General features: G+C 68.4%; 38 protein-coding genes and 10 pseudogenes (2 of these 48 only partly in view). 14 read left to right on the plus strand and 34 right to left on the minus strand.

Features of this window, described 5'->3' with window-relative positions; all coding sequences use genetic code 11:
- Positions 1 to 806 carry the 5' portion of an ATP-binding protein gene (locus OJJOAM_RS25210; protein ID WP_422650283.1) on the minus strand. 538 nt of this gene lie to the left of the window's left edge, so only the first 806 of its 1,344 coding nucleotides appear in the window; it begins with the start codon at positions 804 to 806; its stop codon lies off the left edge, out of view.
- Here OJJOAM_RS25210 and OJJOAM_RS25215 point away from each other — a divergent pair.
- Positions 805 to 1,587, plus strand: coding sequence for a hypothetical protein (locus OJJOAM_RS25215; RefSeq protein ID WP_422650284.1), 783 nt, complete (start codon positions 805 to 807; stop codon positions 1,585 to 1,587). The genes OJJOAM_RS25210 and OJJOAM_RS25215 overlap by 2 nt on opposite strands.
- 487 nt (positions 1,588 to 2,074) lie before the next feature.
- Complete coding sequence (locus OJJOAM_RS25220; RefSeq protein WP_422650285.1) at positions 2,075 to 2,446, plus strand: hypothetical protein; 372 nt, start codon at positions 2,075 to 2,077, stop codon at positions 2,444 to 2,446.
- Between the two features lie 293 nt (positions 2,447 to 2,739).
- Here the strand turns inward: OJJOAM_RS25220 and OJJOAM_RS25225 are convergent, their stop codons facing one another.
- The gene (locus OJJOAM_RS25225; RefSeq protein WP_422650286.1) at positions 2,740 to 2,883 is read right to left on the minus strand and encodes a hypothetical protein; all 144 of its coding nucleotides are present in this window, start codon (positions 2,881 to 2,883) and stop codon (positions 2,740 to 2,742) included.
- 73 nt (positions 2,884 to 2,956) lie between these two features.
- Here OJJOAM_RS25225 and OJJOAM_RS25230 point away from each other — a divergent pair, with 73 nt between their 5' ends.
- Both OJJOAM_RS25230 and OJJOAM_RS25235 read left to right on the plus strand, forming a co-directional pair.
- Positions 2,957 to 3,103, plus strand: a complete 147-nt coding sequence (locus tag OJJOAM_RS25230; RefSeq protein ID WP_422650287.1) for a hypothetical protein — start codon at positions 2,957 to 2,959, stop codon at positions 3,101 to 3,103.
- Positions 3,104 to 3,121: 18 nt separating this feature from the next.
- A complete protein-coding gene (locus OJJOAM_RS25235; protein ID WP_422650288.1) occupies positions 3,122 to 3,484 on the plus strand; it encodes a hypothetical protein in 363 nt (120 codons plus the stop codon).
- A gap of 130 nt (positions 3,485 to 3,614) precedes the next feature.
- Here OJJOAM_RS25235 and OJJOAM_RS25240 read toward each other — a convergent pair whose 3' ends face one another.
- Positions 3,615 to 4,211: a diguanylate cyclase gene (locus OJJOAM_RS25240; protein ID WP_422650289.1), complete on the minus strand. Its 597-nt coding sequence runs from the start codon at positions 4,209 to 4,211 to the stop codon at positions 3,615 to 3,617.
- 9 nt (positions 4,212 to 4,220) lie between these two features.
- Complete coding sequence (locus OJJOAM_RS25245) at positions 4,221 to 5,234, minus strand: SDR family oxidoreductase (RefSeq protein ID WP_422650290.1); 1,014 nt, start codon at positions 5,232 to 5,234, stop codon at positions 4,221 to 4,223.
- 483 nt (positions 5,235 to 5,717) lie between these two features.
- Here OJJOAM_RS25245 and OJJOAM_RS25250 point away from each other — a divergent pair, with 483 nt between their 5' ends.
- From OJJOAM_RS25250 to OJJOAM_RS25265, 4 genes and pseudogenes are all read left to right on the plus strand, one after another.
- Positions 5,718 to 6,989, plus strand: a complete 1,272-nt coding sequence (locus OJJOAM_RS25250; RefSeq protein WP_422650291.1) for a glycosyltransferase family 4 protein — start codon at positions 5,718 to 5,720, stop codon at positions 6,987 to 6,989.
- A 13-nt stretch (positions 6,990 to 7,002) separates the two neighbouring features.
- Positions 7,003 to 7,950: pseudogene (locus OJJOAM_RS25255) on the plus strand (UDP-glucuronic acid decarboxylase family protein); the annotation flags it as partial.
- 528 nt (positions 7,951 to 8,478) lie between these two features.
- A pseudogene (locus OJJOAM_RS25260) lies at positions 8,479 to 9,372 on the plus strand (PIG-L deacetylase family protein); the annotation flags it as partial.
- A gap of 79 nt (positions 9,373 to 9,451) precedes the next feature.
- Positions 9,452 to 10,153: a glycosyltransferase family 2 protein gene (locus tag OJJOAM_RS25265; RefSeq protein WP_422650292.1), complete on the plus strand. Its 702-nt coding sequence runs from the start codon at positions 9,452 to 9,454 to the stop codon at positions 10,151 to 10,153.
- Positions 10,154 to 10,232: 79 nt separating this feature from the next.
- Here OJJOAM_RS25265 and OJJOAM_RS25270 read toward each other — a convergent pair whose 3' ends face one another.
- The 10 genes and pseudogenes from OJJOAM_RS25270 to OJJOAM_RS25315 form a co-directional block, all read right to left on the minus strand.
- Positions 10,233 to 11,180, minus strand: coding sequence for a glycosyltransferase family 4 protein (locus tag OJJOAM_RS25270; protein ID WP_422650293.1), 948 nt, complete (start codon positions 11,178 to 11,180; stop codon positions 10,233 to 10,235).
- Positions 11,173 to 12,301, minus strand: a pseudogene (locus OJJOAM_RS25275) (glycosyltransferase family 9 protein). The gene OJJOAM_RS25270 and the pseudogene OJJOAM_RS25275 overlap by 8 nt, the downstream one beginning before the upstream one ends.
- Positions 12,298 to 13,329, minus strand: coding sequence for a glycosyltransferase family 2 protein (locus OJJOAM_RS25280; protein WP_422650294.1), 1,032 nt, complete (start codon positions 13,327 to 13,329; stop codon positions 12,298 to 12,300). The pseudogene OJJOAM_RS25275 and the gene OJJOAM_RS25280 overlap by 4 nt, the downstream one beginning before the upstream one ends.
- A pseudogene (locus OJJOAM_RS25285) lies at positions 13,316 to 15,083 on the minus strand (carbamoyltransferase). The gene OJJOAM_RS25280 and the pseudogene OJJOAM_RS25285 overlap by 14 nt, the downstream one beginning before the upstream one ends.
- Before the next feature lie 47 nt (positions 15,084 to 15,130).
- Positions 15,131 to 16,318: a glycosyltransferase family 9 protein gene (locus OJJOAM_RS25290; RefSeq protein WP_422650295.1), complete on the minus strand. Its 1,188-nt coding sequence runs from the start codon at positions 16,316 to 16,318 to the stop codon at positions 15,131 to 15,133.
- A complete protein-coding gene (locus OJJOAM_RS25295) occupies positions 16,315 to 16,956 on the minus strand; it encodes a D-glycero-alpha-D-manno-heptose-1,7-bisphosphate 7-phosphatase (RefSeq protein ID WP_422651060.1) in 642 nt (213 codons plus the stop codon). The genes OJJOAM_RS25290 and OJJOAM_RS25295 overlap by 4 nt, the downstream gene beginning before the upstream one ends.
- 47 nt (positions 16,957 to 17,003) lie before the next feature.
- Positions 17,004 to 17,745 (minus strand): annotated as a pseudogene (locus OJJOAM_RS25300) (SDR family oxidoreductase).
- 1,147 nt (positions 17,746 to 18,892) lie between these two features.
- Positions 18,893 to 21,608, minus strand: a pseudogene (locus OJJOAM_RS25305) (ABC transporter transmembrane domain-containing protein).
- A 104-nt stretch (positions 21,609 to 21,712) separates the two neighbouring features.
- Positions 21,713 to 22,681, minus strand: a complete 969-nt coding sequence (locus OJJOAM_RS25310; protein ID WP_422650296.1) for a hypothetical protein — start codon at positions 22,679 to 22,681, stop codon at positions 21,713 to 21,715.
- Between the two features lie 198 nt (positions 22,682 to 22,879).
- Positions 22,880 to 23,377: a low affinity iron permease family protein gene (locus OJJOAM_RS25315; RefSeq protein ID WP_422651061.1), complete on the minus strand. Its 498-nt coding sequence runs from the start codon at positions 23,375 to 23,377 to the stop codon at positions 22,880 to 22,882.
- A 671-nt stretch (positions 23,378 to 24,048) separates the two neighbouring features.
- Between OJJOAM_RS25315 and OJJOAM_RS25320 the strand changes: the two genes are divergently transcribed.
- Entirely contained in the window at positions 24,049 to 25,539 is a 1,491-nt protein-coding gene (locus tag OJJOAM_RS25320; RefSeq protein ID WP_422650297.1) for a BON domain-containing protein, read from the plus strand.
- Positions 25,540 to 25,559: 20 nt separating this feature from the next.
- Positions 25,560 to 26,180: a ParB-like protein gene (locus tag OJJOAM_RS25325; protein WP_422650298.1), complete on the plus strand. Its 621-nt coding sequence runs from the start codon at positions 25,560 to 25,562 to the stop codon at positions 26,178 to 26,180.
- A gap of 112 nt (positions 26,181 to 26,292) precedes the next feature.
- Here the strand turns inward: OJJOAM_RS25325 and OJJOAM_RS25330 are convergent, their stop codons facing one another.
- The 5 genes from OJJOAM_RS25330 to OJJOAM_RS25350 all read right to left on the minus strand — a co-directional run bounded on the left by OJJOAM_RS25330 (position 26,293) and on the right by OJJOAM_RS25350 (position 35,320).
- Positions 26,293 to 26,928, minus strand: a complete 636-nt coding sequence (locus tag OJJOAM_RS25330) for a hypothetical protein (RefSeq protein WP_422650299.1) — start codon at positions 26,926 to 26,928, stop codon at positions 26,293 to 26,295.
- A 122-nt stretch (positions 26,929 to 27,050) separates the two neighbouring features.
- Positions 27,051 to 27,482: an outer membrane protein assembly factor BamE gene (locus OJJOAM_RS25335; RefSeq protein ID WP_422650300.1), complete on the minus strand. Its 432-nt coding sequence runs from the start codon at positions 27,480 to 27,482 to the stop codon at positions 27,051 to 27,053.
- A 143-nt stretch (positions 27,483 to 27,625) separates the two neighbouring features.
- The gene (locus OJJOAM_RS25340; protein ID WP_422650301.1) at positions 27,626 to 34,096 is read right to left on the minus strand and encodes a YadA-like family protein; all 6,471 of its coding nucleotides are present in this window, start codon (positions 34,094 to 34,096) and stop codon (positions 27,626 to 27,628) included.
- Positions 34,097 to 34,348: 252 nt separating this feature from the next.
- Positions 34,349 to 34,909 (minus strand): hypothetical protein, encoded by a 561-nt coding sequence (locus OJJOAM_RS25345; RefSeq protein WP_422650302.1) that lies wholly within the window; start codon positions 34,907 to 34,909, stop codon positions 34,349 to 34,351.
- Positions 34,910 to 35,197: 288 nt separating this feature from the next.
- A complete protein-coding gene (locus tag OJJOAM_RS25350; RefSeq protein WP_422650303.1) occupies positions 35,198 to 35,320 on the minus strand; it encodes a hypothetical protein in 123 nt (40 codons plus the stop codon).
- 516 nt (positions 35,321 to 35,836) lie between these two features.
- Between OJJOAM_RS25350 and OJJOAM_RS25355 the strand changes: the two are divergent.
- The 3 genes and pseudogenes from OJJOAM_RS25355 to OJJOAM_RS25365 all read left to right on the plus strand — a co-directional run bounded on the left by OJJOAM_RS25355 (position 35,837) and on the right by OJJOAM_RS25365 (position 37,725).
- Positions 35,837 to 36,796, plus strand: a pseudogene (locus OJJOAM_RS25355) (chemotaxis protein).
- 375 nt (positions 36,797 to 37,171) lie between these two features.
- A complete protein-coding gene (locus tag OJJOAM_RS25360; protein ID WP_422650304.1) occupies positions 37,172 to 37,399 on the plus strand; it encodes an isochorismatase in 228 nt (75 codons plus the stop codon).
- 26 nt (positions 37,400 to 37,425) lie between these two features.
- The gene (locus OJJOAM_RS25365; protein WP_422650305.1) at positions 37,426 to 37,725 is read left to right on the plus strand and encodes a GTP cyclohydrolase; all 300 of its coding nucleotides are present in this window, start codon (positions 37,426 to 37,428) and stop codon (positions 37,723 to 37,725) included.
- Positions 37,726 to 37,840: 115 nt separating this feature from the next.
- Here OJJOAM_RS25365 and blaOXA read toward each other — a convergent pair whose 3' ends face one another.
- A complete protein-coding gene (gene blaOXA / locus OJJOAM_RS25370) occupies positions 37,841 to 38,746 on the minus strand; it encodes an OXA-837 family class D beta-lactamase (protein ID WP_422650306.1) in 906 nt (301 codons plus the stop codon).
- A gap of 247 nt (positions 38,747 to 38,993) precedes the next feature.
- On the opposite strand from blaOXA, the gene OJJOAM_RS25375 reads away from it, so the two are divergent.
- Positions 38,994 to 40,649: a hypothetical protein gene (locus tag OJJOAM_RS25375; protein WP_422650307.1), complete on the plus strand. Its 1,656-nt coding sequence runs from the start codon at positions 38,994 to 38,996 to the stop codon at positions 40,647 to 40,649.
- A 91-nt stretch (positions 40,650 to 40,740) separates the two neighbouring features.
- On the opposite strand, the gene OJJOAM_RS25380 is transcribed toward OJJOAM_RS25375, so the two are convergent.
- From OJJOAM_RS25380 to OJJOAM_RS25445, 14 genes and pseudogenes are all read right to left on the minus strand, one after another.
- Complete coding sequence (locus OJJOAM_RS25380; RefSeq protein ID WP_422650308.1) at positions 40,741 to 43,860, minus strand: efflux RND transporter permease subunit; 3,120 nt, start codon at positions 43,858 to 43,860, stop codon at positions 40,741 to 40,743.
- Between the two features lie 5 nt (positions 43,861 to 43,865).
- A complete protein-coding gene (locus OJJOAM_RS25385) occupies positions 43,866 to 45,026 on the minus strand; it encodes an efflux RND transporter periplasmic adaptor subunit (RefSeq protein ID WP_422650309.1) in 1,161 nt (386 codons plus the stop codon).
- A 2-nt stretch (positions 45,027 to 45,028) separates the two neighbouring features.
- Positions 45,029 to 46,319, minus strand: a pseudogene (locus OJJOAM_RS25390) (TolC family protein).
- Positions 46,320 to 46,466: 147 nt separating this feature from the next.
- Positions 46,467 to 46,928 carry a cobalt-zinc-cadmium resistance protein gene (locus OJJOAM_RS25395; protein WP_422650310.1) on the minus strand — a complete coding sequence of 154 codons (462 nt, stop codon included), beginning with the start codon at positions 46,926 to 46,928 and terminating at the stop codon, positions 46,467 to 46,469.
- 329 nt (positions 46,929 to 47,257) lie between these two features.
- Positions 47,258 to 48,593: pseudogene (locus tag OJJOAM_RS25400) on the minus strand (MFS transporter).
- A gap of 157 nt (positions 48,594 to 48,750) precedes the next feature.
- The gene (locus tag OJJOAM_RS25405) at positions 48,751 to 50,178 is read right to left on the minus strand and encodes an amidase (RefSeq protein ID WP_422651062.1); all 1,428 of its coding nucleotides are present in this window, start codon (positions 50,176 to 50,178) and stop codon (positions 48,751 to 48,753) included.
- 616 nt (positions 50,179 to 50,794) lie between these two features.
- On the minus strand, positions 50,795 to 50,986 hold the full coding sequence (locus OJJOAM_RS25410; RefSeq protein ID WP_149319957.1) for a hypothetical protein: 192 nt from the start codon (positions 50,984 to 50,986) through the stop codon (positions 50,795 to 50,797).
- Positions 50,987 to 51,374: 388 nt separating this feature from the next.
- On the minus strand, positions 51,375 to 52,079 hold the full coding sequence (locus OJJOAM_RS25415) for a GntR family transcriptional regulator (protein WP_150082386.1): 705 nt from the start codon (positions 52,077 to 52,079) through the stop codon (positions 51,375 to 51,377).
- A gap of 187 nt (positions 52,080 to 52,266) precedes the next feature.
- Positions 52,267 to 53,269, minus strand: a pseudogene (locus OJJOAM_RS25420) (2Fe-2S iron-sulfur cluster-binding protein).
- Between the two features lie 141 nt (positions 53,270 to 53,410).
- Positions 53,411 to 53,890 (minus strand): GlcG/HbpS family heme-binding protein, encoded by a 480-nt coding sequence (locus tag OJJOAM_RS25425; RefSeq protein ID WP_422650311.1) that lies wholly within the window; start codon positions 53,888 to 53,890, stop codon positions 53,411 to 53,413.
- Positions 53,891 to 53,959: 69 nt separating this feature from the next.
- Positions 53,960 to 55,405, minus strand: coding sequence for an aldehyde dehydrogenase family protein (locus OJJOAM_RS25430; protein WP_422651063.1), 1,446 nt, complete (start codon positions 55,403 to 55,405; stop codon positions 53,960 to 53,962).
- Between the two features lie 71 nt (positions 55,406 to 55,476).
- Positions 55,477 to 56,208, minus strand: a complete 732-nt coding sequence (locus tag OJJOAM_RS25435; protein WP_149319954.1) for a TenA family transcriptional regulator — start codon at positions 56,206 to 56,208, stop codon at positions 55,477 to 55,479.
- A 261-nt stretch (positions 56,209 to 56,469) separates the two neighbouring features.
- Positions 56,470 to 57,396: an ornithine cyclodeaminase family protein gene (locus OJJOAM_RS25440; protein WP_422650312.1), complete on the minus strand. Its 927-nt coding sequence runs from the start codon at positions 57,394 to 57,396 to the stop codon at positions 56,470 to 56,472.
- Between the two features lie 102 nt (positions 57,397 to 57,498).
- A protein-coding gene (locus OJJOAM_RS25445) for a TSUP family transporter (RefSeq protein ID WP_422651064.1) crosses the window boundary here: on the minus strand, positions 57,499 to 57,671 show its end. 526 nt of this gene lie beyond the right edge of the window; the window shows 173 of its 699 coding nt (coding positions 527-699); its start codon lies off the right edge, out of view — the gene reads right to left on this strand; it ends in the stop codon at positions 57,499 to 57,501.

Raw genomic sequence — 57,671 nt, forward strand, 5'->3', positions numbered from 1 at the left:
GCCGAGCCCAGATTGGCGGCACCGATCTCCAGCACCCCACCCTCCGGCATCGCATCCCGCGCGTTGGCCGCGAGGTTCAACAGCGCCAGGCCCAGCTCGCAGCGGTCGGCAAGGACCGGCAGGCAATCGGGACTGACCGCATAGCGCAAGGCAATGCCGGCGCCGAGCGTCGCGCGGATCAGCGGATCGCATTGCTGCAATTCCTCCTGCAGCGCAATGGCCTCGCTGCGATGCTCGCGCCGCCGCACCACGCCGAGCAGCCGCTCGGCCAGCAGCGCGCCGCTGGCCAGGCTCTTGCGGATGCCCGCCAGCGCGGTACGGTGGGCGCGATCCCCCCGGTCCGCCCTATGTGCCGTATCGCCCCGATCGGGATGGCCCACCGCGCCGGTGCGCAACATCAGCACATCGGTATAGGCAGAAATCACCGCCAGCACATTGCGGAAGTCGTGCGCGACCGAGCCGATCAGCTGCCCCATCGCCTCGAACTTGCGCGACTGCCGGTAGCGCTTTTCCAGTTGCTCGCGCCGCGCGCATTCGTCGCGCCAGCGCCGCCGCACCGCCTCCTCGGCGCGAATGCGCCGCAGCGCGCTCCATAGCGACAGGCACAGCACCGCGGCGACGACGCCGGCCGCCAGCGAGGCGGGCGCCATGCGTTGCCACCAGGCACGATAGACGACGCGATACGGCACGCTGACCATGGCGCTGGCCACGCCATCGCCGACCGGATGGACCGCGACCAGCCACGCATGGCCGTCGGCGCGCTCGACTCGCTGTGCTGCGTCGCCGTCCCGCGCATGCCGCACCATGGCCGCGAAGCGCGCCGCGTCCGGGTCCGGCCAGGGGATACGCCGCCAGCACCGCGCCATCGCCGCGCACCAGCGCCGCGCGGTAACCGTCGGTGTTTTCGAGGAGTTGCCGGTAGAAGTCCGCGAAATAGGACGGCCGCAGCGCGATCGACACAATGCCGGCGAGCCGCTGGCCGTGCATGCGCGGCATGCTGGCCTTGAACACCGGCTCGGGGATCACGCCGCCGATCAGCACCGCCGACAGGTGCATGGGCTCGCGATCGACCATGATCGCGCGATAGTCCTCCCGTTCCGCGATATTGAGCATCGGCGCCGGATAGAGCAGGCTGCTGACCAGCAGCGTGCCGTCGTCGCCGAAGATGCCCAGCGCAAAGGCCTGCGGCAGCCGCCGGCCCATCCGGGCCATGCGCCGATGCAGTTCGAGCTCATGGTGGCGGATGTCCGCGTTGCTCCATTGCACGGTCAGGTCGCGCAGGCGCTGGTCGGCCAGCCGGTTGCTCTCCATTACCTTGCTGGCGTGCTCCTGCACCACCCGTGCGAGCAGCGCGCATTGGCGCTCCGCGTCGGCGAACGCATCGCGCAGCGCGAGCCAGCCCCAGCCGGCCAGCAGGCACAGCGGCAACAGCAGGGTGCTGGCCAGCAGCAGCGCGGTAACGCGCCGGCGCAGCGGAAAATCGGCTTGGGGGGTCGGCCTGCGTGGCCTCGGCGGAGTCGAACGTATTCATGGCGGGACCCGGGCGCGGCATGGCATCGCCGTTCGGCCGGGTGCGAGCCAGCTTAGTGAGCGGCAGCGAGGCCGCAAGACCGGGAGGATCAAAAGCTATAGTCCGCGTCCGGCGCAGGCCCCTGCCTGGGGCTTGAGGCTTGAGGCTTGAGGCTTGAGGCTTGAGGCTTGAGGCTTGGGGCTTGGGGCTTTGGGCTTTGGGCTTCGGGCTCGGCGCTTGAGGGCTCGGGGGGCTCGGGGGGCTCGGGCTCGGAGGCTCGGGGGCTCGGGGGCTCGGAGGCTCGGGGGTCGGGGGTCGGGGGGCTCAGGGGCTCAGGGGCTCAGGGGCTCAGGGGCTCAGGGGCTCAGGGGCTCAGGGCTCGGGGCTCCGCGGCATGTGGCCTTGCTTGCCCAACGAATTACAACGCCCATGTAAAACCGGCTGAAAATGCGGCACGCCGGCCCGCGGAAAGCGGACCGTCAGCGGCCGCAGCCGGGGCATCGCGATTGGCATGGTTAGTGCTCATGCGAGGGAAGTGCAACTTGCCTTCGACGGAGTGGACGCATGGCAACAGAATCTCGGCCCGGGACCGCATCCCCTGATACCGGCAACACCGGCGCCGGCGATGCCGGGCGGCAAACCAGCGCCCCCGTCGGCCAACGCAACGATCAGGGCGGGAGCCAGACCTCCGGCCCGACCCCGGCGCAAAGCGCGCCCGATGCCGGTGGCCGCAATGGCCAGCGCGACAGTCGGAGTGACAGTCGGCAAGACAGTCGGCAAGACAGTCAGCGAGATCAGCGCGAAGGCGGCAGCCCCGCACGCGAGTCCGACCCGGCGGCCGGGCGCGATCTGCCCGATGAAAACGGCGAGCCGCCCTCGGTAAAGCGTCCCGGCGGCAATCCGGAAGAAAGTGAGCCACCGGTGGAAAACACCTGAACCAATTCCGAAAAACGTTCTAAAACACTAGAGCACGCCGCCATCAGCACGCAGCCAACCCCGGCATGCGGTAATGCGCCCCGGATCCCGCCCGATCCGCCCGACCTCCGCCCCTTCGCCAAGCCGAGATTGCCGTGTTTGCCCAAGCCCGTTTGCCCAACCGCCCGCACACCGTGAAATCGACCCCTCCGTCCCCAGACGACCCGGCCGCCATGCTGGCGGCCTTGGGCGAGCTGGCCGCGCTCTGCGGGCAGTCGCTCGAAGCCGCATCCGTGAGCGCCGCCGATCCGCAATTACGCGCGTTGCTGATCCACCGCGCCAATCTGCAGCGGCGCGCGGCCGCCGATCTGTCGCAGCGCGCCGTCGGTACGCCGGGCGCGGCCCCCCAAGGCGATGGCGCCGCGCATCGCGAGCGCCCCGGCGATACGCCGCTGCAACTGGCCTGCCGCCGGGCGGGCCGTACGGTGGCCGCCTGCGGGGGCGCTGTTGCGCGGCGAACTGGAGGATCCGATGCTGCGCCCCTGGCTGATCCGCTATTACCACGAAGCGGCCGACCTGCTGCGGGTGCTCGAGCAGCTGACGCGCGAGCAGTACCCGGCCACCACGCGCCGCTCGCCGTCGCGGCCGACCGTCAACCGGCCGTTGCCACACAGCTAGACCACGAAGGCTGTGTCGATGCCGACGAATCCGCCCAACTCACCCGACTCGCCGAATTCCCCCACTGCGCAACACCCGCGCAATCCCGCTGCCGATCTGCGCCGCACGCCGGCGGACCCGGTGCCGCCGGCCGCCACGCCGCTTGCCACGCCGCCGGTCACGCGGCCGGCATGGACGCGCCTGCTCGATGCGCTCGCGATGACGCTGCTGGTCGTCGCGGCCGTGCACGAGGCGGTCATCTGGCTCGGAGGAGAAGGCTGGCTGGCGCGCCTGCCGAGTGCCGGTGGCAGCGACAATGCGGTGGTGGTCGGCGTCATCTTCGCGCTGGCCGCGGCCTATGGGGCCTATCTGGTGGTGCGCAGCTGGCGCCGGGTCGGCTGAGCGTCGGCCGACCTTCCGACCGGTCGGTCACCCTGGGTCGGTCACCTCAGGTCGGTCACCTCAGGCCGCTCACCTAAACTCGTCACCTCAGGTCGTTCACCTCAGGTCATTCGCCTCAACGTCCGCGCCCTCATCCTTCCGTCACCACCGCCGCCTGCTCGCGATCGACGCCATGCTGGCCATGCTGGCGGCGCCAGCGTCGGCAACGGTAGAACTCCTCGACGAAGGGCAACACGCCGCATAGCGCCGTCGCGAGCAATACCACGGCGAGATACCACCCTGGCAGCGGCGGCTGCTTCGGCGTCAGCGTGAAGTCCGCAGCCTGGTCGCCCACCCCGAACAGCGCAAGCGCCTGCGGCCAGTGCGCGACCGCCACCAGCGCCAGCGCCGACAACGGCAGCACCTCCAGCAGGCCGTGCATATGCTGCTCGGTCGGGCCGATGATCCTGCGGCCGTACGTGTAATGCACATCCCACCAGGCGGTGGCCGCGTGCACCACCACGGCGACGATCATGATCGCCAGCACCAGCGCATTGACTTCGAAGAACACCGCGAGCAGCACCGGCACGCCGACCTCGGCCAGCATCAGCAGATGCAGCGCCGATTCGTAGGTACCGGCGTTGCGCTCGATCCGTTCGCGACGATGGCAGGCCCAGTCGCCCAGTCCCGCCATCAGCCACAGCGGGACCAGGCCGTACATCAGGATCAGCGTGGCGGCCTCAGCCATCTTCCCCGCTCATCGCATGCGCGTGCGCCGCATGCCGAGCGCCGCCGCCAGAGCCAGCGACGCGCCGACCACCATCGCGCCGGTCATCACCGGATGGCGGGTGCTCGCGGTATAGGGACAGGTGCGCACCACATGCCGGCGCCCTTCTCGCTCGACCAGGTCGTTGGTGGCCTGGAACAGCGCGTTGTTCTCGCGCGGACCCGCTGGACGGGCGGTGCACTGCGCGCGTCCCAGGAAGCGCCGCATCACGCGGTCGTACAGCGCCGGCATATGGTAGGCCGCGGACGACATGGCCTTGGAGGCGGCCCCGACGAACATGTCGCGGCGAGGATGCTCGGCGGCGAACAGGATCGCCTCCGCGGCGAGCTCCGGATCGTAGACCGGCGGCGCCAGTTCGGGCTCGACGTCCAGATAGTTCTTGGCGTGGCTGGCAAACGGCGTGTCGAGCGCGGCGGGCTTGATCAGCGTCACCGACACCGGCGCGCGCTCCTGTTCGAGCTCCAGCCGCAGCGAGTCGGTAAAGCCCTTGATCGCATGCTTGGACGCGGCATAGGCGCTCTGCAGGGGCAGCGGCACATCGGACGCCTCACTGCCCATGTTGATGATCGCGCCGCCCCGCTCGCGCAGATGCGCGGCCGCCACCAGCGAGCCATGGACCACGCCCCAGTAATTGGTATCGAACAGCTTGCGCTGGTCCTCCATCGGGACCTCGTTGTACCGGCCGTAGATCGTCACGCCGGCGTTGTTGACCCAGGTATCGAAGCCGCCGAAGCGCTCGATCGCGGCTTGCGCGAGCGCCTTCACCGCCTCGAGATTGCCGACGTCGGTGGTCACGGTAATCACTTCCGAACCGGTCTCGCGCAACTGCTCGGCGAGCTGGTGCAGCGCCTCCTCGCCGCGCGCGGCAAGAACCAGCTTGGCGCCGCGCGAGGCGGCCTTGCGCGCGGCCAGCAGGCCCACGCCGCTGGTGGCGCCGGTGATCACGATGACCTGCGACCCGATTTTCTTCAGCGTCATTCTCATCTGCTTGCTACTCCAGCGGCCCGGGTCTCCATCCACCGCGTCGCGGCGTCGCACGACGGGCGTGGCCGCCGGCACGGGCCTCGCCGCCGGCAGCGTTGACCTTCCTGCAAGGAGCGTTCCCGGCGCTGCGCAAGCCGTGACGCTGCCGTACTGCGGCACCGCCGTGCAAATGCAGCGTTCGCGTACCGCGAACGCGGCGCAAAGGCGGCACCCGCGCGCGGCACGCAGCCGCACGCTCATCGCCTGCTGCTAGCGCGTATTACAAAAAGCTGCAATTTCGCCATGGCGCGGAACCGCGCCATCGCAGCGCCCGCGCAGATTTTGATGTGCGTCATGGGAACCGAAGCAGAAGCGATATAACGCTTCTCGCGATCAACAGCCTGAGAAGTCGCATGCTGGCATGCAAGCTGCAATCACGGTGGCTTTACTAGCGAGCGCATCGCGGCTGTGACGGCTGGCAGCTCGCTCCCCTGGGAGCCAACCATGCAAAGGATCGCGTTGATCAGCGAGCACGCTTCCCCTCTGGCCGGGCCGGGCAGCGTGGACAGTGGAGGACAGAACATCTACGTGGCGCAGCTGGCGCGCCATCTGGGCAAACGGGGCTATCCGGTCGACGTGTTCACGCGCCGCGACAAGGGCCTGTTGCCGGAGGTCGTCGCGTTCGCGCCGAACGTGCGCGTGATCCATGTTCCGGCCGGCCCCGCGGTCCACGTGCCGAAGGAACAGCTGTTGCCTTATATGGAGGAGTTCGGCGCCTACATGGCCGAATTCATGGCGCGCGATCGCGTCGGCTATATGGTGATGCACGCGAACTTCTTCATGTCGGGACTCGCTGCGCTGCGCGTCAAGCAAAAGCTTGATATTCCGCTGGTCATGACCTTCCATGCGCTCGGCAAAGTCAGGCGCCAGCACCAGGGCAGCGCCGACGGCTTTCCCGACTGCCGCTTCCAGATCGAGGAGCGGCTGGTGCGCGAGTCGGACTGCGTGATCGCCGAATGCCCACAGGACCGGCATGACCTGATCCGGCTCTATGGCGCCGACCCGGGCACGATCGAAACCGTGCCCTGCGGCTTCGACGGCGACGAATTCTCGCCGGTGCCGCGTCTCGAAGCACGCCGTGCGCTCGGCTGGCCTTCGCATGAATTCTCGGTGCTGCAGCTCGGCCGCATGGTGCCGCGCAAGGGCATCGACAACGTGGTGCGCGCGATGGGCGAGCTGCGGCGCGCGTTCGGCCTGCGCGCCCGGCTGTATGTGGTCGGCGGCAATTCCGACCAGCCCAGCCCCGCGGCAACGCCCGAGATCGGCCGGCTGCAGAAGATCGCCGCCGAGGAAGGCGTGGGCGATGCGGTCACCTTCGTCGGCCGGCGCGGCCGCGAGCAGTTGCGGCTGTTCTACAGCGCGGCCGATGTGTTCGTCACCACGCCGTGGTACGAGCCGTTCGGCATCACGCCGGTCGAGGCGATGGCCTGCGGCGTGCCGGTGATCGGCGCCGCGGTCGGCGGCATCCGCAGCACCGTGCTGAACGGCCGCACCGGCTACCTGGTACCACCCAACGATCCCGCGGCGCTGGCCGCTCGGCTCGCGCGGCTGGCGTGCGACCCGACGCTGGCCGAGCGCATGGGCGCATCCGGCCGCCGCCGCGCGCACGCGCATTTCACCTGGGCCGGTGTCGCCGCGCGGATGGAAACGGTGTATGCGCGGCTGGCCGGTGTCACCGTCGACGACACGGCGCAAACGCCGCAAGTCGCCGCCTGAACGGAGCGACCTCATGAAAGAAGCCAATCGACGCCGCGTGCTGGTCACAGGAGGCGCGGGCTTTCTCGGCTCGCATCTGTGCGACCGGCTCGTTCAGGCAGGACACGACGTACTGTGCGTGGACAATTTCTATACCGGCAGCAAGGACAATATCGCGCACCTGCTGCGCGAGCCGAATTTCGAGCTGATGCGTCACGACGTGACCTTTCCGCTCTACGTCGAGGTCGACCAGATCTACAACCTGGCCTGCCCCGCCTCGCCGGTCCACTACCAGAGCGATCCGGTGCAGACCACCAAGACCAGCGTGCACGGCGCGATCAACATGCTGGGGCTGGCCAAGCGCGTGAAGGCGCGCATCCTGCAGGCCTCGACCAGCGAGGTCTATGGCGATCCGGATTGCCATCCGCAGCAGGAGTCGTATTGGGGCCATGTCAATCCGATCGGCCTGCGCTCCTGCTACGACGAGGGCAAGCGCTGCGCCGAGACGCTGTTCATGGACTATCACCGCCAGCACGGCGTCGACGTCCGCATCGCCCGCATCTTCAATACCTACGGCCCGCGCATGCATCCGGCCGATGGCCGCGTGGTGTCCAACTTCATCACGCAGGCGCTGTCGGGCCAGCCGCTGACCGTCTATGGCGACGGCTCGCAGACGCGCTCGTTCTGCTATGTCGACGACCTGATCGAAGGACTGATCCGACTGATGGACGCGCCCGGCGACCACAGCACGCCGATCAACCTGGGCAATCCGTGCGAGCTGTCGATGCTGGAGATCGCGCGCAAGGTGCTGGCGGCGACGGGCTCGTCCGCACCGATCGTGATGCGCCCGCTGCCGGAGGACGATCCGCGCCAGCGTTGCCCCGATATCACGCAGGCGGGACTGCAGCTGCAGTGGGCGCCGCGCATCGATCTGGACGAAGGGCTGCGCCGCACCGTCGCCTACTTCGCCGAGCGGCTGGCGCGTGGCGCAGGCATGCCGGCACCGGCGGTCAACGACACCGTCGCGCCGCAGGACGAGGGCCACGCCGCGGCGGCACAGGCCGCGCAAGGAGCCGCCGGCATGGCAACGATCCCGCCGCGGCGCGGGGCCGGGCCCAGCCCGAGGGGGAGCGACGCGATGAGCGGCAATATCACCTTCCTGGTCTACCGGCTCGAATGGCATCGCCGCCGGGCCGAAGCGCTGCACGCGGCGCGCAGCGGCCTCTGCCGGGAACCTGGCGATCTGCCCTCGTGCAAGATCTACTGGGCCGCGGATACCTTTGCGCACCGCAGCCCCGCCGCGCGGCCTCTTGGCGGACCGATTTCCGGTCCGATCTCCGGCGCGGTTTCCAGCGCCATTTCCGGCACCAGGGCGGGCGCCACGCCCGGCACGGCGGCGGATGCGGCGCCGGACACCACGCCGCGCACCACACCGCGCACCCCACTGCGCGCCACCGATTGGCGCGATCCTTGCACCATCGCGGACCTGCAAACCGAACCGGATTGAACCATGTCCCTGTCGGTCTCCGTTCCCCTGGTGGTGATATCGCCCCACCTGGACGACGCGGTATTCAGCTGCGGCAATCTGCTCGCGGCCTGTCCCGGTTCCGTGGTCGTCACCGTCTTCGCCGGCGTACCGCCGGTCGACATGCCGGCGCCGGACTGGGACCGGCGCGCCGGCTTCTCCAGTGCGGCGCAGGCGGTGCTGTCGCGGCGCGAGGAAGACCGCGCCGGCCTCGCCATCCTCGACGCGCAGCCGGTCTGGCTCGATTTCCTCGACAGCCAGTACAACCGGCGCCACACCGCGGGCGAGATCGCCGCGCAACTGTCGAAGGTGATCTCGCTGCATAACGCCTGCGCCGTGGTGGCGCCATGCGGCCTCTACCATTCGGACCACACGCTGGTGCACGAAGCCTGCGCGCGGCTGTGGCGCGAACGCGACCACGGCGGTCCGCCCTGGCTCTATTACGAAGAGGCGATCTACCGGCGCAAACCCGGCATGCTGCACAAGCTGCTGGCGCGCTGGCACGCGGCCGGCACCGTGTCCACGCCGGTGGACCTGGCCATCGGCGAGCACACCGCCACCAAGGCTCGCGCCTGCAACGCCTACGCCAGCCAGCTCGCCATGTTCGACTCGAACACGATCAGCGATCTGAGCGCGCCCGAGCGCTATTGGCAGTGGGGAGGCCAGCGCCGGCGATGCGACCGAGGCCCAGACCGCCTGCACCAGCGAGGGCAGCGTGTGAACGCAGCGGACGGCACGACGGTGCCTGCGCCCGGTGGCGGCCGGCCAACGCAGGCGCAGGCCCAGGTGGAAACACGCGTCAGCGTGGTGGTGTTGACCTACAACCGGCGCGAATGGCTGCGCGCCACACTGTCGCGGCTGTGCGCGCTGCCCGAGCGTCCCGCCATCGCGGTGGTCGACAACGGCTCGAGCGACGGCACCGCCGACATGGTGCGGCGGGATTTTCCCGCAGGCGGCCTTGCTGCGGCTGCCGGCCAACCTGGGCGCCGCGGCGCGCAATGTCGGCGTCGACTGGGCGCGCACGCCCTATGTCGCGTTCTGCGACGACGATACGTGGTGGCACGCCGGCGCGCTGAAGCTGGCGGCAGACACGCTGGACCGCCATCAGGACGTCGCCGCGCTGACCGCGCACCTGATGGTGGTGCGCGAGGACAGCGAGCCGCAGACCGACCCGATCAGCCGCATCATGGCCGACAGCCCGCTGCCGTCGGCGGGCCTGCCCGGCAAGGCGATCCTTGGCTTGCTGGCCGGCGCCACGGTGTTCCGCGTGGACGCCTACCGCCGCGCCGGCGGCTACCATCCGCGGCTCTTCATCGGCGGCGAGGAAACGCTGCTGGCGCTGGATCTGGCGGCGTTGGGCTGGCAGCTGGTCTACTGCCCCGAGCTGATCGCCTACCACCAGCCCTGCCCGATACGCGCGCACAGGATGCGACGCCGCCTGCTGGCGCGCAATGCGATCTGGTCGGCGTGGCTGCGCCTGCCGGCCGGCGCGGCGCTGCGCGAGAGCCTGCGGATGGTGCCGGCGCTGCTGCGCGAAGGCGGACTGGCGGGATGCGTCGATACCGCACGTGGGCTGCCATGGGTGCTGCGCGAGCGCACGGTGATTCCGCCGACGGTGGAGCAGTTGCGGCGGTATCTGGGGTCGGCGCAGATGCGCTGAAGGATGGTGCAAGCGGCGGAAGCAGAGTCGGCGCCGCTTGGGCGCCAACTTCGCGAGCGCACCCTGCCACTCTTCGCTCTTACTGCGTCACCTGCCGCAGCACCCCGCACCAATCCTCGACAAAGCGCCCGATCCCGAAGCGTTCCTGCGCGCTGGCGCGCGCGTGTTCGCCCCACTCCGTGGCGAGTCCCGGATCGTCGATCAGCCGCCGCATCACCTCGACCAGCCGCTCGAGCCGCGTATCGACATAGCCGTTGTATTCGTTGCGGATCGCCGTCGACATCTCGGTCGTCGCCATCCCGACCACCGGCATGCCGATCATCATCGCCTCGACCACGGCGAGCCCCAGGCTCGTGTAGCGGATCGGATTGAAGAAGAAGCGGTACCGCGCGACAAACGCCGCCAGCTCCGGATTGGGCACCTCGCCCAGCCCGCCGGCCTCCTCGGCGGCCATGCCGACCAGATCGAGCGGCACCTGTTCGCGCGCCTGCGCGAAGATGTCGGCGCCAAGCCGGCGGCCACGCCTGGTCAGGTTATTGACCACGCTGATGCCGCGCGGCGCCTCGCCGCTGTAGCGCACCGACGGATCGACGAGGACGCCATGCTCGATCACGCAGTGCGGCGTGACGCCGCTGTCCCACATCAGCGCATTGAAGGGCGTCACATGGACCAGCATCACGTTCGGGTCCTGCACCGGGTGCACGGTCGCGGTCGGATGCTGCTGCGGCGGATCGTGTTCGAGGAAGATCGTCGGCAGCCGCCGCTGCGCCTCGGTCAGCAGCGTCTCGCGATCGCTGTCCCAATGGCGCTGGTGCTGGTACAGCACGCAGTCGAACTCGCGGTTCGGCACGTCCTCGTAGGCGACCTCGTGCACGTTGCGGCCCCAAGGCAGCGCGCCGACCGCACCGGCGTAGCCCGGCGGCGAGCCCGGTTTGGTGACCAGGTACAGGTCGTGCGGAATCTGCGACAGGTAGTACAGATAGTTGCCGTGAACGTGCCAGGTCAGGATGCGCAGCCGCTCAGGCATGGCTGACCTCCTGCGTCTCGCGCGACTGGCCGATCATCGCCATCGCGGCCGCCAGCACGTCGTCGACTTCCACGGCCTCGGCGCACAAATGGCCCACCGGGCAAACCTGGTGCATGCAGGGGCGGCATGCCGGATAGTCGGCCAGCACGCGATGGCTGGAGCGGTCCAGCGGCGCCCAGCGCGCGCTGTCGCTGCCGCAGGAGACCACCACGCTGGGCGTGTGCATCGCCGCGGCGATATGCGAGGCGCCGGTGTCGTTGCACAGCAGCAGCCGCGCGTTCTTGACGACCGCCGCCATCGCACCCAGATCGGTCTTGCCGCACAGATTGATCACCGGCGAACCGAGCGTGCCGCACAGCTGCCCGACCAGTTCCGCCTCGTCGGGCGTGCCGGTCACCACGATCTTCCAGTGCTGGCGCAGCACGTCCGCCACCGCGGCAAAGCGCTCGACCGGCCAGCGGCGCGAATGCATGCGCGCGCCGGGATGCACGCAGATGAAGTTGCCCGGCATCAGGTCGTACATCAGCGCCAGCCGCTGCCAGGCCGCGTTGTCGACGGGCCGCAGCGGAAATTCCAGCTGCGTGCCATCGGCCGGATAACCCAGCCGGCTGGTCAGCGCCAGCAGCCGCTCGATCTCGTTGCCGCCCGGCCAGTCGATCAGCAGCTCGTTGACCGGCCGCGCGCCGTACGAGACGACGCCCGGCTGCCATTTGCGTTCGGAGCGGCCCGCGATCGGCGCCGCCGGGACCGGCCGGAATCCGGCCATCTGCCGCGCGCCCAATTGCCGCACGATCGCGTTGGTCACCAGCCCGCTGCCGTGCAGCTGGATCGCCAGATCGAAACGGCGCGCGCGCGCCTGCTCATAGAAGGCCTGAGTTTCCTCTTCGCGGATCGGCTGCTCGGGCATGCCCGGCGCCCCGGGGGAACACCATCAGATCGTCGACCAGATGCGAGAAGCGTTCGACGAACGAGGCCGCCCACGGCAGGCCGATCAGGGTGATCGTCGCATCGGGCTCGGCCTTGCGCAGCGCGCGCAGCGCCGGCACCGCGCACAGCATGTCACCCAGTTGCAGCGCGCGGAATACGGCAATCCGGCGCGGACGTTCCGCGAATCTGATCATAGGAAACCAACCTTGAAGGCAAGGGCGCCGCGCAGGCGCCAGTACAGGGAAAGCGGGGGAATCAGAATCGACGTCGCGATCATCTCGGCGACATGCGAAGGGGTCAGCGCCGCGCCGCGAAGGCGGCGGCAGCAAAACCACGCCGTCAGCACGAACCACACGCCGAAGCCGCTCCATGCCACCGCGGCATGGCCGGCCAGCGCGGCGACCAGGGCGGCCAACAGGCCGAGCACCGACACGTAGTAGTGCCAGGGCGGGATCGGGCGGATGCGCTCGCGATACCAGCGCGGATGCTTCTTGTACAGCAGCGCGTCGAAGAACACCTTCGACTGCGCGGCGATGCTGCTGCCCCACGGAGCCGGCCGCACCGGATGCACGACCATCGCCCCGTGCGCGGCACCGATCGGGCCGACCTGCTGCAGCAGGCGAAACTGCAGGTCGGAATCCTCTCGCCAAGCCCGCGTGAAGCGTTCGTCGAAGCCGCCCACCTTCACCAGCGCCTCCTTGCGAACGAAGCAGTTGGCGGTGACGAACTCCGCGGTCGCGAGGCCGCCGGTATCGCGCTGATGGTCCGTCGGCCGCGCCGGCAGCGGCACCACCACCCTGCCCGTCATCGCGCAGCATTGCGGCGAGGTCGACAGCGCCCAGCAGCCTTCGCGCAGCCAAGCCGGATCGGGAATGGTGTCGTCGTCGGTGAAGGCGACCACCGACGCGCGCGCGATGCGCCAGCCGGCGTTGCGCGCGGCGGCGGGCCCCTGCGTGTCCGGCACCGGCAGATAGCGCAGCGTGCAGCGCGGCCACGCGCCGTTCAGTTCCTGGACCAGGCGCTCGACCTCGGGCTGGCAACCGTCATCGGCGACGATCACCTCGAACGTGCCGGCGCCGAACTGCTGCACGCCGATCGCGCGCAGGCAGCGGTGCAGCAGGTCCGGGCGGCGGTAGGTCGGGATCACGACCGACACCAGCGGCTCGGTGTCCGCGGTCTCGACGTGGCCGTTCGCCTGAGGCGCGGGCTCATGCAGCGGCATCGGCGCCCTCCCGCGCAGGCTTTTCCAGCAGGAACGGACCGATCACCAGCGCATCGAGAGGCGAGGTCCAGAAGCATTCGACCGCATCGCGCGGCGTGCAGACAATCGGCTCGCCGCGCGTGTTGAACGAGGTATTGACCAGGATCGGCACACCTGTGCGCTGCTCGAAGGCGGCCAGCACGTCGTAGTAGGCGGGATTCTGCTCGCGCCGCACGGTCTGCACGCGGGCCGTGCCATCGACGTGGCAGACCGCCGGGATACGATCCTCGCGCCCAGACTTGACGTCGAACACGAACAGCATGAACGGCGCGCGCCAGTTGCCGGGACAGGCCGCCGTAAACCATTCGGCGGCACGTTCCTCCATCACTACCGGCGCCACCGGCCGGAAGTCCTCGCGGTCCTTGATCTGGTTGAGCTTCTGCTGCATCGACGGATCGATCGGCGAGGCCAGGATCGAGCGCGCGCCGAGCGCGCGGGGGCCGAATTCCATGCGGCCCTGGAACCAGCCGATGATCTTGTTCTGCGCCAGCAGTTCGGCGGTCTCGCCGGCAACGTCGTCGAGCCGGCGGTACGGCAGCTTGGCCTGGTCCAGGAAGGCCGCGATCTCCTGCTCGTCGAAGGCCGGGCCGTAATAAGCGTGCTCCATCGTCCAGCGCCGCGCCGGCTTGCCGCGCTGCTGCCAGTCGATCCACAGCGCCGCGCCCAGCGCGGTGCCGGCATCGCCGGCGGCCGGCTGCACCCAGACCTCGTCGAACGCGCCCTGGTCGCGCACCCTGGCGTTCATCACGCAGTTGAGCGCCACCCCGCCCGCCATCGCCAGCTTGCGCTCGCCGGTCTCGGCGGCCAGCCACGCCGTCATGCCGAGCACCGTCTCCTCGAGCACCAGCTGCAGCGAGCGCGCGATATTGAAATGCTCGCGCGTGAATTCGCTGCCGCGCACGCGCGGCGGCCCCAGTACCGCTTCGAGATCGGCCTGGTCGATGCGGTAGCCGCCCTCGCGGTCGCCATGGACCATCGCGCGGAACACGTCGGCGCGCGTCGGCTCGCCATACGAGGCGAGCGCCATCACCTTGTACTCGTCGGACGAATGCAGGAAGCCCAGATGCCGCGTCACGCGTTCATACAGCAGGCCGAGCGAATCCGGCAGGTCGATTTGCTTGATGCGGCGGTAGTCGCGTCCGTCGAACACGCCATAGCTGGTGGTGGCGCTCTCGCCGCGGCCGTCCATCGTCAGCACCGCGCAGCGGTCGAACGGGGCCGCGAGGAAAGCGCTGGCCTCGTGCGCCATATGGTGCTCGACGTAGTGCCAGCGGTACGGCGCCTCGGCGCTGCTGCGCACGGTGGCGAAGCGCTTCTGCAGGTGATGCGGCACGCCCGACACCAGTTGCCGCGGCGCGTTGACGACATAGGACAGGAACAGCGGGTCCCACGGGGGAATCGGCCACGCCGGGCTGCGCATGCCGCGACGGCTCCAGCGGCAGCGTCACCGTTTCGTCGTGGCGCCGCTCGCCGAGCATGATCGCGGGGTCGAAGGAATAGGCGATATGGTCGATATCGGCCAGCGTGATGCCGGCCTCCTTCAGGCAGTAGTCGATCGCATGGTAGGGCAGCTCCCAGGCCGTGAACGGCACCGGCCGCTTGCCGTGCTTGATATGCGTGAACCGTTCGTCTTCCGCCGCGGCGATGACCTCGCCGTCGCGCACCAGGCAGGCGGAGGTGTCGTGATAGGCGGCGTTGATTCCAAGCGTGTACATGGCGGCTCCTCTGCGCGATTCCCTCTGCGCGATTCCTTGTGTCCGGTTCAGGTCGCCAGCACCGCGCCACTGGCGCGTACCGGCGGCAACGGGGGCATGACGGGGGCGGGCACGATCAGCGGCGGCAACGCATCGGAGGTGGCCGGCGCGCCGGCCAGCAGTTCGCGCGCCGCGGCGACGACCTCGGCCACGTCGACATCGTTCAGGCAACGGTGGTGCTGCTGTGGGCAGACGCTCTTGTAGCAATAGCGGCACGGCACGTCGGCATATAGCGTGCGGTGCGGCACCTGCCACGGCGTGTGCTGCGGATTGGTCAGCGCATAGAGATCGACCAACGGCGTGCCCAGCGCGGCGGACAGATGCACCGGCCCGCTGTTGTTCGAGACCAGCAGATCGGCATGCTCGATCAGCGCGCCCATCTGGCCCAGCGTCAGTTCGCCGGCGATGCCGACCACGCACGGATGGCCGGCGGCGCGGCATACGCTGTCGACCAGTGGCTGCTCGCTGACGCCGCCGGTCAGCAGCACCAGCGCGCCGTCCTGCTCGGCCAGCGTGCGCGCGACCTCGGCGAAGCGCGGTGCCGGCCAGCGGCGCGACTCGGCGGTGGCGCCGGGATGCATCACCACGCAGCGGGTCGACACGGCGCTCGGTGGCTCGCCCTCCCCTTGCCACCGTTGCAGCAGCCGCTGCACCGCGCGCCGGTCATGAGGCTGCACGCGGAAGCGCAGCCGCGTGTCGGCCGGGACCGCGCCAACCGTCGCCACCAGATCGAGCTGGCGCTGCGTCTCGTGGCGAACCTGCGTCTGGGGCTCGGTCTCCGGCACCCAGTCGCTCAGCAACTGATAGGGGTTCTCGCGGCAATGCGCGAGCCGCAGCGGAATGCCGGCCATCGTGCAAAGCAGCGCGGCCGGCAGCGGGTTCTGGCTGTAGACGGTGAAGATCACCGCCGCGTCGAAGCGCGCCGCCTGCAGCCGCTGGGCCCACGGCAGCACGCTGCTGCCGGTGCGGTTGCCGGTGCCGTTCCCCTTCACCCACGGTGCATCCCAGGTCAACACCGTGTCGATCATCGGCAGATGGCTGGCCAGCGCCGCCGCGCCGTTCGAGGTCAGCAAGGTCAGATGACGGGACGGATCGGTGTCCTTCAGCGCCTGCATCGCGGGCGTGGTCATCAACACATCGCCCATATTGTCCAGCCGCACGCACAGGATGCGTTTGGCGTCGCGCCATGCCGTCATGAGGCCTCCACGCGGCAACGTTCGGCGTGCCGCACCGCGCCGCCGAGATGGCGGACCACGATGCGCGCGGCCTGGTCCAGGTCGGCGACGACATGCTTGGGCGTGCGGTACGGCCCGCGCACCCATTCGGTCTCGTTGCCGCAATCGACCAGGATGGTGTGGCAGCCCGCGCGCTGGCCCGCCTCGATATCGTCGAGGATGTCGCCGATCATCCACGAGCGGCGCAGATCGAAGCGCAGCAGCGCCGCGGCATTGCGCAGCAGTCCCGGCAGCGGCTTGCGGCACAGGCAGGTGCGCGTGAAACGCGGCACCACGCCTTCCGGATGATGCGGGCAGAAGAAGAAGCCCGACAGCCGCGCGCCGTGAGTCGCGAACAGTTCGCCCAGGCGCTGGCGCATCGGCCCCAGCGCCTCGGGTTCGAAGCGGCCGAGCGCCAGGCCGGGCTGGTTCGACACCACCACCAGCGGCACGCCGAGCCGGCCGAGCCGCCGCAGCGCCCGCGCCGCGCCCGGCGCGAGCCGCATCCGGTCGGGGTCGACGTTGTAGGGCACGTCCTGCAGCACCGTGCCGTCCTTGTCGAGCAGTACCGCACCGGGGAGTCCGCTGCCGGAGCGGGCCGGAACGGCGGCGCCCGCCATGGAGCCAACGTCGGGACCAACTCCGGGACCGGCGCCGGGATCGTCGATCACGGCCACGACGTTTCCTTCATCGGCAGCACCATGACCTCGGGGATCACGGTCTCTTCGGGCTGCGTCAGCACTGAAGCGCACCGCGCGCGCGACATTGGCCGGGTCCTGCAGGGTGGACTGGTCGATGTCGGCGAAGCGGTCGAGCAGGAAGGGAGTACGCATGCCGCCGGCGACGATGGCCGACACCTTGATGCCGTGCGGCCGCAGTTCGGCGTGCAGTGCGTGCGAGAAGCCCAGCAGCCCCCATTTGGTGGCGTGGTAGGCCGAGGCGTTGGGCCAGGCGCGCTTGGACGCCGTGGACGCGATATTGACGATATGGCCGCCCCCCTGCGCCTTCAGCATCGGCACCACGGCGTGCGACATCAGATAGGGACCGTACAGATTGACCATCAGCACGCGGTGCCAGCGCTCGGTCTCGACCTCGTCGACCGGCAGCGTGATGTCGATGGCGGCGTTGTTAACGATCCCGTCGAGGCGGCCGCTGCGCTCGCGCACCTGCTCGAAGGCCGAGCGGACGGCGGCCGGCTCGGCCACGTCGAAGGACAGCGAATAGGCCCGCTCGCCGCTGGCGTCGAGCTTCTCGGCACAGTTGCGCGCCAGGGTTTCGTCGACGTCGGCAACCACCAGGCTGGCGCCGGCGGCCGACAGGTTCTGGCAGATCGCGGCGCCCAGCCCGCGCCCTCCTCCGGTCACGAGAAAGGTCTTGCCTTGCAGGCTGGCGTCTGGCGCATCGGTCATTTCGGCTCCTGAAGTTGACTTGGAAGGCGTGACCGGATGCGGCGCTGGCGCAAAGGTATGCGGCGCGGGGTGCGGCGCGAGGTGCGGCGCGCTGGCGGGCGGAACGGAAAAAGGGAATGCCACGGCATCGCTCCCCATTTCCGGTTGCCCGCCGCACCGTGCGACGGCGGCGAATCCGGTTCTCTGTGGGGATGCCTTCAGCGAATTGCATGCCAGACGCGTGATGGCGCAGTGGCTTGCCGTTTCAGCGGTAACGCTTCCCCCATGTCCGGAGTTACATGGGGGGGTGTTGGCGTTTATGCCGTGGCTGGTAAAAGTTGCATGGGCGGTGCTGCCCTCTCCCCAACGCTTCCCCGCAAGCGGGAGAGGGAGCGACGTGTTCGCCAGCGCGCCCGCCGTCGCGTCATTCAATCGCACGAACTCTCTGCGGCGCGACCTACCCTGCTGCCGCCGCCGCTGCTGCGCCACCGCCCGCAGCAGCGCCGCCACGCTCAGCGCGAAGGCCTCGTCATACCAGGGGTTCGCCCCGCTGACCGCGACCACGATGCCGTCGAGCACCACCGCGCCGCCCAGCATCGATTCCTCCGCGCGCAGCAGATGAGGCGCGCGCGCCTGGACCTGGTCGGTCGCCATGCCGGTGCGCCAGGCCACCTTGGCCTTCTCGCGCGCATACCAGGCGTAATCGGCGTCCCAGCGCTCGCGCCCTGGCGTCGAATATTCGTACAGGATCGCCTGCTCGAACGGGCAATCGGCCGGTCCTTTTCCCGGGTCCATCACCACCACATGCAGGAAGCCGCCCTCGCCGACCTCGCGGTCGCGCACCGCGGCTTCCAGCATCGGTATCGCCAGCGCGACGGCGCGCTCGGCGCTGGCCGCGTCGGCGAACCGGCTGCCCGGCGCCATGGCCGGCGAGGCGGTGGCGCCGGGCACGTCGGATGCGGACCGGGACGGCGTGGAACTGGGCAGATCGGGCCTGTCGTGAGGCTGCATGGTTTCTCCTCAATCGCGTAGTGGGTTGGCTAGTGAAACGGAAATCGATGACTTGCAACGGCGGCCGAGGACTGAGCCCGGGGGCCCGGGCGCGCAGACCGGAGACCGGAGACCGCAGACCGGCGACCATGGGCCGGCGACGGGCATCGCCCTGGCGCTAGCTTCGCGGCCCCGGCACCGTGGTATCGACATCGCGATGGCGCACCATCGAATGGATCGCGATCACCAGCTCGCCGATCTGCACGGGCTTGGACAGGTGCACCTGGAAGCCCGCCATCATCGCCCGCATGCGGTCCTGCGCCTCGGCATGGCCGGACAGCGCGATCGCGCTGAGGCGGCAGGCCAGCGGCACGTTGCGTTCGGTCTCGAGCCGGCGCACGCGCCGCAGCACGGTGTAGCCGTCCTCCTCGTCGAGCGCGATATCGCACAGCAGCACCTGCGGCCAGTGCTGCGGATCGGCCTTGCCCAGCAGCTCCAGCAGGTCGTCGCCGCGGCCGAAGGCCTGCGCGTCGGCGCCATAGTCCTCCAGCGTGCTGGTCAGTACCTCGCGCGTGGGCTCGTCGTCGTCGAGCACCAGGATGCGCAGTCCCTTGAGCGCGTCCGGCGCCGGCAGGGTTGCCGCGATGTCGGGCGGCGCGACCGGCGGCGGGGCCGGGGTTTCGCGGATCGGCCGCAGCGGCATCGTCATGCGATAGCCATGTCCATGCGGATCGACCGTCAGGCGCACCGCGTGGTCCTCCAGCAGGTTCTCGAGTTCGCGCATATCGGGCAGCGGCGCCTGCCGGTCCGGCGCGGCGAGATACAGCGACGCCTCGCCGCCCTGCCGCTCGAGCCGCAGCTCGATGCGCCCGCCCGGCTCCATGTCGTCGATCAGCGCATGGCACAGCTCCCACACCGCCTTCTGCACCACGCCCGGGTCGCCGGTGACGCGCAGTTCCGCCTCGCCGAGCACGGTGAACAGATTGACCTGCCGCTCGGCGATCAGCTCGCGCAGGCCGTCGACCACCGCGGCGACGATGGCCTCGAGCCGGATCGGCTGCAGCGCCAGCTTCTGTTCGGTCCGTTCCAGTTCGCGCTGCTGCTGTTGCAGGCGCCACATCTGCGCATAGACGCCACGCCTGGCCAGCAGCGCATCGTGGGTGCCCTCCTCCACCACGCGGCCATGCTCCATCACCAGGATGTGGTCGGCATCGGCGATCGTGGACAGCCGGTGCGCGATGATCAGCGCGGTGCGGCCCTTCGCCACTTCGGCCAGCTCGCGCTGGATCGCGCGCTCCGAACGCGTATCGAGGGCCGAGGTGGCTTCGTCGAACACCACGATCGGCGGCTTCTTCAGCAGCGCGCGGGCGATCGCCACGCGCTGGCGCTCGCCGCCCGACAGGCGCACGCCGCGCTCGCCGACGCGGGTCTCGTAGGTATCGGGCAGCCGGTCGATGAAGGTATCGAGCTGCGCGGCGCGCGCGGCCTCGACGATATCGGCACGGGTGGCGCCCTCCCTGCCGTAGCCGATGTTGTAGGCGATGGTGTCGTTGAACAGGATGGTGTCCTGCGGCACGATGCCGATCACCTCGCGCAGGCTCTGCTGCGTGACCAGCCGCAGGTCCTGCCCGTCGATGCTGATCTTGCCGCTGTCCGGCAGATACAGCCGGAACAGCAGGCGCGCGAGCGTCGATTTGCCGGAGCCGCTGCCGCCGACCACCGCCACGGTCTGGCCCGCGCCGATGCGGATGCTGACGTCCCACAGCGTCTGCCGGCTCGGGTCATAGCTGAAGTTGACGTGCTCGAACACGATCTCGCCGCGCGTCACGTGCAGCGGCCGCGCCCCCGGCGCGTCGTGGTCCTCGCCCGGCGGTCCCTGCGCGTCGAGCAGCGCGAACAGCCGCTCGACCTGCGTCATTGCGTCGTTGGACTCGCGGAAGATGAAGCCCAGCGTATTGAGCGGCAGCACCACCTGGATGATGTAGGCGTTGATCAGCACCAGGTCGCCGACCGTCAGCGCGCCGGTAACGACCCGCTCGGTCGCCAGCAGCATCACCGCCGCCACGCCGAGCGCAATACAGCAGCTCTGGCCCACATGCAGCGCCGACAACGCGTACTGGTTCTCGACGCTGGCATCGACCCAGCCTTCGAGCAGGCCCGACAGGCGGCGCGTCTCGAAGCGCTCGCGCGCGAAGAACTTGACGGTGTCGTAGTTCAGCAGGCTGTCGACCACCTTGCTGTTGGTCTGCGCCTCGACCGCGTTGACCTTGCGCTGCACGCGCGTCCGGCGCCGCGTCATCACATAGGTGTAGCTCGCGTACAGCGCGAAGGTCACCAGGATGATCGCGGCGAAGGCGCCGCCATAGGCCGCGATCATGATCACCAGCACCGAGCCGATCTCCATCAGCGTCGGCACGATGGTGAAGACCGCGACCCCGAGCAGGAAGCCGATCGCCGCGGTGCCTTTCTCCAGGTCGCGGATCACGCCGCCGGTTTCGCGGCGGGCATGGAAGCGGGCCCCCAGCGCATGCAGATGGGAAAAGGTGCGCTCCATGAAGGTGGTCACGGTGCGCTGGGTCACCGGCGCGAACACCACGTCGCGCAGCTCGTTGAAGGCGTTGCCGAGCAGGCGCAGCGCCGCGTAGGCAAGCACCAGGAACACTGGCATCGTGATCGCCGCACCCGCCATCGCGGCCGCGCCGGTCGCCACGGGCGCCACATCGTCGACCACCAGCTTCAGCACCAGCGGCACCGCCACGGCGGCGGCCTTGGCCAGGATCAGCAGCACCACGGCCACGCCGACGCGGCCGCGGGAAACGCCAGATCGTGGCCCATAGTTCGGCCGCGATCCGGCGTTTGGAGGCGGGGGCGGGATGTCCGTTGGTGGTCGGCATCGTCTCGCTGGTGGGGGGCGGCGCTTAGGGGAGTACCGGTTCGGTCATCGCGTCGGTCATCGCGTCGGTCATCGGGTCTGTCATCGGGTCTGTCATCGGATCCCTCACGACCGGTTGTCGACCTTCGGCGCGTCCGGCGTGGTACTGCCCGGATCGCGCAGGTCGCCCTCGCCGACGCCCGGCGGGAACTGGCCGCGACGGATCTGGCGGAAGGTGTCGTTCGGCCCGCTGGGCTCCGGCGTGGTGGTGGCCCCGCGCACCAGTTCGGGCTCGTCACTCTTCTCGCCGGGCTGGCGATGCGACTGCGCCGATTCCCAGGCTTCGCGCGGTTGTTGTTCGGCCGGGTGCTGGCCCTGGCCTCCGCCTTGAGCTTGGCTCTGGCCCGCGCCTTGGCTCGTTCCTTGGTCCGCGCCTTGGCTCGCCCTTTGGCCCGGGCCTTGACCCGGCCCCTGAGCGGCCGACGCGGTCTGGCCGCCAGCGTCCTGCTGCCGCGGCTCGCCCGCCCGCTGGCCCTGCATGCGGGCCTCGTCGCCCTTGCTGACGCCCTCATGCGTCGTGGTGTGCTGCCCCGGGGTCAGCAGCACGCCGAGGTCGCGCTCGCCGTTTGCACCTTCATGCCCACCCGGCTGCGCACCCGCCTGCCCGCCATGGCGGTCCTCGTCCTGCCGGACCGACTGGTCGATCTCGCTACCCGGGTCCTCGTTGCCAGTCGCGCTCAGCGCGCCTTCGCCGAGCTGGCCCGCACGTTCGTGCGGCGCGGTCTCCTGCAGCGGCTTCGGCGTACCCATGGGATCGAAGTCGGACCAGCGGCCGTTCTCCCACTGCCCCTCGGCCTGTTCGAGTTCGCGTCCGCCCTCCAGGCGGATCAGTTCGGCCGCGGTCTGCAGCCGTTCGGGTTCCACGCGGGCGGCCAGCAGCACGCCGGGCGGGCGCGCCAGTTCCTGTGTGGCCTGGGCCGTGCCGACCGTGAAGATCGATACATCCCATACCGAGAATCCGTGTCCATAAAGCCCTCGCGCCGCGCGCTCGGCGTCGGCGAAGGAATCGAAACGCCCTGCCACGATGGTCGACATGATTGGCTCCTGGGTTCGGCTACGACATTCTCGGTGCCGTGCAAGGAATGCGCCCGCGCGTGCCGGCACGCCGGGTGCCCGCCGTCGCGGGATCGCCGCCGGTGAAGCATGTCGAACTTGCAACACGCATACCGATCTACACGGGCTCGTCGGCTCGGCAGTCGTCGGCCATCGAGCCATCGAGCCGACGTCCCGGCTTCACGCATCATCGCGCCGGCGACGCTCCTTCGATTCGAGCTCGGCGGCGACCTCTTCTTCCAGATCGTGCCGCGCCTCCTGCTTGGCAACGTGGGTCTGCAGCGCTTCCTCGAGCCCGTGGGTTTCCTCGATATCGCTTTCACGCTCGGCCAGCTCGGACAGTTGCCGGTAGAACGCCGCCAGCTTCTTCAGGTCTTCCTCGTCGAGGTCCTCGATCGACACCAGCCGGCTGCTGGCATGGCGATGCGAGGCCAGCAGCTCGTTGAGCTTCAGGTGCACCGCCAGCGAATCCTTGTTCTGCGTCTGCTGAATCAGGAACACCATCACGAAGGTAATGATGGTCGTCGCGGTGTTGATCACCAACTGCCAGGTCTCGGAGTAATCGAACATCGGCCCCGTCACGGCCCACAGCAGCACTACGCCCACGGCGGAGGCGAACGCGATCGGCGAGCCGGCGCCCCGCGTGGCATGGCCGGCGAACCATTCGAAGGCGTGCATCACGCGCCGTCGCCAGCTCTGACGATCTTCTTCCGACGCGCCATTGCCGGCGCCATTGGTGTTGCCATTGGCTGACTTGCCGTTGGTGGATTTGCCGTTGGCGGATTTGCCGTTGATTGCATCGCGGGCGACGCTGGCGAGGCGTTCGCGGTCGGTACTGGCTGCGTGGGGCATGGCGGTTCTCGAAGCGCCTTCCGGCACGGCGGGCCGCGGCAAGCAAAGCGCGTCCGCGCCGGACGATCGGCAATACCGATATACGGCAAGTTCCATACCCGGCGCGCGAGTACGGGCCGCGTGGCGCACGCCAATGACGAAAGAGACTTCGCTTCGGTGACGGCGCCGCCATGCGCCGTACTTTTTACAAGTGACGGCGGCAAACTTTGCATGTCGATCACGTGCGATCGTGTCATCGCGCGTCGTCCGCGCGCCCCGCTTTCGCATGCCGTCCCCCGCGCACAGCGGTACGGTTCTTGCGGTTCATCATCCGGCGGGCAACAGCAGCATCAGCCCGGCGAAGTGAGCGGCGCGTGCCGCCACTCGGTACGCAAGGAGGGACAGATGAGCAACGGTAGCAATCAGCGCTACCCCGGCGGCTACGGTGGCTATGGCAGCGGTCCGGGGCGGGATCAGGGAGCGGCAGCGAATGGTGGCGTGACAAGGACGGTGACGATATGGGCGAAGAAATGCGGTTTGGCGAGTACGGCGACGAAGGCGATTACGGCCGCGAGCAATACGGCGGGCGTGAGCAATACGGCCGCGGGCAATCCGGCCGTGGACAGTACGGCGGCCAGCGCCCGGGCCAGCAGCGATACGGCCAGGGTCAGGGTCAAGGTCAGGGCCAGGGCCAGCAACGCTACGAGAACGAACGCGAACGCTGGCGCGATGAATGGGGCGCCGGACGTGGCGGTGGCGGTGGCGATCGCTCGCGCAGCGGCGGCGGCGGTTCCTCGTTCGAGCAGCAATCCTCGCCGCGCTATCGCGGCGGCGGCCAGGGCCGCTATGACCCGACCGACATGGGCGGCGCGCGCAATCCGTACAGCAGCGGCTATGCCGGCTATGACCCCAGCGGCGGCGGCGTGGAGCGCTACGGCATGTACGGCGTGCGCGATATCGGCCGCGAGGACGATTGGGAATCGCGCCAGGGCTACGGCAGCCAACAGTACGGCGGCCAGCAATCCGGCGGCTACGGGCGCGAGCAAGGCCGCCGCGGCGGCGGCTCGGAAACCTGGCGCGAACTCGAGGCGCGCGACCGTTCGCGCCGCGGCGGCAACGAGCCCGGCTATGGCGGCGGCTACTACGGCAGCAGCTCGAGCGGCGGTCAGTCGTACAGCGGCGGACAGCGAACCTATCCGGGCGATCCGGGCTATCGCCAGAGCGGTACCTCCGGCTATGGCGGCAGCTCCGGCCAGGGCGGCCGCGGCTACGGGCTGGAGAGCTACGAATCCGGCGGACGCGGCGGCTCGCAGTACCAGTCGGGCTACGGGTCGCAGTATGGCCAAGGGTCGCAATATGGCCAGGGACAGCAATACGGCCAGGGCCGGCAATATGGCCAGCAAGCGTCCCAGTACGGCCAGCAAGGCCAGCAATACGGACAACAGCAACGCCGCCGGCGCGTGGGCCCGAAGGGCTATCAGCGTTCGGACGAGCGCATTCGCGAGGATCTGTGCGAGCGGCTGTCCGATGTGCCGATGGTCGATGTCAGCCAGGTCTCGGTCGAGGTCAGCGGCGGCACGGTGACGCTGACCGGCTCGGTGCGCGAGCGCCATGAGAAGTTCGTGATCGAGGATATTGCCGACGAAGTGTTCGGCGTCAACGAGGTCCACAACCAGATCCGCGTCACGCGCGACATGGGCAGCGCGGGTGCCGGTTCGGAAGCCGGCGGCGACTATCGCAGCAGCAGCGGGATGCAGGGAACGTCGGGCTCTTCGGGCTCGACCTCCGCCACGTCGACCGGCTCGCCGCTGTCGTCCGGCACGATGGGAACGTCGGGTACCACGGGCAGCACGGGCAGCACCGGCTCGATGGGAACGTCCGGAACGTCGGGCACGTCGGGCACGTCCGGAACGACCGGAACATCGGGTTCGTCGGTCTCCTCCGCCTCGGGCAGCACGCCGGATATCGGCGACGGGCTAGGCTCGACCGGCAAGGGGAACAACCGCTGAGCCCGGCCGGAACGGCGCCCGTGGGCACCACGACGCTCGCGAAAGGCAGCAAGCTCCGCGCCCCGATCGCGGAGCTGCGGCCGACCCAGATCACGGTCGGCATGCTGCACGTCAAGCGCAAGATGCAGACGACGCGCCGGCAGCCCGAGGACCGGCTCGAGGCCTTCTTCGACAAGCATCGCATCCACGTGGTGGTGGGACCGCAGCATGTGCTGTGGGTCGTGGACCATCACCACTGGGTGCGCGCCTGGCACGAGCTGGGTTTCGACATCATCCCGGTGTTCGTCCGCAAGGACCTGAGCGACCGCTCCGAGGACGAGTTCTGGGAGTACATGCTGCGCCGCCATCAGGTCCACCCGTACGACGAGCACGGCCAGCGCCAGCCGCTGTCGGCGCTGCCGCGCTCTGTCTCGGGCATGCGCGACGATCCATATCGCAGTCTGGAGGCCTTTGCCCGCATCGCGGGCGGCTACCGCCGGGTCAAGCAGGCCTATCCCGACTTCAAGTGGGCGGATTTCTTCCGGCGCGAGATTCGCGGGCCGATGGGGAATACGGAATGCTTCGCCTATGCGCTGGCGTTGGCGGTCAAGGCGGCCAGGAGTCCGAAGGCGCGGGGACTGCCTGGGTATATCGGTAAATGAGCGGCAGCCAGGCAGCAACCGGGCGGCAATCCAAGCAGGAAACAAGCGGCAACCAAGCGAGAAAGGCAGCAAGACGCCGCGTCCCCGCACGCAGGGACGGCAGGGCGCCTTGTTATCTCGTCGCGGGCGCGCCCGCGCCGCCAATCACGGCGGCGACGTTCAGCGCCTGCTGCTCGCTGGCCATCGGCACGAACAACAAGCCATTGGTCACCGGCCGCGCGATCCGCGGCGTCGCCACCAGATTGCCGTTGATGGTCAGCACCAGCACCTTGCCGGGGAAGCGCTGCGTCACGGCCGCCAGCTTCTGCGCGCCGGCCTGCGTGAAGCCGAAGCGCACGTAGTGCTTGCCGTCCTTCGCCTTGACGGCCACCACCGTGTTGAGGTCGCCGCGGCTGAGCACCGGTTGCGGCGCGAACCACAACGTCGCATTGGCCATGCGCAATTCCTTGAGCTCGGGCGCGCGTTCGGGCTGGGCCAGGCGGAAATCGACGCTCGGCAGTTGCGTGGCGGCGCGGGGCGCGGCCGCAGCGGCCTGCGCTTGCGCCGGGGCTTGGGCCGGATATTGAGCCGGGGCCTGGGCCGGGTATTGGGCCGGGTATTGGGCCGGGTATTGAGTCGGGGTCTGGGCCGGAAGCGCGCCAGGCCCCATCGCACCGGGCTGGGCGCTCTGCTGGGCGGGCATCTGTTGGCAGGCGCCGAGCGCGAGCACGGCAAGAAGCGAAGCGGCGACCGATACGGCGCGATACATGGCAACTCCAAAAAAAATGGGCCGTCGCCGGCCCGATAACCACTGTGCTGCCCCGCGATCACGGGGACCCCGCATGCTACCTCAAGTCGCAGGGTCCCCGCCTGCGCGGCGGCGACGTCGAATCAGGCGCTCGTCTTCTTCACCAGCGCCTTCGCCGCTTCCTCGCACTCCTTCTCGCGCCACAGGAACTGCTGCGCGTGCTTGTCGCGGTCGAACAGGATCTTGTACTGGCAGGCCTTGTCGCCGGACGGCGTCTGCAGATGGAACAGGTAGTCCCATTCGCGCACGAAGAAGAAGCCTTCCAGGAAGTGCGGGCGGCCCAGCAGATGGTACAGCTGGTCCTTCGTCATGCCGGCCTTGACCAACGCCAGCTTGTCGGGATCCGGATGGATGCCCTCGAGCAGCGTCATGTTCTCTACGTCCATCTTCGGCCAGACCGGCGCGGCGCTGTGGCCCTTGTCGTCGATCTTGCTGAGGTTGCCGCAGCCGGCCAGCAGCAGCGCCGCGAGCACGGCCGCGCAGGGTGCGGCATGGCGTTTCATCGAATCAAACATGGTTTCGAACTCCTTGTCCCGGCATGGCGCCATCGCGCCGACGGGACGTTGATGATCGGGTAGTGGTCGGACGTGCGCCAGCTGGGGGACAGGCGCACGCCCTTGCTCCACGGACAATTCCGCGTGGCTGACCACTGATCGGCTTACCACTGATAGCCCACGCCCACCGCGCCACCGTAGTCGCCACGCGACGAAGCGGCACCGGACGCCTTGTAGATCCACGAGCCGTTGTCCGACACGCGCGACAGGCCCAGCGCATAGCCGGTCTCGCCGTTGAACGTGGCGGCACCGATGGCCACCATGCTCTTGTTCGGCAGATAGGCCTGCGGCAGGCCGGCCATCGCCATCGCGGACGCGATACCGGCGTTGGACCGGTTCTCGACCGCGCGGATACGGCTGTCCATGCCCGCGAACTTCTGGTCGATGCCCTGGCTGATGCGGTTCAGCTGGTTGACGTTGACCGCATCGGTCGGCGCCGTGCCTTCGGCCACGCCCGTGATGCGGCGATCGCCATCCTTGCCGGCCATGTTCACCGTGGTACCACCGGTGTCGCCACCCACCGAGATCGGACCGTTGCTCGTTTCCTGCTTGACGATACCGATCTTGCCCTCGACCAGGTTGTTGACCGTAGTGTTGGTCTGGTGCAGCTGCGAGCCGTTGACCGCGTCGGTCGAGTTCTCGCTGATGTTGCCGGCAGCGACGTTGGTGATCTTCGTCCCGTTGGTGCCCCCCAGCGTGATCTGCGAGCGATCCGAGTTGTCGTACTGGATCGAGTTCTCGACCTGACCCGCCGTGTCGCCGATCGCGTCGGCCACGTTGGCGTAGGTCTTGCCGTTGACGGTGAAGCCGCCGCCGATGGTGCCGGTCGCCGGGTTGTAGGTCGTGCCGCCGCCAAGGTGGTTCGCAATGCTGTCGCCCTGGTTCTTGACGATGGTGTCCTGCGCGCCCAGCGCGTCGCCGACGTTGTTGTACGTCGCGCCGCCAACCGAGTACGTCGGTGCGGTATAGGAACCCGTGGTCGAGTCGTACGAAGCGCCGCCGCCCAGCGAAGTCGCCGTGTTCTGCGCGACCTGGTTCAGCTGGCTGACGTTGACCGCATCGGTCGGCGCCGAGCCGGCGGCGACGTTGGTGATCTGCCGCTCGGCACCCACGTTGCCAACCGACACTTCGCCCACCGAGTTCTGGCCGCCGCCCACGCCGTAGCCGATGTAGCCGGTACGCGCGCCCACGGTCGTCACCGAGCCTGCGCCCAGCGCGACGCTGTTGGCGAACACCGCCTGCGAACCGGCGCCCAGCGCCAGGGACTGGATGCCCTGCGACTGCGCGTTGGTACCGAGCGCAACGCCATCGGCCTGCGACACCAGCGAGTTCTGGCCGATCGCCGTACCGCCGGGGGCGGTCTGCGCGACCTGCGCGTTCCGGCCCATGCCGATGCCGTTGTCGCCGTTGACGATCGTCTCCGGACCCACCGCGATCGAATCGACACCGACCGCCAGCGAGTCGGCCAGCGCCGAGTTCGCGTGGAAGTACTTGGTCCCGGTGGCGGTGACCGAGCCGATCGCGCCTTGCAGCTGGCGGATCGTCACGGCGTCATGCGCGCTGGTACCGTCGGCGACGTTGGTGATCTGGCGCAGCGTGTTGGTCGCGGCATTGCCGACCGACACCGCACCGGCAAGATTCACGTCCGTGGTGTTGTACGGCACCAGGGCGGTACCGGCCGTGATCGTGCCGCTGACCGGGGCCAGCGCGCGATCCGACACCGAACCCGAACCCAGCGCCACGCCGCCATCGACACTCGAGACCGCGCCATTACCCATCGCGATGCTGTTCGCGTTGTTGGCGACCGCCTGCGGCCCGACGGCGATGCTGTCGTTGCCGATTGCCTGGCTGTCGGCCAACGTCGAATTGGCGTGGAAGTACTTGATGCCCGCGCCGTTGTTGATATCGCCAATGATGTTGTTCAGGTTGGCGATATTGGTCGTGTTGGTCGCGATGTTGCTGGTGTTCAGATCCACCTGCTGGTTGGTCGCGAACAGCTGCGAACCGTTCACCGCGTCGGTCGACGAGTTGCTCAGGCGGCCTGCCGCGACGTTGGTGATGGTCCGCTCCGCGCCCACCGCGCCCACGCTGACCGTCGAGCTCGGCGTCGCACCGGCGAAGGTGTACGCGTTGCCGCCGATGGTCGCGCCGCTCGTACCCACTGCCGCAGCCGTGACCGAACCCGCGCCCAACGCGATGTCGCCCGCGTTGTTGGCGACGGCGTTCGGACCGATCGCGACAGAGTCCGTGCCCAGCGCCTGGCTGTCCGGCAACGTCGAGTTGGCGTGGAAGTACTTGATGCCGCCACCGTTGTTGATGTTGTCGATGACGGTGTTCAGGTTGGCGATATTGGTCGTGTTGGTCGCGATGTTGGTGGTGTTCAGGTCCACCTGCTGATTGGTCGCGAACAGCTGCGAACCGTTCACCGCGTCGGTCGACGTATTGCTGAGACGACCCGCCGCGACGTTGGTGATGGTCCGCTCCGCGCCCACCGCGCCCACGCTGACCGTCGAGTTCGGCGTAGCACCGGCGAAGGTGTAGGCGTTGCCACCGATGGTGGCGCCGCCCGTACCCACTGCCGCAGCCGTGACCGAACCCGAGCCCAGTGCGATATCGCCCGCGTTGTTGGCGACGGCGTTCGGGCCGATCGCGACCGAGTCCGTGCCGATCGCCTGGCTATCCGGCAACGTCGAGTTGGCGTGGAAGTACTTGATGCCTGCACCGGTATTGATATCGCCAATGATGTTGCTCAGGTTGGTGATATCGGTGGTGTTCTGGTTCACCTTCTGGTTCGTCGCGTACAGCTGCGAACCGTTGATGGCGTCGGTCGAGTCGGAAGCCAGACGACCCGCCGCGACATTGGTGATGGTGCGTTCCGCACCCACGGCGCCCACGCTGACGGTCGAGGACGGATTTCCACCCGCGAAGGTGTAGGCCGTTCCGCCGATCGTCGCACCGGCCGTGCCGACCGCGGCGGCCGTCACCGAGCCCGAGCCCAGTGCCACGTCGCCGGCATTGGTTGCCGTCGCCGTATCACCGAAGGCCAGCGCACCGGCGGCACCGGCTCGCGAACCATTGCCCAGCGCGACCGAGCCCTGGCCAATGGCCGTGTTGGCATTACCGATGGCCACCGCACCGTTGGCCGCGTTGGCCGCCGTTGCCGTTGCCGTGCCGTCCGCATTGGCGATGTTGTTGGCACCGCCGACGAACGCGCCGGTACCGCTGGCGTAGCTCGGATCGCCGATGGCCACCGCGCCATCTCCATAGGCGACGTTGTTCGCGCCGATGGAGACAGCCTTGCCGCCCGTTGCACGAGCGCCGGTGCCCATTGCGACCGCGTCGGCAGAGTCGGCCACCGCCGTGGTGCCTACCGCAATGGCATTCGTGGCAGATGCACTGGCTTGATTGCCGATTGCAGTCGCTTGCTCTGCGGACGAATTGGCGCCGAGGCCCATCGCCAGCGAGCCGGTTGCTGTTGCGCTTGCCAGTCGACCGAGGGCGGTCGAACTCAGGCCGGTGGCGGCAGATTGCGCGCCGACTGCCGTTCCGCTCTGTTCGGCCAGGCTGTCGGCGCCGATGGCGACCGATTCGAACCCGTGCGACTGAGCGGCGCGGCCGAGCGAAATGGAGCTGTTGCCGTCGGTAACGGTGTCGAGCCCCAGCGCGACGCCCGCGTAATTGGTCGCGTTGGCGTTCGTCCCGACGGCGATCACGTTGTTTCCGTCCGCGGCGGCGGCGTTGCCGATCGCTACGGTCTGGTAATTGAGCGCGGTGGCAGCATTGCCCAGGGCGAGTGTCTGCTGACCATCCGCGGCGGCTAGGTTGCCGATCGCGATGGCGGCATCGTTGGTTGCAGCACTGCTGTTGCCCAACGCCATCGAACTCAGGCCGTTTGCCCGGGTCTGGCGTCCCATGGCGATGGCGTCCGCCTGCATTGCGCCTGCCCTGTCGCCAATGGCGATGCCGGATGGCGCGTTGTTGACCGTCGACCAGAAGCCGATGGAGACGCCGTTGGTGGAAGCCACGTCGACGTGCGGGAGCGCCGTGTTATTGGTGCCGATGGCAATACTGCCGTCCGCGGCCGCTACCACCTGGTTGCCCAGCGCAGTGGCATTCACAGCGCTCGCGGTGGCGGCATAGCCGATCGCCGTCGATTCCAGGCCGCTCGCATTGGCCAGGTAACCCATACTTGTGCCTTGCATTCCGCTGGCCGTCGCACCCACACCCGCTGCCACCGCAAAGCGGGCGGAGGCTCCATCGTTGTTGTAGTTTCCGCCAACCGTGCCGTTGTCATTGACGCTGTAGTAGTGGGAAGACGCCCCCGTGACCGCCGACTGCAGCGACTGCTGTACGGCGAAGAGCTGGGAACCGTTGATCGCGTCGGTCGAGTCCTGCCCAATGCGGCCCGCGGCGACGTTCTGGATCTGGCGTACGAAACCGGTGGTACCGGGTGCGCCGACGGAGACGGCACTCGTCGGGTTGGCACCGGCGAAGTTGTACGTGGTGCCGCGGATGGTCGTGCTGGCGGTGGGTGTTGGTGTTCCGGTCACCGACCCCGAGCCCAGCGCCACGTCCGCGCGGTTGGTGGCAACCGCGCCAGAGCCAAGTGCCGTGGTGTCGGGCGCCGACGCCCGGGAGGAGGTGCCGAGCGCGACCGTGTTATTGAAGCCTGCACGGGCATCGGTGCCAAGCGCCAGCGCATTGGTACCGGTGGCATTGCTGATGCGACCGATCGCCAAGGCGCTGGGGCCATTGGCAGTCGCATTCCCGCCGATGGCGATAGTGTTCTCGCCGATGGCGCTGCTCGATTCGCTCAGCGCGACGGCGCCCGCTCCCTGGGCCGTGTTGTTATTGCCGATCGCGACCGAGCCCTGGCCCATCACGGTGTTCTGGTAGCCGATGCCGACTGCGCCCTGCGCGGGGTTGCCCGGCGTGCTGACGGCTTGTCCGCCGCCGCCGACCATGTTGGTGTTACCCATCGCGACCGAGCCGTTGCCGGTCGCGGTGTTGTCCATACCTTGCGCGACCGCGCCGTCGCCGGTGGCGGTGTTCGGGTCGCCGATCGCCACGGCGCCGTTGCCGCTCGCGACGTTGCCCGATCCGATCGAGACGGCCTTGCCGCCGGTGGCTCTCGCGGCGTTACCGATGGCTACCGCGTCAGCCGAGTCCGCGACAGCACTGGTGCCCATCGCAATGGCGTCGAGCGCCGAGGCGCGCGCGCTCGATCCGATGGCCGTGGCGCGATCTGCGCTGGCATTGGCGGTATAACCGATCGCCGTCGTTGCATTGGCGGCCACACCGATACCGGCGTTGGTGCCGAGGGCGATATTGTCGTTACCCGATACGCTGTTGCCCGTGGAGGCCTGGAGGGTGGCGTCGTACATCACGGTGCCGTCGCCCGTGCCGACAGCGACATTACGCTGGCCGGTCACGCCGGACCCGGCGCCCCGCATGGCGCTGGCGACACCGCCGCCAATGGCGGTGTTCTGCAGTCCGGTGACAAGCGTCCCGGCCGCGACGCCCATTGCAACCGACCCAGTATTGCCCACGGTGGAGCCGGCACCGGCTCCCTGTCCGACCGCGACCGTGCTGTTGCCGATGGCCAATGCTTGCGTGCCGAGTGCAACGGAACTGTTGCCCGTCGCTCTCGCACCGTTACCGACAGCAGTGGCCGCATCGCTGGTAGCCGTTGCCACGCGCCCAACCGCCAGCGCATTGGCTACCGTGGCCTGGCTTTGGCGACCCACAGCGATCGCATCGACCGCCGATGCCGTCACGTCCGTGCCGATGGCGATGGCGCTTTGGGCGAGTGCGCCCGACAAGGGAGCCGTGCGCGCGCCCAGATAGATGGAGTTCAACTCAGTAGCGTTCGCCTGCGCGCCGATGGCGATGGCGTTCTGCAAGTCGGCTCTGGCGAGAAAGCCAGTTGCGATAGCACCTTGCCCACCTGCATTTGCGCGGTCGCCGACCGCAAGGCCCGACGATCCGCCTGCAACGCTTCCGAAGCCGAGCGCCGTGGCATTGATTGCCGAAGCGGCCGTGCCCGCTCCCACTGCGAGCGTGTTGTTGGCAGTCGTGGAGGCATTGAGCCCCATTGCGATTGCACCCGCGGTACCGGTGCCGGTACTCGCTGCCGTGCCAAGCGCCAGATTGTCAGTGCCGAAGGCTTGTGCCCGCGCACCGAGCGCAACTTGGCGGTTGCCGGTGTTTGTGCCTGTGGTTGCGCCGTTGCCAATGGCAATGCCGCCGTTCGCCGCTGCATCCGCCGCCGTGACATCGGTGATGGAGTCTGCAAATGCGCCAGCGCCGATTGCAATGGAGCCGGCCCATGCCCGTGCCGGATCGAAGCCGGCAGCATTGGACGACACAGCGATGGCGCCGCCGATGCCGGTGTTCACGCCACTGTCTCCGCCTTGCGGTCCCGCAAGGGCCGGGGTCAGGACGCCCAGCAGCATCGCACCAACGGTCAGCGCCACCGCGCTCTTGTTAGGCTTGCCCCGCGACTTGGTCAGTTCAGACGCCGCGACCCAGGCGCCAAGCGATTCGTTCCAGATCGTGCGATAGGACTTGTTCACGCCGTCACCCCCTTAGCGATTGCGTTGACACCCACACAGGACAGCGCACTGCCCCGCGACACCGTATTGGTTTGATGCATGGCGACTACCCCCAGAAAGTTCGCCAAAAAACAGAATGGGCAATTTGCGAAGACAAAAAGCCCCCCTTCCCCGGCGTAAACCGGGTTTCGATCCCCAAATCGAAATTGGAAAAATCGCTGGCCTGAACCGGCCGATGCGATTTGATGCAGTGCTGTGGCTACGTGGCCCGCTTCATCGGCGTTCCATCGCGCTTGCTACTGTGACAACAACACAACCGGCACCGCTGGGAACCAGCAGTGCCTGCCCCTGGTTGCCGCCCAGGTTGTACAGCGGCGTACCGGAAAGATTGGCCGCGAGGGTGCTTCCCTGTGGCAGTTGCCGGACGACGTCCGGGCACGACTGCGGGAACGGCGCCACGCGCACGAGATTGCCTTCGCAACCGCCGGCCTTGGTTGGCGCGGTCAAGACCACGCCCGCAGCCTGGCCCTTGTAGTTCGGCGTGTCGTATTTCATGCCGACCACCGCTTGTGCGGCGTGGTCGTTCGGCGAAGTCTGCTGGGCCTGCACGCTCGAGGCGTAGGTCGTGCCACGCGTCAGGATGTCGCCCAGGCCGGCAAACAGCGTGGCGCACGACTTGATCCCGACTTGTGCGGCTTGCGCCTGGAACGTGCTTGCTGGGGCCTGCGGCGTGGCTGCCTGGGCGGCCGCGTCCGCTGATGCCGCCACCAGCCCTGCCAGCGCAGCGATCGCGAATGCGGTGGCCGGCAGGCGCGACAGGGCGCGCTGCGACATGGCTCCGAAAGACGACTGCGTCATGCAACCCGTGGGGGGCGAGCGTGGCTCCGCTCGCCTGTACCCGTTTCGGCTCGTACATCTTGGGTTTTCTCCTTGCGAATTGCCAGGACCTGTCCCGGGCCCGCGGCTCCGGACACAATCCGACATCGCAATGTATTAATTGTATTAAAGCAAATACATTGACCGTCTCGTTGGCGATAATAGCGGCGATCGGTCAATCAGAATTAAAACGAATGTGAACTTTGGAAAACTATCGCCCGGGCGAAACGCCGTGCTTGGACAGTCTCAGGGCATCGCGCCGGTGGCGGCGCCGAGCAGCAGATGGTCGGTGCCCGCCTGGCAACCACGATGGCTGTGCTGCCGCGTGGTGAGGGCGTGAAAAGTGGTGCGCGCGGAGTAGAGCGGCACGGCCGTGCGGGCGCACGGAGGCGTACGAAGAGCGGGCGCGCGCATGGAATGGCTCCATGGCGCCCTATTCGGCTCGTGCATACAGACTTCTCCCAACCGATACGCGGGGTTTACCCGGTCTAACCGCCCCTTGCCATACCCGTAGCAGGCCGCATCCCGCAAACGTGCGCGGGTGCTGCCTTGCATCCGTCCGATCTACGCCGAGCCGAGGCGCGAACCGGCAGGATTTCTATTTGTAATTGATGTATCAATGATGTTACATCAACGTACACGCGATCATAGATGTGAATACCGTAATTTTCATACAGTAATTTTTATTCCACATGTAAGTAAGTCTTTAGTTGACACATGCACAAGTTTGGTGCCATCCGCGCACCCTCAAGGTTCCACCCAGCCGGTCGTTAATGACCCGTACCGCGAGCGGTCGGGCCTTGTTCATACCCCTCCGTCTCGCGTGTCATGGACAACACACTGCGCCACCGGTCACGCGGGCGTCGCGAGGAATATGGGGAAGTCATGAGCGGCTTGATGAAGGAAATCGACGAGCGCACCAACCTGACCAACAATAATCAGTTCGAGTTATTGCTGTTTCGGCTCGGAAATGCCGAGCGTTCCGGCCAAAACGAGATCTTCGGCATCAATGTATTCAAGGTCCGTGAAATTCTCGTGATGCCGAAAATCACGACCGTGGTCGGCGGCGCGCCCGCGATGCTGGGCATGGCGGATATTCGCGGGCAGGTGATTCCGGTCATCGACCTGGCCAGGATCGTCGGTTGCACGCCACAGGGCGGCAGCTGCGGCATCCTGCTGGTGACCGAGTACGCGCGCTCGACGCAGGGCTTCGCCGTCGAGGGTGTCGAGGAGATCGTGCGGCTGGAGTGGAACGAGGTGGTGTCGGCCGAGGCCAGCACCAAGGGCGGGCTGGTGACCAGCATCGCCAAGCTGAATGCGGACACCCCCCGACGCTCGGCTGGTGCAGGTGCTCGACGTCGAACAGATCCTGCGCGACGTGTTGCCGACCAGCCAGCCCGATGTCGACCCTCCACCGTCGGACCGAAGCTGTCGCTGCGCCCGGGCACGAAAATCCTGGCGGCCGACGATTCAGCCCTGGCGCGCAGCCTGATCGAGCAAGGCCTCGATGCGATGGGCGTGTCCGTGGTGATGACCAAGACCGGCCAGGAAGCGTGGGACGAGCTGAACGACATCGCGGCCCACGCGGCGAAGGCCGGACGCAATGTGCGCGATGAGATCGCCTGCGTGCTGACCGATCTGGAGATGCCGGAGATGGATGGCTTCACGCTGACCCGCAAGATCAAGGCGGACAAGCGCTTCCAGGGCATCCCGGTGGTCATCCATTCATCGCTGTCCGGCAATGCCAGCGAGGATCATGTGCGCAAGGTCGGCGCGGACGCCTACGTGTCGAAGTTCCTCGCCAAGGATCTGGCCGAGACGATCCGCGGCGTGCTGCATATGTGACGATGCGGCCTGCGCGAGCACGGCGGCAATTCCAGCGCCGCCGTGCTCGTGAAGTAACCGTGCTATAGTGTGCTCCTTCGCCCCAAGAGGCGAAAACCCGGACAGATTATTAAGACAAGACATTGTCCGGCTGGCCCCCAGGGCCCCGCCGCCCGACCTGACGTCCGGCATTCACCACCCAAGCGTTCCCGTTCCGTCGCATCACTGCTGTTTCGGCTCCAACCGAGCCGGGCCTCGCCTCGCGACCACGCCGTTCCGTAAGCCGCATCTGGCGCGCACTCACGCGCCGCAGCGCTCGACCTCCGCATGCACCTGCCTCTGGCATCTGCGCGGAACCATCGGATCAGGGCAAGGGACCGCCCCTATTCCAACTACATGAATCAACAACACAACCAAAACCAATACACCGTCGCCGTCCATCCGATCCAGCAAAGCCCCGGCCAGTGGTTCGCCACTTACATCGTCAGCCGCTATGAAAGCGGACGCGAGCGGGTGCTCGAAAACGTCGCGGTACGCGACACGCTGCATCGGACGGAAGCGCAGGCAAAGCAGGTCGCCCGCCAGGCGGGCGAACGCGCGATTACGCGCTTGCGCCGCCATTGAGCGCGCGCATTTCCAAGGAGTCCACCATGTACGCCAATCACGCTGTCTACAAGGGCTATCGCCTGTCGGCACACGTCCATCACGCCGGCGAACAAGCCGGCAAGTCGGGTACCGCGCGCGACAGCTTCGAGGCAACGGTCAACATCATTGCCCTGGGCGGAGAACCGTCGACCGGATTGCCGGCGCTGCGTTCGCATCGCGCCGGTAGCCCGCGCGAGGCGATCGAAGCGGCCGTCGCCTACGGTCGCGATGTGATCGACGGCCTGTCGAGCTTTACCAAGGGCAAGCGCAAGGCCGCTGCCACGAAGGCGCACGCGGCAGCTTGACGAAGCCGGTACGCTCGGCGCGGCAAGCACCGCGCCCGGGCAAGCTCGTCTTGCACCAGCTGGCCTGGCGCCGGCTTGTCTTTGGCCAGCTCGTCTTGCGCCAGCTCTTCTTGCGCTAGCTCGTCTTGCGCGCTTGCCCGTTCTGCGCGGGCAACACGCCCAGTTCGGCCATCATCGCCCGTGCGATGGTCATGCGCTTTGGCGCCAGTTCCTCGCGCTGCAGATCCATATTGAGCGCGAAGGCATGGACGCCGCCGTTGCGTTCGACCCAGCCCACCCACCAGCCGTGGTTCAACCCGGCATCCATCGCCCAGCCGGTCTTGCCGTAGATCGCATGGTCGCCATCGGCTTCGACGCGCAGGATCTCGCGCACCCATTGCTGGCTCAGGCGCGACGCCGGTAGCTGGCCCTGAGCCAGCCGCGCCAGAAAGCGCGTCTGTTCGGTGGCCGAGATCGCCAGCGGTCCGCGCAGCCAGAACTGATCCACCACCTTCCCGACTTGCCGGTTGCCATAGTCCAGCCGGTCGACCCACGTCTGCATCCGCTGCATGCCGATCCGCCGGGCAATGCCCTGGTAGACCGGCACATTCGACATCGCGATCGCCTCGCGCAGGTTCATGTCGCGTTGCCACTGCGGGAAGCGCGTCTTGCCGCCGCCATACGGCTGGATCTGGTCCGGATCGGCCACCACGCCGGTCTCGAAGGCGATCAGGCTGTTCGGAATCTTGTAGGTCGACGCCGGCACCATGCGCGTCTTCGCGCGCGGTGCGTTGACCAGCGTCATCCGGTTCGCCTTGACGTCGTACAGCGCAAAGCAGCCGTCGACATCCAGCGCGCGGAAGTGCGACATCAGATCCTCGCGGGCGACCTCGGTCGGCGCGGCGACGGCGCTCGCCGGCGCGGCATCGGCCAGCGCCAGCCGCGTGGCAGGCAGCAGCGCAACGCCGCCCGCCAGTTGCAGCAGGCGGCGGCGATACAGGCCATGCGCATGCAGGGACTGCGCTTCGGTACGGGACTTCATGGTCTCTCCTTGTTCATTGGGGGGCCGCTGCGATCGGCGGCTTGCCGATGGCAGCGGCAAGTGTTGTGCGCGCCGGTCCGGCCGGGCGCGGCGCATCGCCGGCCGGACAGTGCGCATCGTAGCCATGGCGGGGTTCCGGTCCAATCCTGCCCATGCGACAATCCGGCACGGCTGTCACGGCTGTCACATCGGCCGACTCTTCCGTACTTCTTCCGCTCCGTTTCGCCCCTTTTGCTACCCCCGCTCCATGCCCGATCCCGTCGTTGTCGAACTGTCCGCCCCGCAATCGGTCAACGGCACGCGCGCCGCTTACCAGTCGGTCTGGCTGCTGGTGCGGCTGCACCACGCCACGCTCGAATCCCCGCAACGGCCGCTGGTCTACGCGGACGACCTGCGCGAGCGCATGAGCAATGCGCGCACGCTGCGGATGGCGATCGCCCGCGCCTTCCAGGACTTCGGACGCTGGCAGTTGCAGGTCGGATGGGGCGAGGACGCGAGCCGCGACCCGCGCTTCCTCAATCTGGAAGGACGCAGCCAGGGGCCGTTCTGGCTGGCCGCGCACGAGCGCCAGCGCATCGTCTGCCAGGTCGATGGCGTGCCCGCCAGTGCGGACGAGGTTGCCGCCTTTCTCGGTCTGGACCGCGACGGGCGCGGACAAGGCAAGGCGGCCGCGCCGCAGCGGATGGTGACGCAGACCGACCTGTCCTTCTGGCGCCATTTCGTCGACGGCAAGCAGGCGCTGCGTGAGGGGCGATTGCTGACGCCGCTGGCGCGCGACGAAGCGGCTGCCGCCGGCATAGGTGGCAACGGCGGCCATGACGCCCCAGCCGCGCTGACCGCATTTCGCGCCGCGCGCCGGCTCGCCGTCAGCGAATTCGAGCACGCCTTTGTCGCGCTGAACGAGGCGCTGCTGTGGCGGCGGCTGGGCGATCGCGCGCAAACCCGCAAGATGCTGCGCGCGCTGCGACGACGTCGGCGCGGCCACGCGATCGCGGGCAACGACTACCTCGACGCGATGGAAGGCATCGTCGCGGCCTGGTGCGCCTACGACGAGCGCGATCTGCGCGGGGCGCTGGCGCTGCTGCAGGCGCTGGCGCAGAACGCGCCCGGCGCGACGCTGGTGCAGGTGCACCCACACGTCCGCTTCGAGTGGCACAACCTCGCCGCGCTGATCCAGCGCTCGCATGCGCTGTCGGCGGCCGCGACCAACGACACGGCAGCGGCCGGCACGCTCGCCGAGCAAGCCGTCGCGCATTTCGAGCAGGCGCTGGCGGCGGCCTTCGAATCGAACGTCTCCGATGCCGCTCAGCACGTCGCGGCGAATATCGGCATGGCGCTATGGCTGTTCGGCGAGGCCGGCATCCCGTGGAGCGGTGCCCTGCCCGGGGTCTCGTCCGAGCGCGAGGCCGAGCGCGCGATCCAGTGGATCGGCCTGTCGGAATGGCTGGGCCGCGGCGCGGGCAACCGCCATCCGTCGGCGTGGAACGCGATCTATCTGATGCGCATCGCACGCGGCGCTTGCCATACCGGGCCGCGCCCCACGCTGGCCGAATTCCAGGCCACCGCGCCGATCGGCGTCGCGGCGCTGCGCGACCTCGCGGGCCCGTTCGCCGACGCATTCACCGGTCCGGCCTGGCCCGATTCCTGGCACGAGGTCGCCGCCTGGCGCCTGGCCGAATCGCAGCGCGGCGAGCGCAAGTATCCGCTGCTGCAGCAGAGCAGCCTGTGGTTCGAACTGGCGTGGTATGCCGCCCATGCGGGGCAACTGGAACAGGCGGCCCGTGCGCTGCGTTCGCTGCGCGAGGGACTGCGGCAATTGGCGGTCAGCGATCGGCAGTATTTCGGCAAGCCGCTGCTCGATGCGCTGCCTGAGCCTGTGCATCGGCTGGCGCAGGACGACTGACCGAGCGCCCGGCAATAAAAAGGGCCCCGCCTTCGCGGGGACCCCAACGCACCACCATGGCGCCGGCACGGTGCCGGCGCCCGGCCTTCGATTACACCGGCTCGTCCGTCGCCGGATTCGGCTTGTGGTCGTCGAACCAGCGATACAGCGTCGGCACCATCACCAGCGTCAGCAGCGTCGACGTGATCAGGCCGCCGATCACCACCACCGCCAGCGGGCGCTGCACCTCGGAGCCCGGCCCGGTCGAGAACAGGAACGGCACCAGGCCCAGCAGCGCGATGGTCGCGGTCATCATCACCGGCCGGAAGCGCTGGGCGGCGCCCTGCCGCACCGCGGTGTCCAGGTCCAGACCGCTGTCGCGCAGTCCGCGGATATACGAGACCAGCACCACGCCGTTGAGCACGGCGATGCCCCACAGCGCGATGAAGCCCACCGACGCCGGCACCGACAGGTATTCGCCGGTGACGAACAGGCCGATGATGCCGCCGATCGATGCGAACGGCAGCACCGTGATGATCAGCGTGGCGAAGCGCAGCGAGTTGAACAGCAGGAACAGCAGGAAGAAGATCGCGGCGATCGTGATCGGCACGATGATCTTCAGGTGTCCCATCGCGCGTTCCATGTTCTGGAACTGGCCACCCCACTCGAAGTAATAGCCTTCGGGCAGCTTGACCTTGCTGTCTGCCGCCTGCTGCAGCTCGGCGACGAAGCCGCCGAGGTCGCGGTCCTTGACGTTGATCATCACCACCACGCGGCGCTTGGCCATTTCGCGGCTGATCTGCGCCGGGCCGTCGCTGACCTCGATCTTGGCCACGCTCTGCAGCGGCACCTGGATGCCGTCCGGCGTGGTCACCAGCAGCTGGCGGATCGACTGTACATCATGACGGAAGCGCTCCGGCAGGCGGACCGCGGCGCTGAAGCGGCGCTCGCCCTCGAAGATATCGGTGGCGCGCTTGCCGCCGATCGAGATCTCGATGATGTCGTGGATGTCCGAGACATTGAGCCCATAACGCGCGATCGCCTGGCGGTCGATCTCGATCGACAGGTACTGCTGACCGGTGATGCGCTCGATGCGGATGTCCTGCGAACCCTGGATGCCGCCGGCCACGCGCGCCACCTCGCCGGCCAGCTCGCGCAGCTTGCCGAGGTCGTCGCCGAAGATCTTGACCGCGATATCCGAACGCACGCCGCTGACCATCTCGTCGATCCGGTCGGAAATCGGCTGCGCCATCACGATCTGCACGCCGGGAATCGCCCGCAGCTTCTGGCGGATCGCCTCGGCGATGTCGTCCTGGGTCCAGCCATCGGGCCACTCGTCGCGGTCCTTCAGGCTGGCGATCGGGGTCGACTCGTTCTGGCTCTGCGGGTCCGCCGGGCTTTCGCCGCGGCCGACGCCGGAGACCACCGACTTGACGCCCGGCACGCTGAGCACCAGCTTGTTGGCCTCCTTCTCGAGCTTGATCGATTCCTCCAGCGAGATGTTGGGCACGCGGTCGATCGCCGGAACGATCGAGCCTTCCTTCATCTCCGGCATGAACGACGAACCGAGCAGCGGCACGATCGCCAGCGTGGCCAGGAACGCGACCACGGCGGCGACCACGGTCTTGCGGCTGTTCGCCATCGCCCAGCCCAGCATCCGCAGGTAGTGGCGCTTCAGGAAGGCGATCACCTTGGTGTCGTGCTCGGCGCCGCCCTTGAGCAGGTACGACGACAGCACCGGCGACAGCGTCAGCGACAGCACCAGCGAGATCGCCAGCGCGATCGCGATGGTGAAGGCCAGCGGCGCAAACATCTTGCCCTCGGTGCCGGTCAGCGTCATCAGCGGCAGGAACACCAGGATGATGATGCCGACGCCGACGATCACGGGCGTCGCCACTTCCTGCACCGCCTTGACCAGCACCTCGGTCTTGGTCAGCCTCAGCTCATCCTTGCGTCCCAATCGCTCGAACGCGTTCTCGACCACCACCACGGAGCCGTCGACCATCAGCCCGATGGCGATCGCCAGACCGCCCAACGACATCAGGTTCGCCGACAGCCCGACCTGGTTCATCACCATGAAGGTCAGCAGCGGCGTCAGCACCAGCGTGGCCAGCACGATGACGGACGAGCGCAGGTCCCCAAGGAACAGGAACAGCACGATCACCACCAGCACCACGCCTTCGAGCAGCACCTTGGTCACCGTCCACAACGCGGCATCGACCAGTTCGCTGCGGTCGTAGTACGGCACGATCTGCAGCTTGCCGGGCAGCATGCCGCGCTCGTTGATCTCGGCGACGCGCTGCTTGACGCGGCTGACGACTTCCTTGGCGTTGCCGCCGCGCATCATCATCACGATGCCGCCGACCGCCTCGGTCTGGCCGTTCTTGATCAGCGCGCCCTGCCGGACTTCATGGCCGATGGTGACCTCGGCCACGTCGCGCAGGTAGACCGGCGTGCCGTTGACCTCCTTGAGCACGATGCTCTTCAGGTCCTCGACGCCCTGTGCCAGGCCCACGCCGCGGATCAGGTACTGCTCGGCATAGTGCGGCAGCACGCCGCCGCCGGAGTTGGCGTTGTTCTGCGCCAGCGCCTGGTACACCTGCTGCACCGAGATGCCGTAGTGGCGCATGCGGTCCGGATTGATCAGCGCCTGGTACTGCTTGACGTAGCCGCCCTGGGAGTTGATCTCGGCCACGCCCGGAATCGAACGCAGCAGCGGGCGCACGACCCAGTCCTGCACGATGCGGCGTTCGGACAGCTCTTCCTGCGTCAGTTCGCGATCGCCGTCGTCGGCGCGGTCCAGCGTGTACTGGTAGACCTCGCCCAGGCCGGTGGAAACCGGGCCGAGCACGGGCGAGACACCCTCCGGCATGCGCCCGCCGACCTCGATCAGCCGCTCCATCACGAGCTGGCGCGCGAAATAGACGTCGGTGGCATCGGTAAACACCAGCGTGATCAGCGACAGGCCGGCCTTGTTCAGCGAGCGCATCTCGACCAGCCCGGGCAGGCCGGTCATCGCGATCTCGATCGGCACGGTGACGAAGCGCTCGACCTCCTCCGGCGAACGGCCGGCCGCTTCGGTGGCGATCTGCACCTGCACGTTCGTGACATCGGGGAAGGCGTCGACCGACAGCTTGCCGGCGGCGCGCAACCCGAAGAAGAACAGCACGACCGCGATCACGCAGACCACGAGCCGCTGTTTGATGGCAGCTTGGACTAGGGATTGGATCATCGTGGTCAACCTTGCTCGAGGCGCTTGCGCTCGTTATCCAGATGGAAGGCGCCATTGACCACGATGCGGTCGCCAGCCTTGACGCCGCTCTGCACCACGCGCATGCCGTCGCTCTCCGCACCGAGCTTGACCGGCACGGCGCGATACAGGCCCTCGCCCTGCTCGACGTAGACCTGCTCCTCGTTGCCGTCGCGCACCACGGCGGAACCCGGCACCACCAGCCGCTCGGTCGGCCGGCTGGCGATCACCATGCTGGCCAGCATCGCCGGCTTCAGGCGACCCTCGCGATTGTCCAGTTCTGTGCGAACCAGCACCGTGCGCGATTCGGGATTGACGGTGCGGCCCACATAGATCAGCTTGCCGGCGATGCGGCTGCGGCCCGTGCCGGCGGCCAGCGACGGCACGTCGATCTCGACGGTCTGCCCTTCGGCCACCAGCGCGGCCTGCTGCTCGGGCACCTCGGCCACGACCCAGACGCGCGACAGGTCGGCCACCGTGTACAGCGAATCGGCGGGCTGCACCACCTGCCCCTGCGCGACCTTGCGCTCGACCACGGTGCCGCTGATGCTCGAATACACCGGCGAATATGAATTGATGCTGCCGCCCTTGGACAGCTCGGCAATGGCCGCCTTGGACATGCCCAGCACGCGCAGCTGGTCGCGATAGGCATGCATCTCGGCGTTGGCGATCGCATATTCGCTCTCGCGGCGCTGCAGCTCGCCGCGGCCGATCACGTCGGCGGCGAACAGCTGGCGCGCGCGCTCGGCGTTCTGCGCCTGCAGTTGCGTTTGCGCCAGTGCCTTCAGGTACGACATCTGCGCGGCGCCCAGCTCGCTGCTGTGCAGGCGCGCCAGCACCTGGCCGGCCTTCACTTCCTGGCCAGGCATCGCGTAGAGGTCTGTCACGCGCCCGGTCACGGACGCGCCGATGCGCGCGACGCGCTGCTCGTCGAAGTCGATGCGGCCGGCCACGTGCAGCATCTCGCTGAACGGGCTGGTGGCCACGGGCGCAACCTTCAGCTGCTGCTGCAGCGACGGCTCGGGCTTGACGACCCCGGGCGGCAGCTTGGGCGCCTCGGCTGCGGGCGGCGGCTCCTCGGAACAGGCCGCGAGCGTCAACATCATGGCGGCAGCCACCGCCAGGGTACGGATGGAAAAGGGGCGCATGGTCAGTCTTGTTTCGATTCGGTGGGGAAGGTCGCGGCGGTCGGGGCCATGCCCGGTGGCGTCATGCCGGGCGCCATCGACAGCAGGCGTTCGATCTGGATCACGGCCATCTGCTGGTCGTATTGCGCGGCGATCAGTTCGTTGCGCGCGTTGCGCAGCGTGCGCTGGGCATCGATGACCTCGAGGATGCCGCGCTCGCCGTAGCGGTAGGCCGCCTGCGCGACCTGCAGCGCGTTCTCGGCCTCGCGCACGATGCCGGACTCCAGCGCGGTGACCTGGGCCTGCGTGATTTCGAGCTGGCGGTACGCCGACTCGAGCTCCTGGCCCAGTTCGAATTCGCGCATTTCATAGGCGTTGCGCGCCTGCGTGGCCTGCGCGACCGCCTCGCCCACCGGGCCCTTGCGGCGGTCCCACAGCGGAATGGTCAGCACCAGGCCGACCTGCGAGACGCTGTTGTCGGGTTCGCGCGTGGTGCTGGCGCGCACGGCCAGCTCGGGCAGCCGCAGCGAGCGCTGGTAGTCGACCGACAGATTGGCGCGCTCCAGCTCCATGCGGCGCTGGACCAGCTCGGCATTGGCCGTGCTCAGCCGCTCGCGCATCACGGCCAGATCCGGCACGTTCGGCAGCTGGCCGAGGCTGCCGGCCAGCGCGAACTTCGGCGGCAGCGCGCCGCCGACCTGCTGTCGCAGCGCCGCCTTGGCCTGGTCGACGCGGTATTCGGCGCTCTGCAGCGATTTCTGCGCGGCCAGCAGTTCGGTCTCGGCACGGATCAGTTCATAGCGCGGCGCCTCGCCGACCTCGACCCGCAGACGCGCACGCGAGTGGACCTGCTTCATCATCGCCAGGTCTTCCCGTGCCGCCGCCAGTTCGCTCTCGCGGCGCAGCACGCCGAAGTAGCCGGTTTTGACCCGGCCGGCGAGGTCGGCGTAGAAGGCCTGCAGGCCCGCTTCAGTCGCGTCGAGATTGCGCTCGGCGATCGAGCGGCGCAGGCTGCGCTGCTGGGGGGTAGTCGAGGCGCTGCGTGATCGAGAAGCTGGGCGCGTTTCCCTCCGCAACGCCGGCCTGCCGGCCGCGCAGGCGGCCGTACATCATTTCGACCTGCGGATTCGGATAGGCGCCCGCGCTGGTGACGGCGGCGCTGGCGGCGTCCACGCCGGCATGCGCGGCGACCACGCCCTTGTTCGAGTTCTGGGACAGGGAAAGCAGTTGCTCCAGCGAGAAGGCATCGGCGGCAAAAGCCGACGACACCCCAAGCGAAAGCGACGCTATCAGGGTAAGCGTAGAGATCTTCATGGCAACGAGAAAAAGCCGGACCACTGCATGCCGGCTTCGCGCGGACGGCGTTACCGCGACAAGCACACGGCCCACGGCAGCGATCGCCGCGAGCAAGACACGCAGATAGGAGGCGCGGCCGGCCCGATACGGGACCGGACCGGCGCGTCAGCGATCAGGCAGTGAGGATGGGGGGGCTTGAACAGCGCCGCGGGCAGTGGCGGCGCGCGGCCGTGGCGAGGGGGGAGAGACATCGCCGGAGGGCAGTTCGAGCGGCGCCGTCGGCAGGGCAAACAGCGCGCTGGATTCCTCGATTTCGTCGAGCACGTCGGGCGGATCGAGCAGATCGGCCGACCAGATATTGCAGTAGCCCAGCGTGGGCGCGGATTCGACGACGTCGTCGGCGTGGATGCCGTCGTCGCCCGGCGCGACGATGCGGCTGCCGTCTTCATCGCTGGCGAGGCCGCGGGCCGCGACGGCGGCCACCGCCGCCATGCTGCAGACCAGCGGTCCGACCCGGATCTGGCCCGGTCCGAGCCCCGCCGCCGCGTCCAGACGCGTGCCGGCCTGCGCTCCAAAGGAGAGCAGGAACAGGCAGCACGCAATCAGAAAGGGCAGTAAGGCTCGCATGGACGGGAATGGGGCGCCGGTACGCAGCCGCTGGCGGGAGCACAGAAATATGACGGCTAGTGCTCTGCGTAATAAGACGCAAGAGCGGCATTGTAACCGAATGCAATCGCATGGACAGGGTAAGCCCTAGGTTGTTCCCGAAAACGTGACGATCTGGGATATCGGGCGGGGTGTTCCGCCCCGCCCGTTCCGGCCGATTTGCGGCCCGATTTGCCGCCGGATTTGCCGCCCGATTTGCCGCCGGATTGCGCCCAGCCGTGCCGATCCGCGCCGACTCGCGCCGGGGCCTCCGCCCCGCCTGCTCCCCCGACTTTCGCCAGTTCGGCCGGTCAGGCCACGGTCCCGCCCACGCCCGGCGCGGGTGCCAGCCCAACCTTGCCGGGCGCCGTCTCGTCACGGTCGGCTTCGTCGCCGCCCGCCTTGTCCAGATCCATGCCGGTGGTCTCCGGCAGCATCAGCGCGGCGAACACGACCAGCGCGTAGCCCGCCCCCGGCCACGATGGCGATGGCCAACGGCAGCGAGGTCCGGCCCGAGCTGAGCCAGCCCACCGACAGCGGGAAGAACGAGCCGATCACCCGCCCGAGGTTGTACGAGACGCCGTAGCCGGTCGCCCGGATATCGTTGGGGTACGACTCCGAGATGGTCGCGCCGATCCCAGAAAACACCCCCTGCATCAGCACGCCGAGCGGAAAGCCCAGGAACAGCATCGACAGGTTGGAAACGGGGATCACCATATAGATCAGCGCCATCACGAACGCGCCGGCGGCGAACAGCACGTAGGTCGGCCGGCGCCCCAGGCGGTCGGTCGCATAGGCGCCCGCCACGTAGCCGACCAGCGAACCGAGGATGGTCACCGCCAGATACGAGCTGGTGCCGAACACCGACAGGCCTCGCTCGGTCTTCAGGAAGGTCGGCAGCCACGTCGCGATCGCGTAGTAGGCGCCCAGCATGCCGCCGGACAGCAGGCTGCACAGCACGGTCTTGCGCAGCAGCGGCCGCCGCACCAGGCGGCTCAGTTCGTGCCACGCCGAGCCGCGTTGCGCGGCGCGCTCGGCGCGCGTCTTGACGAAGACCTCGGGCTCGTCGAGGTTGCGGCGCAGATAGAACACCACCAGCGCCGGCACGATGCCGAGGAAGAAGCAGACGCGCCAGGCCGTCTCGGCCGGGAACAGGCTGAAGGTCAGGCCATAGGCCAGCGCCGCCGCGCCCCAGCCGAACGAATAGCTGCTGGCGGTGAAGCCCGAGTATTTGCCGCGGTGCGCCGGGTTGCGGATCATCTCGGTCACCAGCACCATGCACAGCGACGATTCGCCGCCGAAGCCGATGCCCTGGATCATGCGGAACACCATCAACTGCTCGGGCGAATTGGCCAGCCCGCACAGGAAGCAGGCGACGGTGAATACCACGATGGTCCAGCGCAATACGCGCACGCGGCCATAGCGGTCGGCCAGCATGCCGGCGCCGATCGCGCCGACCAGCGACGACACCAGCGTCCACGTGACGATCGCGCCGGCGGTCGATTTGCTCATCTGCCACTGCGTCAGCAGCGTCGAGATCAGGAAGGAATAGATCATGAAGTCGAACACGTCGACCGCATGACCGAGGAAGGCGCCGTAGAAACCCTTGCGCTCCATCCGCGATAGCTCTTTGAACCAGTCCAGCATGATCGTCGCTCCTTGTCAGTGTGGGGCATCGTGGCGGCGTGGCCGGCCGCGTGGCGTGCGAATTCGGTGGGGTGGGTTGCCGGGCGAGTGGCGTGGCGCGTTGCCTCGCGTCCTCGGCCGTTGCGTCGTGCGTCCTCGTCCGTTGTCTCGTCCGTCCTCAGCCGGGCGGAGGCCGGAAGCCGAAGCCCGCCGCCTCGAGAAGACTGGCGAACCGCAGCGAGGTCAGGTCGCGGTAGCGTCCCGCGACGATCTGCACGCCGACCGGCAGGCCGCTGCTGCCGGGGCCGATTGGCGCAACGGTCGAAGGCAGCCCGCACAGGCCCGAATGGCCGGCCCAGAACAGCTGCGTCGTCATCGGCTGCGGCTTGCCGTTGACGTTCAGATGGCGCTGCCACGGCTCGCCGGCCTCGTTCAGCGCGAAGGCGGTCGTGGCCGCCGCGGGGCACAGCAGCACGTCGTAGTCGTCGAAGAAGCGTTGCCAGGCCTGCGCGAAACGCTCGCGCGCGTGTTGCAACAGCAGCCAGTCGCGATGGCGCAGCGTGGCGCCGGCATGCTGCAGCACGGCGTAACGCGCATCGTCCGGGGACGCGGCCGCGGCATGGTCCACCGCGTCGGCAAACGCACCGTCCGGCATATGGACCGAGGTGGTCGCGCGCAGCAGCAGCACGTAGACGCGCCACAGCTCGTCGGCGTCGAATGACGGACGCACATGCCAGGCGACACTGGCGCCCTGCCCTTCGAGCCAGCGGCCCAGCCCTTCGATGCAGTCGCTGACTTCACGGTCGGCATCGGCCTGCGGGTGCGACGGCAGCACCGCCACGCGGAACTGCGCCAGCGTATCGAGCTGGCACGGCGGCAGGTTCAGGCGATAGGCCAGTGCATCGGCGCCTTCGGGACCGGCGACGGCGTGCAGCACCAGTTCGAGATCGCGCGCGCTGCGGGCGATCGGCCCGGCCACGTTGATGTCCTGCATGCCGAACGAGGCCGCACCGGTGCCATGGCCGCTCAGCGGCACGATGCCGTGGCTGCTCTTGTGCGAGAACACGCCGCAGTAGTGCGCGGGATTGCGCAGCGAAGAACCGATGTCCGAGCCGATGTCGAACAAGCTCATGCCGGCGCAGACGGCCGCCGCGCTGCCGCCCGACGAACCGCCCGGCGTGCGCGACGGGTCGTGCGGATTGCGCGTGGTGCCGTAGACCGCGTTGTAGCTCTGCCAGTCGCGCAGGCCGAGCGGCACATTGGTCTTGCCGATCAGCACGGCGCCCGCCGCGCGCAGCCGCTGGACCACGGTGGCGTCGCGGCCGGCCACGTGCTCGCGCAGCGCCGGATTGCCGCAGGTGGTCGGCCAGCCGGCCACGTCGAACGATTCCTTGATGGAGAACGGCACGCCATCGAGCGGCCCCAGCGCCCTGCCCTGGCGGCGGCGCGCGTCGCTGGCACGCGCCTGCTCGCGCGCGGCATCGAAATCGGCCAGCACGATGGCGTTCAGCAGCGGATTGCGTTCGGCCCAGGCGGCGTGGCACAAATCGAGCAGCTGCTCGGCGCTGGTGCGGCCTTCGGCGAGATCGTCGACAGCCTGCCACAGCGGGCGATAGCGCGCGGCAGGTTCGGCGGCGGCCGCGGCGGCCGTGTCCAGGCGCGGGGGCTCGCTGGCGCGGGCGGAAATGGACGGGGACGTTGGCAGGCTCACGTCGGCTCCTGTTTTTGTTGTTGCCTGTTGTTATGCCGCGACCCTGACGGCAGCACCCCGGCCTCTCTAGCGGAGGCGTGGCTTCGTGCTACGTCGGTATACTATATGCAATAGTTTAGGACGCACCTAGGTTCCCCGGCATTGGCGGAAACCCTCGCACCGGCGGTGCGCCTTGGCACGCCGGCGGCATCGCGGGTGCGCTTTACGCAAGAATCGGCCCAGCGGGACGTGGGCCACCATGCGGTGCGCCGCGTTGGGCGAGAGATGGGATCGCTCCCCGGACGAATGCCTGCCGTCGGCAGAGTGGCGTCGGCAGAGCGGCGTCAGCAGAGCGGCGTCAGCAGAGTGGCGTCGGCAGAGCGGCGTCGGCAGAGCGGCGTCGGCAGAGCGGCGTCAGGAGGGCGGACTCGGCGGCGCGGGGTCAGCAGAGCCGAATCAGGAGGAGGAAAGAAAAACCGCCCCGGAGGGCGGTTCGAGCGCTGCCAGCAGCGATTTGCCGGTACGTTGGCGCTTATGCCGGGCGATGTCCGCAGCCCGCGCGGCCGAACAGGCACTGCACGAAGCGCAGCACATCGGCGGCCCGAAGCGGAATCAGCGGCGTGGCATGACGGACGGCGTCGCGAGACGCGTAGTGGCGCAGCAACTGCTGGCCGACCGGGGTGTCCAGGTACGACGCCCGGGCGGTGGTGTCGCGGTAAGTCATGGTCTTTCTCTATTGCGTTTACAACGGTTGACAGTATACACAGATTTTGTGCATTGCGCCATGACGGTGCGGCGGCACGCCCCGAAGCCGTGCGTGCGCGCGAGGCCGTGCCCCATCTACAGCGGACCGCAAGCAGCCGCGGATGAGCGCATGCGGCGCCGCTACCGTGGTGCGGCGCGACAGAGAACACCGAAGGGAAGGAGAAGGACCGAGGACTTGTCCCGGTGTCAGGCGTGAGGCGTGAGGCGTGAGGCGTGAGGCGTGAGGCTTGAGGCTTGAGGCTTGAGGCTTGAGGCTTGAGGCTTGAGGCTTGAGGCTTGAGGCTTGAGGCTTGAGGCTTGAGGCGTCAGGCGTCAGGCGTCAGGCGTCAGGCGTCCGGCACTGAGACTCACGCAGCGTGCTGCTCGCCCACCGGGAGCTCGGCCGCCTTGGCGGCGCTGTAGACATGCCGCGCGGCCAGCAGGGCTGCGAGATCCGCATCGCCGGCGATGACCGCCTGCAGGATCTGCGCGTGTTCGTCCCAGTTCTGCCGGGCGCGCACCGTGTTGGCCGGCCCGAACAGCACGGCGGTGCGCTCACGCAGCGAGCGCATCATTTCCTGCAGCACGCTGTTGGCGGCGATATTGCCGAGCACCTCGTGAAAACGCGAGTTCAGCGTCAGCAGTTCGTCCGCCTTGCCCTGCGCCGCCGCTTCCATGCCTTGCTGCAATACCGCCTCGAGTTCGGCGATCAGCCCCGGATCGCGCCGCTGCGCGGCCAGCTTGGCGTTCAGCCCCTCCAGCGTCGCGCGCACCTCGACCATCTCGCGGACGATATCCGGCGACAGCTTCGCCACCGAGGCGCCGCGGCGCGGTTCGATCAGCACCAGCCCTTCGCTCGCCAGCGCCCGCAGCGCCTCGCGCACCGGGATGCGGGACACGCCCAGTTCGGCCGACAGCTTGTTCTCGACCAGGCGTTCGCCCGGCGCGTAGTCGCCCTTCAGGATGCGCTCGCGCAGCTTGTCGGTGACCAGCGCGAACAGCGGCGAATGGCTGGCGCCCAGGCTCACGACTTCCTGATCGGGCGCGGCGGAAACGGAGGGGCGGAGGGACATGGCGGATGCGAGGCGATCGGATTGGACAGCGCGATTTGGCGGGACCGTGGCGCGGTTTGGGGGCGCCGCGGACGGCACCGGCCGGTGACACCGGCTGGTGCAAGGCCCGCACCAAAGGCTGGCGTTATTGTATACCAGCTACCGAGCGAAGCGGCGCGGTCGCCGCTCCCGACGATCGCCGGCCTTCTCAGTCCCGCTGGAACGTGAAACTGTCGGCGTAGATGTGCTCGGTGCTCGCGCCGCGATCCAGGAAGGCCTGGCGCGCGTCGCGGATCATGTCCGGCGAGCCGCACAGATAGATCGCATGCTCGGACAGATCGCCGAGATCGTCGACCGCGGCGTGGTGCACATAGCCGCGCCGGCCCTGCCAGCCGACGCCGCCGCGCGACAACACCGGGACATAGCGAAAGTCGTACAGGCGCTCGGCCCAGCCCTCGATCTGCTCGTGCAGATAGAGATCGCCCTCCTCGCGCATGCCCCCAGTACAGCGAGACCGGCGGGCAATCGGGATCGTCCATCAGCGATTCGAGAATCGCCTTGATCGGCGCGATGCCGGTGCCGGTCGCCACCATCAGCAGCGGGCGGTAGTCGCGGGCGCGATAGAAGAAGTTGCCGTGCGGCAGTTCCACCTCGACCGCATCGCCCGGCGCGAGGCCCGGCAGGATGCGGTCGGTGACCGCGCCGCCCGGAATGCGGCGGACATGCAGTTCGATACTGCCGCCCCGCGGCACCGAGGCCATCGAAAAACTGCGGGCCTGCCCCTCTGCCGCGATCAGCTTCAGATACTGGCCGGGCCGATAGTCCAGCGCCGCCTCGAGATCCGGCACCTGCAGCCGGACCTGCAGCACGGTCGGCGTCAGCGGGCGAACCGCTTCGATCCGCGCGCGATGCCGCATCGGCTCTGCGCAGGCCTCGTCCTCGCGCGCGGTGCTGATCAGGAGATCGCCAACCGGCTGCGCCTGGCAGGCCAGCGCGTAGCCCGCCGCCGCCTCGTCGGGCGCCAGTCCCATCGGTTCCTCTTCGTAGCGGACCTCGCCTTCGACGAGCTTCAGCCGGCAGGTACCGCAGCCACCCAGCTGGCAATCGTGCGGCAGCGCGATGCCGGCCTTGAGCGCGGCCTGCAGCAGCGTTTCGCCGCGCTCGACGAAGAAGGCCTGCTGCGTTTCGAGGATCTGGATGCGGTGAGACATGATGCGTTCCGAATAGCCGGTTGAAAGAGGCGGCGCGGTTCAGCGCGCCGTTCAGCGCCGTTCAGCGCTGGCTCAGCGCTGGCTCAGCGCTGGCTCAGCGCTGGCTCAGCGCGTGGCTCAGCGCTTCGTTCCGCGCGTCGTTCAGCGCTTGATGTCGGCCTGCACCACCACCTTCAGGTCCTGCGGTGCCAGCAGTTCCTGCAGCGCCTGCAGCGCGGCGACGCCGGCCTGCGTGTCCTGCTCGCCGTTGCCGCCGCTCAGGCCGATGCCGCCGATCACCTGCTCGTTGACGACGATCGGAAAGCCGCCGACGAAGGCCGCGAACTTGCCCTCGAAGCTCCACTGGATGCCGAAGGCCTCGTTGCCCGGCAGCGCCGGCCCGTTCGGCGGCGTGGTGAACAGATGGGTCGAGCGCTTGTGGCCGGCGGCGGTAAAGGCCTTGTTCCACGCGATCTGCGGCCCGGTGATGCGAGCCCCGTCCATCCGCTCCAGCACCAGCGGATAGCCGCCCTCGTCCACCACGCAGATGGACTCGAGCACGCCGATCTCCTCGGACTTGGCGATGGCGGCGGCCACCATATGGCGCGCTTCGCGCAGTTCGAGCTTGATGGCTTGTTTCATGCGATGTTCTCCTGGTCGATGCGGCGTTGCAGTGCGGCGCTGCAACGCGGCGCTGCAATGCCGCGGTGCTTACAAGCCGCGGTAGACGGTCTTGATCTGGGTATAGAACTCGAGGCCGGTGCGGCCGGACTCGCGGAAGGTCGAGGTACTCGAACGCTTGAGCCCGCCGAACGGCGCGTTGACGAGATTGCCGGTGGTGGTGCGGTTGATCTTCACCGTGCCGGCCTCGATATCGGCGGCGAAGCGGTGCATGTAGCGCGGATTGCGCGTGACGATCGCCGCGGCCAGGCCGTACTCGGTGTCGTTGGCCTTGGCGATCGCATCGGCGTAGTCGCTGAACGCGATGATCGCGATCACCGGCCCGAAGATTTCCTCTTGCGCGATGCGCATCTGCCGCGTGACATCGGTGAAGACGGCCGGCGACACATAAAAGCCGTTGTCGTACTCCGGGCCGCTCAGCCGCTCGCCGCCGCACAGCAGCGTCGCCTCGGACTTGCCGATGTCGATATAGCGCAGCACGTTGTCGAGCTGATTGCGCGTGGCCAGCGGACCGAGGTCCATGCCGGGCGTCAGGCCGCTGCCGATCTTCAGTGTCTTGACGCGGGCCAGCAGCTTCTCGGTATAGGCCTCGCGCACGGACTCGGCGACCAGCACGCGGCTGGTACCGGTGCAGGCCTGGCCGCTGAGCGAAAAGCCGCCCTTGATCGTCAGATCGACGGCCTGGTCCAGGTCGGCGTCCTCCATCACCAGCAGCGGATTCTTGCCGCCCAGCTCCATCTGCGTGCGCGTGGTCAGCGGCACCGAGCGATGGATCTGCTCGCCGGCGCGGGTCGAGCCGGTGAACGAGATCGCCCGCACCGCGGGTGCCTGCGTGATCGCGGCGCCCACGTCGGCGGCGCTGCCGGTGATGAAGTTCAGCACGCCCTTGGGCAGGCCCGCGTCGATCAGCGCCTCGGCCAGCCGATAGCCGCTCAGCGGCGCATCGGACGACGGCTTGAACACCACGGTATTGCCGGTGATCAGCGCCGGCGCGATCTTGCGCGCCGGGATCGAGATCGGGAAATTCCACGGCGAGATCACCGTCGCCACGCCCAGCGGTTCGCGCTGCGTGTAGACCAGCATGTCGCCATCGTCGTTGGGGAACGATTCGCCGGTGAAGGTCTGGCCCTCGACGGCATAGAAGCGCAGCGTCTGCGCCGAGCGCAGGACCTCGTCGCGCGCGAGGCTCAGCGCCTTGCCTTCCTCGCGCGTGAGTTCCCGCGCGATGCTGTCGGCATTGGCTTCGAGCTGCTGCGCGGCGCGGTTCAGGATGGCCGCGCGGCGGCCGATCGGCGTGTTCTTCCAGCCCTCGAACGCAGCGGCGGCAGCAGCGACCGCGGCCTGGCCGTCTTCGGCGGCGGACGCCTGGAAGCGGCCCACCACGTCATGCATATCGGCGGGATTGATGTTGTCGAAGGTTCGGCCGGACTGGCACGCGGTCCACTCGCCATCGATGTAGTTGTAGAACGGTTCCATCTGTGCGGCGCTCATGAGGCGGTTAGGGGGAAGGAGCGCGGCGCCGCGAAGGCGCCGCGCGGACCTGGAGATCAAGCAGCCAGTTCGAGTTCCGGCAGCGGCAGCTCGTGCGCGACATAGTCGTAGTACAGCGCGGTCGTATAGAGCAGCCGCATCTGCGCGCCGATCTCGCAGATCTTCAGGCAGCGCTGCTGCAGCTCGGGCGTATCGGCATGCTCGAGCACGATCTGGTAGCCGCGTTCGCCGTGGATTTCGTCCGAGACGATATGCAGATCGAAGAACTCGACCTCCTCGTCGGTGAACTGGTACTTCTCGCGCAGCGTCGGCGTTTGCTTGCGGTAGATCGACGGCACCTGCGACTCCAGTCCGACCACCAGGCCGGCTACCGCGACGATCGGGTCCTCGCGCATCGCCACCGAATAGCACCAGGCCTGCAGGCCGCGCGTGGTGGGCGACATGTTGTCCGGATCGATCACGCGCTCGCGGGTGGTGCCGCAGGCCTCGGCGAAGCGGATCAGCAGGTCGGTGTGGCGATCGCCGCCGATTTCCTCTTCGTACATATTGGCCAGCAGGAAATCCTTGGCCTCGGTATACCGATCCGGCATGCGGGCGTAGATGTAGCCCAGATAGTCGGCGAACGGCCCGACATAGTGGTAGTGGTTCTCGGCCCAGCGGGCGAGGTGGGCGCGGCTGAGCTTGCCCGTCGCCCAGGCCTTGCTGAACGGCGCCTGGTTGGCGCTTTTGCCCTTGATCGCTTCCTCCAGGGCGGCTCGGAATTCTTCTCGGTTCATCAGTTCGGCCATGTGGGGCTCCTTGTTGGCTGACGGTTCGGGATGGGTTGGGTCGGGCGGTGCGTTCGCTCGATGTTTGTATACTATATACACGTATGCCGGGCGAACAAGGGCCTACGGGGGGTTTCTTCATCGGGGTTTACCTTGGGTCGGTGCTGGCCGGGCGTCAGACCGCGAAGCAAGTCGCCAGGTCCCGGCATGCGCGGGGACAACGAAAACGCCGCCGATGCCGCTGCGGTCCCCGCGTACGCGCAGACCCAGCGGCTTCGAAATTCATCGCGCTGCCTGCAGACGCCGCCACGCCAGACCCGCCAGCGCGACGTCCTCCAGGCCGACGCCCACGGACTTGTAGATGACGATGTCGTCCTCGCCCCGCCGCGGCTGCGCCCGGCCCAGCACCACGTCCGCCAGCTCGATCAGCTTCGATTCGGGCAGCACGCCCTGCCCCGCCAACACGATGTCGCCGGCTTCGCGCGTGGATTGCGGCTTCCATTCGACGACCACCGCCGAGGCGCGCGACAGCGCCACGTCGTCCAGTTCGCGCGTATGCGGCAGGCTGGAACCGATCGCCGCCACGAAGGCCCCGGGCTTGATCGCCTCGCCGGAAAACAGCGGCGTGGTCGAGCGCGAGGCCGTCACGACGATGTCGGCCTCGCGAACGGCGGTCTCGGCCTCGGTCGCGCTCACCGGGATCACGGGGATGCCGCAGCTCTGGCTCAGGCGCTCGGCCATATGGGCCGGCGCGTACGGGTCGCACAGCAGGATGCGCTCGAGCGGCAGCGCGGCGCTCAGCTGCCTCGCGTGGGCCGCGCCCTGCGTGCCGGCACCGAACAGCGCCAGCGTGCGGGCGTCGGGCCGCGCCAGATGGCGCGCCGCGACCACCGTACAGGCCGCCGTGCGCAGCCGCGTGATCGCGCCCGCATCGAACGAGGCCAAGGGCCGGCCGTCCTCGGTCGAGAACAGCAGGATCACGAAGGAAAACTGCCCCTCGATGGTGGTGTAGACCTTGGCGCCGGCGACGCCTTGCTCCGGGATCACCGCGCCCAGCGTCGACAGCTTGACGCCGCCGGCCTCGGTGCGGATGCGCTGCTGCATGGCGGCGCTGCCCTGCCCGAAGCTGCGGAACGCTTCGAGCATGATGCGTTGCACGTCCTCCGGTGCGACGTGGCGATCGACCATTTCGTCTGTGATGTGCTGCATCGGGTCTCCTGCGATGGTGGATGGATGGAGTTGGAAAGCGGGTCCGAGTCGGAGTCGGAGTCGGAGTCGGAGTCGGAGTCGGAGTCGGAGCGGTCCCGCGGCTCAACCCTGCAGCGCCAGCCGCACCAGCACGGCGATCGCGCCGGCCGCGCACAACGCCAGCAGCAGCCGGCGCACGGCGACGGCCGAGACACGCGCCTTGAGTCGGCTGGATACCGCAAAGCCGGCGAGCAGGAACGGCGCGAGCAGCGCGCTCAGCGTCAGGTCGGCGATAC

This window comes from Cupriavidus sp. H18C1, assembly GCF_049311595.1.
GTDB classification, from domain to species: Bacteria; Pseudomonadota; Gammaproteobacteria; order Burkholderiales; family Burkholderiaceae; genus Cupriavidus; species Cupriavidus cauae.

What these genes read in the sequence shown, in the direction of transcription:
- OJJOAM_RS25215 (WP_422650284.1), top strand. Translation starts at nt 805, where the DNA reads ATGGCCGCGAAGCGCGCCGCGTCCGGGTCCGGCCAGGGGATACGCCGC.
- OJJOAM_RS25220 (WP_422650285.1), top strand. Translation starts at nt 2,075, where the DNA reads ATGGCAACAGAATCTCGGCCCGGGACCGCATCCCCTGATACCGGCAAC.
- OJJOAM_RS25230 (WP_422650287.1), top strand. Translation starts at nt 2,957, where the DNA reads ATGCTGCGCCCCTGGCTGATCCGCTATTACCACGAAGCGGCCGACCTG.
- OJJOAM_RS25235 (WP_422650288.1), top strand. Translation starts at nt 3,122, where the DNA reads ATGCCGACGAATCCGCCCAACTCACCCGACTCGCCGAATTCCCCCACT.
- OJJOAM_RS25240 (WP_422650289.1), bottom strand. Translation starts at nt 4,211, where the DNA reads ATGGCTGAGGCCGCCACGCTGATCCTGATGTACGGCCTGGTCCCGCTG.
- OJJOAM_RS25245 (WP_422650290.1), bottom strand. Translation starts at nt 5,234, where the DNA reads ATGAGAATGACGCTGAAGAAAATCGGGTCGCAGGTCATCGTGATCACC.
- OJJOAM_RS25250 (WP_422650291.1), top strand. Translation starts at nt 5,718, where the DNA reads ATGCAAAGGATCGCGTTGATCAGCGAGCACGCTTCCCCTCTGGCCGGG.
- OJJOAM_RS25270 (WP_422650293.1), bottom strand. Translation starts at nt 11,180, where the DNA reads ATGCCTGAGCGGCTGCGCATCCTGACCTGGCACGTTCACGGCAACTAT.
- OJJOAM_RS25280 (WP_422650294.1), bottom strand. Translation starts at nt 13,329, where the DNA reads ATGCCGCTGCATGAGCCCGCGCCTCAGGCGAACGGCCACGTCGAGACC.
- OJJOAM_RS25290 (WP_422650295.1), bottom strand. Translation starts at nt 16,318, where the DNA reads ATGACGGCATGGCGCGACGCCAAACGCATCCTGTGCGTGCGGCTGGAC.
- OJJOAM_RS25295 (WP_422651060.1), bottom strand. Translation starts at nt 16,956, where the DNA reads ATGGCGGGCGCCGCCGTTCCGGCCCGCTCCGGCAGCGGACTCCCCGGT.
- OJJOAM_RS25310 (WP_422650296.1), bottom strand. Translation starts at nt 22,681, where the DNA reads ATGTCGACCATCGTGGCAGGGCGTTTCGATTCCTTCGCCGACGCCGAG.
- OJJOAM_RS25315 (WP_422651061.1), bottom strand. Translation starts at nt 23,377, where the DNA reads ATGCACGCCTTCGAATGGTTCGCCGGCCATGCCACGCGGGGCGCCGGC.
- OJJOAM_RS25320 (WP_422650297.1), top strand. Translation starts at nt 24,049, where the DNA reads ATGGGCGAAGAAATGCGGTTTGGCGAGTACGGCGACGAAGGCGATTAC.
- OJJOAM_RS25330 (WP_422650299.1), bottom strand. Translation starts at nt 26,928, where the DNA reads ATGTATCGCGCCGTATCGGTCGCCGCTTCGCTTCTTGCCGTGCTCGCG.
- OJJOAM_RS25335 (WP_422650300.1), bottom strand. Translation starts at nt 27,482, where the DNA reads ATGTTTGATTCGATGAAACGCCATGCCGCACCCTGCGCGGCCGTGCTC.
- OJJOAM_RS25345 (WP_422650302.1), bottom strand. Translation starts at nt 34,909, where the DNA reads ATGTCGCAGCGCGCCCTGTCGCGCCTGCCGGCCACCGCATTCGCGATC.
- OJJOAM_RS25360 (WP_422650304.1), top strand. Translation starts at nt 37,172, where the DNA reads ATGAATCAACAACACAACCAAAACCAATACACCGTCGCCGTCCATCCG.
- OJJOAM_RS25365 (WP_422650305.1), top strand. Translation starts at nt 37,426, where the DNA reads ATGTACGCCAATCACGCTGTCTACAAGGGCTATCGCCTGTCGGCACAC.
- blaOXA (WP_422650306.1), bottom strand. Translation starts at nt 38,746, where the DNA reads ATGAAGTCCCGTACCGAAGCGCAGTCCCTGCATGCGCATGGCCTGTAT.
- OJJOAM_RS25375 (WP_422650307.1), top strand. Translation starts at nt 38,994, where the DNA reads ATGCCCGATCCCGTCGTTGTCGAACTGTCCGCCCCGCAATCGGTCAAC.
- OJJOAM_RS25380 (WP_422650308.1), bottom strand. Translation starts at nt 43,860, where the DNA reads ATGATCCAATCCCTAGTCCAAGCTGCCATCAAACAGCGGCTCGTGGTC.
- OJJOAM_RS25385 (WP_422650309.1), bottom strand. Translation starts at nt 45,026, where the DNA reads ATGCGCCCCTTTTCCATCCGTACCCTGGCGGTGGCTGCCGCCATGATG.
- OJJOAM_RS25395 (WP_422650310.1), bottom strand. Translation starts at nt 46,928, where the DNA reads ATGCGAGCCTTACTGCCCTTTCTGATTGCGTGCTGCCTGTTCCTGCTC.
- OJJOAM_RS25410 (WP_149319957.1), bottom strand. Translation starts at nt 50,986, where the DNA reads ATGACTTACCGCGACACCACCGCCCGGGCGTCGTACCTGGACACCCCG.
- OJJOAM_RS25415 (WP_150082386.1), bottom strand. Translation starts at nt 52,079, where the DNA reads ATGTCCCTCCGCCCCTCCGTTTCCGCCGCGCCCGATCAGGAAGTCGTG.
- OJJOAM_RS25425 (WP_422650311.1), bottom strand. Translation starts at nt 53,890, where the DNA reads ATGAAACAAGCCATCAAGCTCGAACTGCGCGAAGCGCGCCATATGGTG.
- OJJOAM_RS25430 (WP_422651063.1), bottom strand. Translation starts at nt 55,405, where the DNA reads ATGGAACCGTTCTACAACTACATCGATGGCGAGTGGACCGCGTGCCAG.
- OJJOAM_RS25435 (WP_149319954.1), bottom strand. Translation starts at nt 56,208, where the DNA reads ATGGCCGAACTGATGAACCGAGAAGAATTCCGAGCCGCCCTGGAGGAA.
- OJJOAM_RS25440 (WP_422650312.1), bottom strand. Translation starts at nt 57,396, where the DNA reads ATGCAGCACATCACAGACGAAATGGTCGATCGCCACGTCGCACCGGAG.